Here is a 56,917-nt window from a genome sequence, read left to right on the forward strand (position 1 = left end):
GACTTCTGGGAGGCCGAGCCCGAACACCAGGACTACCTGGAACGCATCCCCAACGGCTATACCTGCCACTTCCCGCGGCCGGGTTGGAAGTTGCCCAAGCGAGCGTGATTTGTGCACGATTTTCCGCGCCTGCCGCGGATTTTCGTGCACAAATCACACGGTCGCGGCGCGCTCGGTGATCAGCCGGGCGACCAGCTCGGGATGCTGATCGGGCAACCAGTGGTTGGCACCCTCCACGATCTCGAACTTGTACGGCGCGTGGACGAACTGCTCGGTCAGCAGGGCGCCCTTGCGGCCGAGGGCGATGTCGCCGTCGCTCCAGATGTAGGTGGTCGGCCGGGTTACCGGGGTGAACGCCGATTTCGGGTTCACGAACGGCATGGCGCGGTACCAGTTGAGCGCGGTCGTCAGGGCGCCGCTGTCGAACACCTCGGCCCGCGTGACGGCCAGGGCGTCGGCGGTCATACCGCTGCGCGGCATGGCCAGCTTCGCGAATTGCTCACCGAGCCACGGCAGCTGGAAGATCAGCATGTAATAGGAGTGCAGCGCCTGCGTCCCGACGACCATCGCCTTCAGGAAGGCGCCGGTGTGCGGCACCGAGACCGCGGTCAGCGTGCGCACCAGCTCCGGCCGCCTCGCAGTCAGTGCCCAGGCTATCGCCGCACCCCAGTCGTGCCCGACCACGTGCACCGGTCCGCCGACCACGTCGATCAGCGCGGCGACGTCATCGGTCAGTTTGGGAATCGTGTACTGCCGCCGGCCACGCGGCCGGGCACCGGCCGAATAGCCGCGCTGATTGGGTACCAAGGTACGGAAGCCTTTGGCGTGCAACAGCTCCGACACCGCCGCCCAGGACTCGGCGGTCTGCGGAAAGCCGTGCAACAACACCACGACGTCGCCGTCGATGGGGCCGGAGTCGACCACGTCGAAGGTCAGTCCGTCATGGCGGTACTGCGAAATCCGTTCGGTCACCGCTCGAACCTACAGCGGCGTGACGCGACGGCGCAGCGTCACGCGACCACCGTCTTTCGGCGTGTACGCGACACCGCGCGAGAAGACCTTCTCCCCCGCGGCGGCGTTGACCTGAATCGCGAAGTGGCGCAGCACCGTCCGTAGCACGACGTCCATCTCGACCTGCGCGAAGACCGCTCCGACACACCGCCGGGTGCCACCGCCGAACGGCAGGAACGCCAGCGGCGGCCGGCGCCCGATGAATCGCTGCGGGTCGAACCGCTCGGGATCGGCGAATTCCTTTGCGTCCTCGTGCATGTGGTCGATGGCGACGATGACCGAGAAGCCGCGCGGGATCACCCATTCGCCGAGCTGGAAACTCGGGGCGTACACATGCCTGCCGGCGAAGTCGATGATGGTGCGGATGCGTTGCACCTCCAGCAGGACGGCTTGCCGGTACTCATCCGTCTCGCCGGTCGCGACCTCGTCTTCGAGCCGTCGCAGCACCTCCGGATGACGGGAGATCCGCTCGAAGACCCACGCCATCGTGGCCGCGGTGGTTTCGTGGCCCGCCGCCAGCAGGGTCAGCAGTTCGTCGGCAATGTCGCTGCGGGACATGGCCGTACCGTCTTCGTAGGTGCTGCGGAGCAGTAGCGCCAGGACGTCGTCTCGGCTCTCGAGATCGGGGGCGGCGGCGACCGTGTCGATCAGCCGGCCGACGACCTCGTCGTACTGCCGCCGGTATTCGGCGAGCCGGCCCCACGGCGTGAGGCGGCCGTAGGTGCGCGTCGGCATGGGCAGCACCGCGAGCCGCGACCCCAGGGTGACCCACGGCGGGATGATGCGCCGCAGCTCGTCGAGATGGCGGCCGTCGGCCCCGAACACCGCGCGCAGAATGGCGTTGAGGGTGATGTGCATCATCGGTTCGAGCGTGGGGAACGACGTGCCCTCCGGCCAGGAGGCCGCCGCGCGCAGCGTCTCTTCTTCGAAGATGCGCTCGTAGTTCTTGATGCTCTTGCCGTGGAACGGCGGGGTCAGCAGCTTGCGGCGCAGCCGGTGCTCGGCGCCGTCGAGCGCGAACACCGATCCGCTGCCGAGCACGCGGGACAGGTTCGGCTGGATGTTGCCGACGTCAGCGGGATTCGCGGCGAACAACTGCTTGGCCAGCTGCGGGTCCGTCACCATGACCGCGCGTCCGAAAACCGGTGCGTCACAGGTGAAGACCGGCCCGAGCCGCGGCACCATGCGGTTGACGAACCTGCGCCGGTTGGTCGCGAAGGCCACGCCCTGCAGGAGTTTGGGAATCCCGGTCGCCGGCGGCAGATGGATCGCCGGGGCACGCTCGGCGAGTTCAGCGGTGACGGTTTCGGTCATGGCACGCTCCAAGCCACTTATTACGCGGTACCACGGTGTACCGCAGGGATGTCGGGTACGGTACCGGCTGGTACCACTGGTAGGCAAGGGTTCTGGGAGAGAGATGGCAGACGGCGAGGTCAACTCGGCGCAATCGGCTGCGCAGCCGTTCCGCGGGCGGCTGCTCGACGGGCTGGCGACCTCGCTGGCCACCCGGGGTTACCGCGACACCACCGTCGCCGACATCGTCCGTAACGCCAAGACCTCCAAGCGCACGTTCTATGACGAGTTCGCCAGCAAGGAAGAGTGTTTCGTCGAGTTGTTGCGCACCAACAACGAGGACCTCATCGCCCGCATCCGCGCCGCCATCGATCCCGACGCCGGGTGGGAGCAGCAGGTGCGTTATGCGGTCGACGCCTACGTCGCGCACATCGCGTCCCGGCCCGCGATCACGCTGAGCTGGATCCGCGAGGCGCCGGCCCTCGGCGACGCGGCACAACCGCTGAATCGTCATGCCATGGAGCAGCTCACCGACATGGTTGTGGACCTCACGAGCGGCGCGGGATTTCAGCGGGCCGGGCTGTCCCCGATCGGCCGGCCGGTGGCCCTGATCCTGCTCGGCGGTCTTCGCGAACTCACCGCGCTGATCGTCGAGGACGGCCGCGACGTCGACCAACTCACCGAACCGGCGCTCACCGCCGCGCTCGCGATCCTCGGCGCGCGGTCGTCAGCGCAGCATCAGCCGGGCTGACTTCTCCAGCCGCTCCGCGATGTCGTCGTACGACGTGAACCCCATGCCCGCGCGGACCAGCGCGCCCGAATAGAGCATTTCCAGCGATTCGATGACGTCCTCGTCCACATCCGGGCCGAGCGCCGCCGCCAGCCGGGACCGGATGTCGTGGGCGATGCGCTGCCGCAGCACCTCGACATCGGGATCGCGCCCAAGCAGCGCGTTGGTCACCGCCCCGGCGAACTCCGGTTCGTCGATGACGAGCAGCGCGATGTGCCGCAGCACCTCTGTCACCCGGGTCGCGGGGTCGTCGGAGTCGTGCTCCGCGGGCGGCGAGGATGCCAACCGGCGCCAGAACACCTCCGCGACCAGGTGTTCCTTGGACGAGAAGTAGGTGTAGGCGGTTGCCGCCCCGACGCCCGCATCGGCCGCGACCCGCCGGACCGTCAGACCCGCGAAACCCTCGCGACGCAGCAGGTCGAGGGCGGCACGGCTCAGCCGGTCGACCGTATCGGCCTGTTTGGCCGTCAAACGGCGCCGGGTGGGCTCAAGCGCCTGTTCGGACACGTGTCCGGACGCTACGGCAACAGGCGAGGCGCAGCAACCGGTCTACCGTGGACGCATGCGGGCGCTGATCGTCGTCGACGTGCAGAACGACTTCTGCGCGGGCGGTTCCCTCGCGGTGTCCGGCGGCGACGCCGTGGCGCGCGCGATCACCGGTCTGCTGGCCCGGCGCGAGTATCAGCACGTCGTGGCCACGGCCGACCATCACGTCGACCCCGGTGACCACTTCTCCGGCGAACCCGACTTCCTGACCTCGTGGCCGCCGCACTGAGTTGCCGGTACCCCGGGCGAGCAGTTCCACCCCGAACTGGACACCTCGACCATCGAAGCGGTGTTCCGCAAAGGCCGGCACTCGGCGGCGTACAGCGGGTTCGAGGGAGCCGACGAGTCCGGGACCGGGCTCGCGGACTGGCTGCGCGCCCGTGGCATCGATGAGGTCGACGTGGTCGGCATCGCGACCGACTACTGCGTCAAAGCGACGGCAGCCGACGCCGTGGAGGCCGGGTTCCGCACCCGGGTCCTGCTCGACTACACCGCCGGGGTGTCTGCCGAAGGCGCTGCGAATGCCGTTGCCGCACTGAAGGATTTTGGAGTGACGGTGGCCTGAAGCAGTTCCCGTCGCTCCGCTCGCCCCTAGACCGTCGGATCCACCGGCCGGCCCGACCACCGCGGCGGCCGCCCGGCCTGCAACGCCCGCACACCTTCCCTGGCATCGTCGTGCGCCATCACTGCGCGGTGAATCTCGGTCTCCCGCTCCCCCACTTCGTCGCGTGACAGTTCGAACGAATCCCAGAGCAGCCGCTTGCTGGCGGCCACCGACATCGGCGCCGTGTTGTCCGCGATGTCGTGGGCGACAGCCAGCGCGGCCGGCAGCACCTCGTCGGCGGGCAGCACCCGGCTCGTGATACCCAGCTCGGCGGCCCGATTTCCGTCGAAAGTTGTTCCGGTCAAGAGGATTTCGGCGGCTCGCGCGATGCCGACCAGCCGCGGCAGCGCCCAATGCGAGTACGCGTCCCCCACCACGCCGCGGCGCACCTGCACGACGCCATAGCGCGCGTCGGCGGCGAAGATTCGAATGTCGCACTGCAGCGCCAGGGTCAGCCCCAATCCGATCGCGTGCCCGTTGACCGCCGCGATCACCGGCTTGCTCAACGACCACGCAGGCACCGGGATGCCGGCCGCGCTGAACTCCGGGCCCGGCGCCGCGAACGTCTGGTCGCCCGCCGCCAGGTCGGCGCCGGCGCAGAACGCCGGTGGCGCCCCGGTCAGCACGATGGCCCGGACATCGTCGGCCGCGTTGCCGCGGGTGTAGGCGTCGGCGAGTTCCTCCCGCATCCCGTCCCCAAAAGCGTTGCGCCGCTCCGGCCGGTTCAGCGTCAACGTCACCACACCGCCGTCGAATGCGGTCAGCAGGGTGCGGTACGCGGGGAACACTGCCCGAGTAAACCACGGGCTGCAATACCTCTGTAACAGAGCTATTATCAGAACGTGCCCGCCCACTCAGGCCTCACCGCCGACCTCACCACCGACCTTTTCCACACCGTCGGTCGCTTCCGCCGACAGTTGCGCCGGACCGCCGGAGGCAGTTTCGCCGGCGTCACCCAATCTCAGGCCGAACTGCTCAGACTGGTCGGCCGCCAGCCCGGCATCTCGGTACGGGAAGCCGCGCAGGAACTCGGCCTGGCCGCCAATACCGCGTCGACCCTGGTCTCCAAGCTGGCCGCAGACGAGCTACTGGTCCGCAGTGCCGACCCCGACGACCGCCGCATCGGCCGGCTCCGGCTGACCGAACCCGCCCAGCAGCTCGCCGATCAGACCCGGGCTTCCCGGCGGGCCGCCCTCGACGTCGTACTGAAACAACTCAGTGGCGAGCAAATCGATGATCTGACAAAGGGTTTGAACGTGCTGGCGGAAATGACCCGGATGCTCCAGGAGGGCCGGCCATGAGTACTCCCGCCATCGCATGCGACCACGTCACCCACCGCTACGGCGATTTCACCGCGGTAGACGACGTCAGCCTCACCGTCGACGTGGGTGAAACCATGGGACTACTCGGACCCAACGGCGCCGGGAAGACCACCCTGGTACGGCTGCTCACCACCCTGACCCCGGTGCAGCACGGGCAGGTACGCATCTTCGGACTCGACGCGGGGCGCCGCACCATGGATATCCGGCAGAACCTCGGTTATGTGCCGCAACAACTTTCGATCGAGTCGGCCCTCACCGGACGCCAGAACGTGGACCTGTTCGCCCGGCTGTACGACGTGCCGCGACGCGAACGCCGAGCGCGGGTCGACGACGCGCTCGACGCCATGCAACTGCTCGACGTCGCCGACCGCCCCGCCAAGGCGTATTCCGGCGGCATGGTCCGGCGCCTCGAACTGGCGCAGGCGCTGGTGAACCGGCCGTCGCTGTTGATCCTCGACGAACCCACCGTCGGCCTGGATCCCATTGCCCGCGACAGTGTCTGGACTCAAGTCGCGACCATGCAGCGGGAGTTCGGCATGACAGTCCTGCTCACCACCCACTACATGGAGGAAGCCGACGCGCTGTGCGACCGGGTTGCCCTCATGCACCACGGCATCCTGCAGGCCGTCGGCTCCCCCACGGATCTGAAAGCGACACTCGGACCGTCCGCCACCCTCGAGGACGTCTTCCGGCACTACGCCGGCTCCGACCTGTCCGGGGATGACGAACGACAATCCCTGCAGGACATCCGTGCCGGAAGGAGGACGGCCCGCCGTGTCGGTTGACGTCGAACTGGTCACCGCGCCCCGAGGTGTCCAGCGCATCGGTGGCCTCGCCCGCCGGATGGGCGCGTTCGCGCTCGTCGAACTGCAGAAGCTGCGCTACGACCGCACCGAGCTGGTCACCCGGATGATTCAGCCCGCTCTGTGGCTGCTGATCTTCGGCCAGACCTTCTCCCGGTTGCACGTCATCAGCACCGGCAACGTCCCGTATCTGTCATTCCTGGCGCCCGGCATCATCGCCCAGTCGGCGCTGTTCATCTCGATCTTCTACGGCATCCAGATCGTCTGGGACCGCGACGCCGGCATCCTGGCCAAACTGATGGTCACCCCGTCACCTGCATCGGCGCTGATCACCGGCAAGGCCTTCGCGGCGGGGGTCCGATCGATAGCCCAGGTGATCGGGGTGTTGGCGATCGCGCTGCTGATGGGCATCCATCTCAGTTTCAACCCGCTGCACATCCTGGCGGCCATGGCGGTGGTGATGCTCGGCTCGGCATTCTTCTCTTGCCTGTCAATGACTTTGGCGGGGCTGGTCCGCAACCGCGACCGCTTGATGGGCATCGGCCAGGCCATCACCATGCCGCTGTTCTTCGCCTCCAACGCGTTGTATCCGGTGGACATCATGCCCGGCTGGCTGCACGCGCTCTCCACCGTGAATCCGCTGTCCTACGAGGTGAACGCACTGCGCTCACTCCTGCTGGGCACCCCGGGCCACACCCTGCTGGACATCGCGGTGCTGGCCGTGGCAGCAGTGCTCGGCATCGCTACGGCATCGGCCCTGCTGCGCCGGCTGGTGCGCTGAGCGACGCTGTCCGAGCACCTAATCGGTTCTCATCTCACGCCTAGGCCGCGCGGGTTGACTCGGTGTCATGAAGCACAGCATCGTCGCGGTCGTCCTGGACGCCGGCACCGACGCCGGACTGGCCACCGCCCACAACCTGTTGGCCGACGGACACCGGGTGGTGGTGACCGCCCGGCAGCCAGCCTCGCTGGTACGCATCACCCACGGCTATCCGGCCGATCGCGTCTACGCACTGGCAGCCGACACTCGCGACCGACGGCAGCTCGATCGGGTGCTGGCGCTGACTCGCGCCCGATTCGGCCGCGTCGACATGATCGTCGACCCCAAGCTGTATCGCTCGGTCATGCCCGCCGCGGCCTGAGTTGCTGTTAGGTTCGAGCCAATCGGCAGCTCACGGCCACAGATTGGAACGAACGTTGCGCTACCCACTCAAGATCGCTGCGACCATCTTCACCGTCGCGGCAGTTTCCGCCGCCGCCACCGAAACCCTGGCCAATAGCCCGGCCACCATCCCCTTCATCCCGACGGGCATCAGCCAGTCGGCCAGCAGTGTCGGCTTCGCCGACTCCGATGTGTTCGGCATGAACCCTGCAGACATCAACCACACTTTCGATCTGATGGCGGAAACGGGTGTCCACTCCGTTCGGATCATCATCCCGTGGGCCGGCGTCGAGCCGTCCCAGGGCAACTTCGACTGGGGTCAGGTCGACACCGTTGTCGGCGCGGCCAACGCCCACCGCATGTCGGTGGTCGGCGCGCTGGTGGCGACGCCCGCCTGGGCCGTCGCCCCCGGCGCGCAACCGATCAGCGGCCCGCCCGCATCGGCAGAGGCGTACGGAGACTTCGCCGGCGCCGTCGCGTCCCACTTCCGGGGCCGCGTCGATGCCTATGAGATCTGGAACGAGCCGAATGCCGTGATGTCCTGGACCTCGGGCCCGCAGGGACCCCAGCCGGACGTCTATGCCGGATTGCTCAAGGCCTCGTACCCGAAGATCAAGGCCGCCGACAGGGGCGCCGTGGTGATCGGCGGCGTGGTGGGCGCCGTCGTCTCATTCTTCGCGTTGACCATGGATCCGGTGACGTTCGTACAGAAGATGTACGCGGCGGGTGCGGCCGGTTCGTTCGACGCGCTGTCGTTCCACCCGTACCACTACAACCTCAAGTTCTCGGCCGGCGCCGGAGTGCCCAACTCGCCGCTGAGCCAGACCGACGGCATCCACCAGGCCATGGCCGCCAACGGCGACGGCGGCAAGAAGATCTGGGCCACCGAGTACGGCGAGCCCAACTCGGCCGTCGACGAGGCCACCCAGGCCGACTACATCCGCGACTTCCTGGCCAAGTGGCGCACCCTGCCGTACGCCGGCCCGTCGTACATCTACACCACGCGCGACCGCGCCACCGGCAGCGCAAACCCCGAGGAATCCATCGGCGTCTACCGCACCGACTGGACGCCGAAGCCGGCTCAGGCGGTCGTGAAGTCCATGGCCTGACAGTGATTTCGGCGTGATTCGTGACGGTCGCCGATACGAATCACGCCGACATCAGCCGCTGACGATGTTCGCGATGGCTCCCAGCGGCAGGTCGAGCCAGTGCGGCCGGTGCCGGGCTTCGTACCCCGCTTCGTACACCGCCTTGTCGAGTTCGTAGGCGGCGAGTAGCTCAGCGTCGGGGTCCATGCCGCCGCCCTCGGCGTAGCCCGCACAGAACGCCGTCCGGTTGCGGTCGGCCCACTCGCGGGCGCGCGCGGCGAGTTGCTTGCGCCGCTGATCGTTGCCGCCACCCTCGGTCAGCCGCTGGAACGCCGCGTACTGATAGGACCGCAGGATGCCCGCGACGTCGCGCAGCGGCGAGTCCGGCGCCCGGCGCTGATCCAGGGCCTGCCCGGGTTCGCCTTCGAAGTCGATGAGCAGCCAGGTCTCGGGGGTTCTCAGCACCTGCCCCAGATGCAGGTCTCCGTGAATCCGTTGCACCGTGATCGGCTGGCCCTCGAGCGCGCGGTAGCGGCCCTCGATGGCTGCGGCGAACTCGCGGACCTGTGGCACCGACGCGGCCACCGCCTCCAGCCGCTCGAGCATCGTCCCTACCGGAAACGGCGCCGTGGCCGTGCCGAGCTCAGCAGCCAGCGTGGCGTGTACCGCCGCGACGGCGTGCCCCAGCCGCTCCGACTCCCCGGCGAAGTCGCCGCCGACCTCGTCGGCGTACAGGTCACCTTCGGCATACAGGTCCCGGGTACTGGCGACGGCCATGTCCCAGCCCTCGGCGGCGTTGTCGGCGAATCGGGCCAGCATGCCCAACGCTGTTTCCGGACCGCCCGCCAACGACATCGTCCCCAGCAGCGGAGCCACATGCGGGCTGCCGGCCCGGCTCAGCACCCGGGTGAGCTCGATGTCGGGATTGACCCCGGGCGTCACCCGGCGGAACAGCTTGAGGATCGCGGAGTCGCCGAACACGACGCTGGTGTTGCTCTGCTCGGCTCCGACCACGCGCGACGGCTCCCCCACCGGCAGCTGTACACCGGGCTCCGCGGCGAACGAGACCGGACCGATCGTCGCCGACTCGGCGATCAAGCCCAACAGCAGGTTCGCGACCTCGGGGTCACCCATGGCATCGAACGCGGTATCGCCGTCCATCAGCCGGCGCAGCAGCACCTGGTACCGCTCGCCAGGGCCGTCGGCATAGCTGACGTCGAGCAGTACCAGGTCGACGTCGTCGCGCAGGGGCACCGTCAGCGCGGGTTCGACGCCGGTCAGTTCGCGGTTGCGGCCGGCGTACCAGCGTTGCTGGGTCAGATATTCGATCAACTCTGAATCCATCACGGCTCCTCACCGACAGGCGCGCGCAAGGAGAACCAGTAGAAACCATGCCCGGGCAGCGTCAACAGGTACGGCAGCTCCCCGATGCGGGGGAACTCAACCCGGCCGGTCAGTTCAACCGGGGTGTAGCCGTTCCAATGCTGCAGGTTCAGTTCGATCGGTTGGGGAAAACGGGACAAATTGTTGACGCAGAGAACGGTGTCCACTTCACCATCGCCGTCGAACTCGCGCACGTACGTCAGCGCCGACGGATTGGACCCGCCCAGCTCCCGGAACGAGCCCACGGCGAACGCATCGTGCCGCCGCCGCACGGCGAGCATGGTGCGCGTCCAGTTCAGAAGGGAATTCGAAATATCGCGCTGTGCTTCGACATTCACCGCCTGGTAGCCGTAGATCGGGTCCTGGCTCGGCGGCACGTACAGCCGGCCGGGGTTGGCGGTCGAGAACCCGGCGTTGCGGTCCGGTGACCACTGCATGGGGGTTCGCACGCCGTCGCGGTCACCGAGCCAGATGATGTCGCCCATCCCGATCTCGTCACCGTAGTACAGGACCGGGGATCCAGGTAGCGACAACAACATCGCGGTGAACAGTTCGGTCTGGTTGCGGTCGTTCTCCAACAACGGGGCCAGCCGCCGGCGGATGCCGACGTTGGCCTTCATCCGCGGATCCTTGGCGTACTCCGAGTACATGTAGTCGCGCTCGTCGTCGGTGACCATCTCCAGGGTCAGCTCGTCGTGATTGCGCAGAAAGATGCCCCACTGAGCCAAGTCCGGTATCGGTGGGGTCTGGGCCAGGATCTCCGAGATCGGGAAGCGCGATTCCCGACGGACCGCCATGAAAATCCTTGGCATCAGCGGGAAATGGAAGGCCATGTGGCATTCGTCGCCGCCGGTCTCCGGGTCGCCGAAATACGCGACGACGTCCGCCGGCCACTGGTTGGCCTCGGCCAGCAGCACCCGGCCCGGGTATTCGTCGTCGATCACCTTGCGGCAGCGTTTGAGGAAGGCATGCGTCTCGGGCAGATTCTCGCAGTTGGTGCCCTCGCGCTCGAACAGGTACGGCACCGCGTCCAGCCGGAACCCGTCGATGCCCAGGCTCAGCCAGAAGCGGAGCACGTCGATCATCGCTTCCTGCACGGCAGGGTTGTCGTAGTTCAGGTCGGGCTGGTGCGAGAAGAACCGGTGCCAGTAAAACTGCTTGCGCACGGCGTCGAAGGTCCAGTTGGACTCTTCGGTGTCGACGAAGATGACGCGTGCGTCCTGGTACTTCTCGCTGGTGTCGCTCCATACGTAGTAGTCGCCGTAGGGCCCGGTGGGGTCCCGGCGGGATTCCTGAAACCACGCGTGCGTATCCGAGGTGTGGTTCATCACCAGGTCGGTGATGACGCGGATACCGCGCCGGTGCGCGGCGTCCAGCAGGGCGACGAAGTCCTCGACGGTGCCGAACTCCGGCAGCACCTTGTAGAAGTCGCGGATGTCGTAGCCGCCGTCACGCAACGGCGAATCATAGAAAGGTGGCAACCAAATACAGTCGACACCAAGCCATTTCAAATAGTCGAGTCGCTCAGTGAGACCTCGGAGGTCACCTGAGCCGTCGGCGTCTGAGTCGTAGAAGGCACGGACCAACACCTCATAGAAAACCGCGCGCTTGAACCAGGTGCGGTCCTCGGGGAGGACCCGCGCGTGTCCGAAGTCCGCGGCGCTTGGATGTTCCACGCCACCGCCCGAGGCATCCATCGCCAACCAACGTACCCGCGTCGCAGTAGGGTGCAAACGTGGCGACACGCGATCATGGTGACCCAGGTGATGCCCCGACGATCCCGCCGCCGCTGGCAGCAATCGTCACGCCGGCCCGGCCGTCGGCCGCTGAAGAGGCCCGCACCATTGCCGCCTCGACCAACACCGGGACCCTGGCAACCCTGACCGCCGACGGCGACCCGTGGGCCTCGATGGTCACGTATGGACTCCTCGACGGCGCGCCGGTGCTGTGCGTCTCGAACCTCGCCGAACATGGCCGCAACCTGGCCGGTGATCAGCGGGCCAGCATCTCGATCATCGCGGCCAGCGCCGACAAGGATCCGCTGGCCGGTGGCCGGGTGACCCTGGCGGGACGGGTGGCGCGCCCCGAGGGCGCCGAACGTGATGCCGCCCGGGACGCCCACGTGGCTGCCGTCCCCGCCGCGAAGTACTACATCGACTACAGCGACTTCGCGCTGTGGGTGCTGCACGTCGACCGGGTTCGGTGGGTCGGCGGCTACGGCCGCATGGATTCGACTACGGGCGCGGATTACGCTGCGGCCCAGCCGGATCCGGTGACGCCGTCGGCCGCCGGGGCCATCGCGCACCTCAACGCCGACCACGCGGACTCGCTCGCGGCGATGGCCAGGGTGCTGGGCGGATACCCCGACACCGAGTCGGCGACCTGCACCGGCGCCGACCGCTACGGCCTGGATCTGCGGGTCGATACCGCCCGCGGCATGGCCTATACCCGCGTCGGATACGCCGAGCCGCTGCAGTCCATCGACGAATTGCGTTCAGCGGCGGTCGAATTAGCACGGCTGTCCCGGCAGGCATAGCATTCGCACCATGTCTGATCGCCCCGCCAGCTGGGAAGCCGCATTCGACCTGATCCGCACCCGCGGTTACGAGCGCCGTGAAGAGCCGTTCCGGCTGGCCAGCGGGCAGCTGAGCCACGACTACATCGACGGCAAGTTCGCCATCGACAACGGCGTCAGCCTCACGGTCGTCAGCAAGGCCGTGGCTGAACTGGCCGCGCTGCGCGGCATCGAGTTCGATGCCGTCGGCGGCCTGACCATGGGCGCCGACCCGCTGGCGCACGGCGTCGCGATGGTCACCGGCAAGGCCTGGTTCTCGGTCCGCAAGGAACAGAAGTCGCGCGGGCGTGAGCAGTGGATCGAGGGCACCCGCATCGAGCCCGGCATGCGGGTGCTGCTGGTCGACGACGTGATCAGCACCGGCGGCTCCACGGAGATCGCCTATGAGCGCGTCACCTCCGTGGGCGCCGTGGTCACCGGCGTCATCCCGATGGTCGACCGTGGCGACATCGCCACCGAGCGTTTCGCCAAGCGCGGCGTGCCGTTTGCCGCCCTGGTCAGCTACCGCGATCTCGGTATCGAACCGGTCAAGGACGTCTAAAGCGCGGACACGCGCGCCGATACCGAGCAATTGGCGCGAGCCACCCCTAGCATCTGGAAGGTGGCTGACAGCGACGACGCAGAGCGCGATCCATCACCGGGTGGAGTGCTGGAATCGTCCGTCGAGGCGGCCGGCGGCGACCCGGACACTGATCCGTTCCGCGCGGTCGACCCGGGCCCGCATGGCACCGGACCGTTTGCCGGGCCGACGACCGGCTCGTTCGTCATCCCCGAACCGGAGCCGACCGGCGACACCTTTGACGCGTTCAACACCGACACGTGGCGGTTCCGTCAGCCGCCGCCGCCCTGGTATCGGACGAAAGATGCGCGGCTGCTGCTGATCGCGGTGGCGGTCGCGGTGGTCGCCCTCGTCGTCTCGCTGGTGGTCCTGGCCACGCGCCGGGACTCGGGGTCGGATCAGCCGACACCGGTGGAGCCGGCACCGACGACCACCACGACAACGACGACGACGACGCCCGCGCCGGTCACCTCGTCGACCTCTACTCCGGTGCCGCCGCCCCCACCACCGGCCGAGCCGCCGCCCGCCGCAGTGCCACCTGCCGGGCACGCGCCGGCCGAGTCCGCCACCCCGACGGCGCGCGGGCCGGAGATCAACGTGACCCGGATGCCCATGAGCGTCGCCCCGAACCCACACCACCGCTGATGTCCGATCCCGCCGCCCTCTTCTCCGCCGCGCCCGTCGCGGTACTGGCCACGGTGTCCGCCGAGGGCCAGCCACATGTGGTCCCGGTGGTCTTCGCGGTCAGCGGGGACCTGCTCTACACCGCGGTCGACGCCAAACGGAAGTCGACGCAGCATCTGCGGCGGCTGGACAACATCGCGGCCAACCCACGCGTGAGCCTGCTCGCCGAGCAATACGACGACGACTGGTCCCACCTCTGGTGGGCCCGGGCCGACGGCATCGCCACCGTCCATCCGAGCGGCGACGAGATGGCGATCGGCTACTCACTGCTGCGGGCCAAGTACCACCAGTACGACCGGGTGGCGTTGGACGGCCCGGTGATCCGGGTGGCGATCACCCGATGGAGTTCCTGGCACGCTTGAGCCGCATGGCGATCAAGCGGCGAGGTACGAGCCGCGATGTGGGGGCACCTCCCGCTTGCGGGGGAGAATGCGGCAAGTGCATTGAGTCTTGTGCCGGACCTCGCGTCAGGAGCATGGTGGACGTGAGTCGTCGATAGGGGCACGCCATGGCGGACAAGTCGAATAACTCATCTGGCGCCGCGCCCAGCGCGGACAGTCCGGCGTCGATCCGAAATGTGGTTCTGGTCGGGCCATCTGGGTCCGGCAAGACCACCTTGGTCGAGGCCCTGCTGCTCCAGGCGGGCGTGCTGACGCGGGCGGGGACGGTGCTCGACGGCACCACCGTCTGCGATCACGAGCCGGCAGAAGTCGAGCAGCAGCGGTCGGCCGGGTTGGCTTTGGCGTCCCTGCCGCACGGGTCGGTGAAGGTCAACCTCCTCGACACCCCGGGCTACGCCGATTTCGTCGGTGAGCTGCGGGCCGGGCTGCGGGCTGCCGACTGCGCATTGTTCGTGATGGCCGCCAACGACGTGGTGGACGCTGCCACCAAGGCGTTGTGGCGGGAATGCGCTGACGTCGGGATGCCGCGCGCCGTGGTGGTGACCAAGCTGGATCACGCTCGCGCCACGTTCGCGGGCGCAGTGGAGTCCGCACGGGAATCCTTCGGGGACAAGGTGATTCCGCTGTATCTGCCGGCCGGGGACGGGCTGGTCTCGCTGCTCGCGGACGATGCGACGCTGATCGAGGGCATCATCGAGGAGTCCGAGGACGAGACGTTGATGGAGCGCTACCTGGGCGGCGAGCAGATCGACAACGCGGTGCTGGTTGCCGACCTCGAGCGAGCGGTGGCCCGCGGTTCGTTCTTCCCGGTTATCCCGGTATGCAGCACGACCGGGGTCGGCGCCGCCGAACTGCTCGACGTCATCGTCCGCGGATTCCCCTCTCCCCCCGAGCATGTGCCACCGCAGGTGTTCACCCCGGCCGGCGTGGAAAAGCCCGCGCCCGCCTGCGATCCCGACGCACCACTGTTGGCAGAGGTGGTGAAGACGACGTCGGACCCGTACGTCGGCAAGGTCAGTCTGGTCCGGGTGTTCTCCGGCACCATCAGGCCCGACACGACGGTTCACGTGTCGGGCCATTTCAATTCATTCGCCGACTCGGCCGCAGGGTGTGCCGAACACGAGGACCACGACGAAGACGAGCGCGTCGGCGCCCTGTCCTTTCCGCTGGGTCGGAAGCTTCGTCCGGCCGCTGAGGTGATCGCCGGTGACATCTGCGCGATCGCGCGGCTGACGTGCGCCGAGACCGGAGACACGCTGTCCGACAAGGCCTCCCCGCTGGTGTGCAGGCCCTGGACCATGCCGGCACCGTTGCTCCCGATGGCGGTCATACCGCACGCGAAGACCGACGAGGACAAGCTGTCGGTGGGGCTGGCTCGGCTGTCCGCCGAGGATCCGACGCTGCGCATCGAGCAGAACCCGCAGACCCATCAGATCGTGTTGTGGTGCATGGGCGAAGCCCACTGCGCGGTGGTGCTCGACGCACTGTCGCGGCGGTTCGGCGTCGCGGTCGACACCACAGAACTGCGGGTGCCGCTGCGAGAGACGTTCGGCGGCAACGCAAAAGGGCACGGACGGCACGTCAAACAGTCGGGCGGGCACGGGCAGTTCGCGGTGTGTGACATCACCGTCGAGCCGCTGCCCGAAGGGGCCGGATTCGAGTTCGTCGACAAGGTCGTGGGCGGCTCGGTGCCGCGTCAGTTCATCCCGAGCGTGGAGAAAGGTGTTCGCGCCCAGATGGACCGGGGCATCTGCGGGTACCCGATGGTCGACATCCGCGTGACGCTGCTGGACGGCAAGGCGCACAGCGTGGATTCGTCGGACTACGCCTTCCAACTCGCGGGCGGACTGGCGCTGCGCGAGGCGGCCGCCACCGCTTCGGTGAATCTGCTCGAGCCCATCGACAGCGTGCATATCGTGGTGCCCGACGACATGGTGGGTGCGGTCATGAGCGACCTGTCCGGGCGGCGAGGCCGCGTGCTGGGCACCGATACGGCGGGCGATTCCTGCACCGGCATCGACGCCGAGGTTCCGGAGATCGAGCTGACCCGGTATCCGATCGAACTGCGGTCGTTGTCCCACGGAGCCGGGTCGTTCACCCGGTCCTTCGCCCGGTATGAACCGATGCCGGAAGCGGTGGCAGCGCGGGTGCGATGACCCCGCCGAAGTGATCCACGACTTTGGCAAACCTGATCGTGACTGACATCACCCGATGTCATAGTGTCGTCAGATTCGTGCGCGCGCGAGCGGGCACCAGAGATGTCAAAGGGGACACCGGTGGGGACACAGTCGGGGCTCAGTCGGCGTAAATCCAGTCGCTACCGACTGGCGGTGATCGCCGCGGCCATGGGTATCGCGGCCGCGACCAGCCAGAACGTCGCGTGGGCCGAGACCGGGACCACCAGTTCGCCGGGCACGTCGTCGCAGTCGGGCGCCACACACACAAGCCCCACGAAAGAGGACGCGCCGTCCAAGCCCAAACCGAAGCCGGGCAATAAGGACAAGACGGCCGGCACGGACTCCACCAAAGACGCCAACGACTCTGACAAGTCCAACACCAAGCCGGCCATCGACACCTCGGGCACCGACACCTCGGCCACCGACACCGACGTCAAGCCGGATACCAAGCCCGAGGCCAAGCCCGCCACAAAACCGGCGAAACCCCTTGTCACACAAAATGGATCTGAACTGGTCAAACCGGCCGGCGACCTCAAGAAGTCACCGAAGCTCAAGCCGGCCACCGCGAGCACCCCCGTCAAGGACGCCGCGGCCGCCACCGCACCTACTGCCGCCACCGCACCTGCCAACACGCCCGCTCCGAGCGCCGCCACCGCACCCGCCAACACACTCGCGCCGACCACTCGGCTGGCCGCCCTGGCAACCACCACCAACACCGTCGGCACTCTGACGACGCCGACGCCACCGCAGCCGCTGAACCCGATCGCCACGATCCTCCAGCTGCCGGGGCGCCTCATCAATTCCGTACTCCAAGCGCTGGACCTGACGGTCTCGCAGAGCGGCCCGAAGAGCCCGTTCAACTGGTCACCCATTTCCGAGGCGCTGTTCGCGGGATTCCGGCGCATCGAGGACATGCTCGGGCTGAGCAAGACCCCCACCTCGGCGCCCGTGGTACCGGAGCTCACCTACACCGGCCCCACCAGCGGCGACACCCCGACGGTATCCCAGTTCCTGAACGCCGCAGCCGACGCCTACGTGCTCGGCGGCCAACCCGGTGACCTGAAGCCGTTCACCGTCAACGGTTTTCAGATGCAGACCTTCAATCCGTTGTCGGGCGCCGTCGGCAAGGCCTGGGTGACGCCCGAGGGGAAGATCATCATCGCGTACCAGGGCACGACGGGCGGCACCAATCTGTTGTTCCATCCGCTGATCGCGCTGTCGCAGATCGTCACGGACATGCAGATCATCTTCACCAACACCACGCCGCAGGCGTTCTGGGACTCGTTGGCGTTCGAGCGCACGGTCCAAGCCGCGGCAGCCCAGCAGGGTTACACCACCGATGACATCTACGTCACGGGCCACTCACTGGGCGGTTGGGAGGCCCAGTTCGTCGCGCAGAAGACGGGCCTCGGCGGTATCGGCTTCGAAGGTCCCGGCCTGAACACGTCAGTGCCCGGCAACAACAGCGCGGCGCAGAATTTCGTCAACGTGGAGACCTACGGCGACACCGCGGCGTACTTCTCCACCGATCTCCCGGGGCTGCAGCCGTTCATGCCGGCTTACGACCCCACCGGCGGCAGCAAGCCGCACTACGGCAACATCGTGATGATCGGCGACCCGACGGCCGTGAACCCGCTGCTCAACGCGTCCGCGCTGTGGGGTCCGAACCCGATCAACGACATCGTCTTCGCCGTCGACATTCTCGGTAACTTCTTAGAGCACCACCTGCCCGGCATGCAGGCCTACAACCTCGGCGTGGCGCCGGATCCCGGTGTGGTGCCGTGGCTGGGCTCCTACACCGGGTCGATCAACGACTGGGGCGGCCTGGACATCTTCGAACTGCAGCAGGCGGCGTCCGACGCCGGTGTCCTCGTCGCCCCGTAGTGAGCGATTTGTGCACGATTTTCCGCGGCTGCCGCGGAAAATCGTGCACAAATCCCCGTTGATGGAACCGCAGGGCCGCAGCCAACGTCCGAATCTGTGTGCTTGATGACTACCTTCGCCGCCACGATGGCGTAATCACCCGCGCCCAAGCCCGGACTGCCGGAATCAGCGACGACGCCATCAGCCGCCGGGTCCGTTCCGGCCACTGGCTGCGATACGCCCCCGGAGTGTTCTTCGTCGACGACCGTCCATTCAGCGATGCGGCGCGCGTACGCAGTGCAGTGTGGTCCCATGGGCCCGAGGCCACCGCCAGCGGACTGGCCGCCGCGTGGTGGCTCGGCATCACTCACTACCCGCCAGAGATGGTGGAAGTCACCGTGCCGAAGATGAGCAATCATCGCAAGCGCGACGGGATCAGGGTTCGGCGCCGCGACCTGCTGCGACAGGACATCATCGAACGCAGCGGACTGCGCGTGACCGCACTTCCACTGACGGTCATCGAAGCCGCGACCCGCCGCGGCGGTGGCGTCAAGCTGATGGACTCGGCGTTGCAGCGGCACGTCGAGCTGAAACAGCTCTGGGACACGCACCTGCGCAACAAAGGGCGACACGGTTCGCCCGCGGCCCGGATACTGCTGCTGGCCGCCGAAGATGGAGCCCGCTCCGCAGCCGAACGCCTACTTGTAAAACTCCTGCGCCAGAACAAGATCACCGGGTGGAAGGCCAACTTCCCGGTCGCCGGATATAAAGTCGACGTCGTCTTTCAAGCAGCAAGACTTGCCGTCGAAGTCGACGGGTGGGCCTTTCACAGCAGTGCAGAAGACTTCGAGAACGACCGAAAGCGGCAGAACATCATCTCGCTGCTCGGCTATCAGATCTTGCGGTTCACCTGGCTCGACCTGACTGAATATCCCGACCGAGTGCTCGCAGAAATACGGAATGCCCTGCAATCCAGGCATGCCGCCTGAGTATTTGTGCACGATTTTCCGCGGCAACCGCGGAAAATCGTGCACAAATCCCGGGTCAGAGCAAGCCGCGCAGCTGCAGATCGGTGATGTACTTGACGATCACCGGCGCAGTCACGTGCGGAATGTCCTTGTCCGGACCCAGCTTTGCTTCCTGCACCGCCTCGCGGAACACCACGACCGGCGCGATGGACCCGTTGTGCGGGTGCTCCGGCTTCTGGTAGTTGTGCAGCAGCGGCAGCAGTGACGCCTGACGCTGCCGGTCCGGCAGGGCCCGCAGGGTGGTTTCGAAGCGGGCCAGCCATTCGGCGTAATCATCAACGCGGGCAATGGAATAGCCGGCTTCGATGAGCCAGTCGACGAACTCGTCCATACCCAAGCCGTCGGAGTGCGGATTCATCACGTGGTAGGTGACGAACTCGCCTGCGGGCCGCACGCCCAGGGTGTCGATGGCCTCGGCGATGAACTCGACGGGCAGCCCGTCGTAGTGCGCGGCCTGCCGCTTACCCTCGGCGTCGCGTTCGTAGAACGAGTACGGGGCGATGCCGGTGGCCACCAGCGAGAACATCATGCGGGTGAACATGTCGGGCAGGTTCAGCTGGCCCGCGTACGACGTGTCGGCCAGGATCATGTCGCAGCGGAACACCGAAACCGGCAGGCCGCAAAGATCATTCGCCTCACGCAGCAGCACCTCTCCGGCCCATTTGCTGTTGCCATAACCGTTCGCATAGCCGTCGTGCACCGCACGCACCGGGCTCATCACCCGGACGTCCGCTTCTTCGGTGAACGTGCCCGGCTTCAGCTGATCGCCGACCCCGATGGTGGAGACGTAGATGTACGGCTTCTGCCGGGTGGTCAGGGCGATGCGGATCAGCTCGGCGGTGCCGAGTGCGTTGGGACCGAACAGTTCGCTGTACGGCAGCACGTGGTTCACCAGCGCGGCCGGATCCACGATCACGTCGACCTCGTCCGCGAGTCGCTGCCAAACCTCCTGCGGCAGCCCGAGATTCTCATCACCCTTGTCGCCGGCGATGACCTCGAGGTGGTCGGCGGCGAGCGCCTGGTAGTGCGCCAACAGCTTCGGATCACCGGAATCGAAGGTCGCGTCCAGACGCGCCCGGGCCTCTTCGTCGGACTTGGCGCGCACCAGGGCGATCACCTTGCCGTCGACCAGGTCCATGCGCTCCAGCCACTCCAGCGCCAGGTAGCGGCCCAGGAATCCGGTTGCGCCCGTGAGCAATACAGTGCGCACCTCGGACGCCGGACCGGGCAGCGACGGCGCGGCGGCCAACGTCGCGGCATCGATGAACTTGTCCAGCGTCAGGTCAGCGGCGCGCACCTCGGTGGCGTTCTTGCCATGCACCGAGGTGAAGCTCGGGCGCTTGGCACCACCGCCGCGCTCGTTCTCGATGTACGCCGCCAGGGCTGCCAGGTCGTTGGCCGGGCTGACGATGATGCCGACCTGGACCTCGACACCGAAGATCTCCTCCAGCAAGTTGCCGAAGGTCAACGCCGACAACGAATCTCCACCCAAGTCGGTGAAGTGCGCATCGGCCGAGACCTCGCCGGACGCACCGAGCAGGGCACCGGCGGCACGGATGACGGTCGGCAGGGCCGGGCCGTCGGCGCCGTATTGGCGCAGCGCGCGCAGCTCGTCGGCCTGGCCCGCGGCCAGGCTGGCGTACAGGTCTTCCAGGGCCGGACCGTAATGGGCCTTGAGCTTGGGCCACGCCAGCTTGCGGATACCGGTCAGCAGTCCGTTCTCCAGCGAGAACGGCTCGGTCTCGATGATGAAGTCGCGGGGGATCTCGTAGGACTGCAGCTCGGACGCCTTCGCCACCTCCTGCAGCGAATCGCTGATCTGCTGCTTCAACTCCGCGGATTCCCAACGGGCCAAGGCATCTTCGGTCGGGACCACCACGGCCAGCAGGTACGGCTGGGCGCTGTTGCCGTAGACGTAGATCTGCCGGACCAGCGGGCTGTTGTTGCTGAATGCCGCCTCCAGCTTGGCCAGTGTGACGAACTCACCCTGCGCCAGCTTCAGCACATTGTTGCGGCGGTCGACGTACTGGATCTGGTCCGGACCGATCTCGGCGACCACATCGCCGGTGCGGTAGAACCCGTCCTCGTCGAAGACACTCGCGGTGACCTCGGGCCGCTTGTAGTAACCCGGGAACAGGTACTCGGTCTTCACGAGCAGCTCACCGCGCGGGTACGGCTGGTCGGTCAGGAAGTAGCCCAGGTCGGGCACGTCGACCAGCTTGTAGTCGAGGGTCGGCGGGCGCTGGATGACGCCGTCGAAGAAGACCATGCCGGCCTCGGTGGAGCCGTAGCCCTCCAGCACGTGGATGCCGAGGAACTTCTCGACCCAGGCCTTCAGTTCATCGGTGATGGGCGCCGACCCGGTCATCGCCTTGATGTAGCGGCCACCGATCAGGTTCTGCCGCATGTCGGCCATCACCTGCTGCTCGATGTCGTCGCGCTCGGCCTCGCCGGCGCCGGCCGGAACCAGCTTGTCGACGCGGCTCTGGAACTCCAGGTACAGCATCTCCCAGACGCGGGGCACCAGGTTCAGCTCGGTGGGACGTGCCAGTGCGAAATCCTCGAGCAGAGTGGAGAGGTCGCTCTTGGCTGCGAAGTAGACGATGCCGCCGTTGGCCAGGGTGGAGTACAAGATGCCGCGGCCCATGACGTGGCTCATCGGCATGAAGGCCAAGTTGATCGAGGCCTCGCTCGGTCCGAACCATGCCGAGCTGGCGCGCCGCCAGAAGCTCGTCATGTTGCTCTCCGGATACATCGCGCCCTTAGGGGCGCCGGTCGAGCCGGAGGTGTAGATCAGCAGGGCCAGCGGGTCGGCCTCTTCGGAAACCGGCGCGGGCGCCGAGGGCAGCTCACGGCCGCGGGCGAGCACGTCGGCGAACGTCTCGACCGCGACGTTCAGGCCGGCGAGTACCGCCCGCGCCTGCTCAACGGCCTCACGCTCGTCGTCGACCTCGGCGTGGTGGTCGAACACCACGAACCGGGCCGGGGCCGGGCCGCCGACGGCGAGTTCGACGGCGTCGGCGACATAGCCGGCGCTCACGGCGATCAGCACCGGTTCGGTCTCGGCGACGATCGGCAGCAGCGACGACGTTGCCGAGCTGGTCTGCAGCGGCACCGACACGGCGCCGATCTGTCCCAGGGCCGTGTCGATGACGGTGTAGTCGGTGCTGGTGAATCCGAGGATCGCGACGCGGTCGCCGGTCTTCACGCCGTCTGCGTGCAGCGCGGCGGCGACGGCGCGGACGCGATCCCAGAGTTCGCCGTAGGTGATGGTGTCGTACTTCGGCAGCAGCCGGCTGGTGGTGCGGCCGTTCTCGGTGACGAACTCGACCGCGCGCTGTCCCAGCGCGGTCCGGTCGGCGTAGCCCTCGAGGACTGTTTTGACGATCTCGGCAAGTCGCATGCCGGGCTCTTCGACCAACCGAGCCACCGACTCGATCGGGACGGCCGCGGCGAACTGCGGATCGTTGGCGGATAGTTCGGCGATCCGGCGGGCGAGCCCGTCAGAGGCACTGTCGGCATGGTCAATCGACATGAATAAACCTCACGAAAAATCGAAATCTCGAATGGGCACGCCCCGTTGCATCCCCACTAATTCAATGACGCTGGCGCGGTCGTCGTTGTTCCGGCGACTCCCTGCCAGTTCCCTGTGATTTGTGCACGATTTTCCGCGGCAGCCGCGGAAAATCGTGCACAAATCGCTCGGTCAGAGCAGACCCAGCAACTCCAGATCGGTGATGTACTTGACGATCACCGGGGCACCGATGTGCGGAATATCCTTGTCCGCACCGATTTTCGCGTTCTGCACCGCAGCCCGGAACCGCTCGACCGGGGCAATGGACCCCCGCACCGGGTAGCTCGGCTGCTGATAGTTGTGCAGCAGCGGCAGCAGCGACGCCTGACGCTGCCGGTCCGGCAGGCCGCGCAGACCCGTCTCGAAACGAGTCAGCCAGTCGGCGTAATCATCAACGCGGGCAATGGAATACCCGGCTTCGATGAGCCAGTCGACGAACTCGTCCATACCGATACCGTCGTCGTACGGGTTCATTACATGGTACGTCTCGAACGTCGAGTCGGACTCGCCGGCCGCGACCTGCACCGCGAGCGTCGAGATGGACTCGGAGACGAACTCGACGGGCAGCCCGTCGTAGTGGGCACGCTGCCGCTGACCCGAGGCATCCAGCTCGTAGAACGACTTCGGCGCGATGCCGGTGGCCACCAGCGAGAACATCATGCGGGTGAACATGTCGGGCAGGTTCAGCTGGCCGGCATACGTGGTATCGGCCAGGATCATGTCGCAGCGGAACACCGAAACCGGCAGGCCGCAAAGATCATTCGCCTCACGCAGCAGCACCTCCCCGGCCCACTTGCTGTTGCCGTAGCCATTTGCATAGCCGTCGTCCACCGACCGCACCGCGCTCATCACGCGCACATCGGCAGCCTCGACGAACTCGCCGGGCGCGACGCCGCCGCCGACCGCGATGGTCGAAACGTAGGCGAACGGCTTGATCCGGGTGGTCAGGGCGATGCGGATCAGCTCGGCGGTACCCAAGGCGTTCGGGCCGAACAGTTCGCTGTAGGGCAGCACGTGGTTCACCAGCGCGGCCGGGTCCACAATGACGTCGACGGTGTCGGCCAGTCGTTGCCAAACCTCCTGCGGCAGGCCCAGATTGGCTTCACCCTTGTCGCCGGCGATGACTTCCAGGTGGTCGGCGGCGAGCGCCTGGTAGTGCGCCAGCAGCTTCGGATCACCGGAATCGAAGGTCGCGTCCAGACGGGCGCGGGCGTCGGCGTCGGACTTGCCACGGACCAGGCAGATGACCTTGCCGTCGACCAGGTCCATGCGCTCCAGCCACTCCAGCGCCAGATAGCGGCCCAGGAATCCGGTTGCGCCCGTGAGCAATACGGTGCGCACCTCGGAAGCCGGGCCGGGCAGCGATGGCGCGGCGGCCAACGTCGCGGCATCGATGAACTTGTCCAGCGTCAGGTCCGCGGCGCGCGCCTCGGTGGCGTTCTTGCCGTGCACCGTGGAGAACGTCGGCCGCTTGCTGCCGGGCGCGCGCTCCCCGTCGATGTAAGCCGCCACACCTGCCAGGTCGGTGGCCGGGCTGACGATCACGCCGACCGGCACCTCGACCTCGAAAATCTCCTCGAGCAGGTTGCCGAAGGTCAACGCCGACAACGAATCTCCACCCAGGTCGGTGAAGTGCGCATCGCCCGTCAGGTCCGAGCCGGCCGCGCCCAAGGTCGCTCCGACAGCACGCAGCACGGTCTCGAGCACCGGGGCGTCGGAGGCACGCAGCGCCCGCAACGCTCGAAGTTCCATGGCCTGACCCTCGGCCAGTTCGGCGTACAGTTGCTCCAGTTCGGCGCCGTACCGGGCCTTCAGCTTCGGCCAGGCCAGCTTGCGGACGCCGGTCAGCAATCCGTTCTCCAGCGAGAACGGCTCGGTCTCGATGATGAAGTCGCGGGGGATCTCGTACGACTGCAGCCGGGCCTCGCGGGCCACCACCTGCAGCGCGTCGGCCAGCTCGGGCCGCAAGGATTCCGGACCAGCAGCGCCGCCCAAAGCCTCCGAAGACGGCACGATCACCGCCAGCAGGTAGGAGCGAGAACTGTTGCCGTACACGTAGATCTGCCGGACCAGCGGGCTGGTGCCGAAGGCGGCTTCCAGCTTGGACAGCGTTACGAACTCGCCCTGCGCCAGCTTCAGCACGTTGTTGCGGCGGTCGAGGTACTGCAGGTGGTCGGGGCCGAGTTCGGCGACAATGTCGCCGGTGCGGTAGAAGCCGTCCGCGTCGAACACGTCGGCGGTGACATCGGGCCGCTTGTAGTAGCCCGGGATCAAATCGGTTGACTTCAAGAGCAATTCACCACGCGGGTGCGGCCGGTCGGTCGAGAGGTAGCCGAGCTCGGGCACGTCGACCAGCTTGTAGTCCAGGACTGGCGGACGATTCACATGGCCGCTGAGCATGACGCCGCCGGCCTCGGTCGAGCCGTAGGCCTCCATCAACTCCAGCCCGAGGAACTTCTGCACCCAGGCCTTGAGCTCGGGCGAGATCGGTGCCGATCCCGTCATGGCGACGAGCTGGCGCCCACCGATCAGGCTGACGCTCCGTTCGTCGAGCACCTGCTGCTCCGAGACACCTTCGAGAGCCCGGCGGTCGACCTCGCTCTGCACTTCCTGGTGGATCATCTCCCAGACCCGGGGCACGAAGGTCATCTGCGTCGGCCGGACCAGCGCGATGTCCTCCAGGAGGGTGGACAGGTCGCTCTTGGCCGCGAAGTACACGGTGCCGCCGTGGGCCAAAGTGCGGTAGACGGTGCCGCGACCCATCATGTGGCTCATCGGCAGGAAACTCAGAACGATAGAGGGCAACGCCGGCTGCTGGCTGACCAAGCCGGTCCGCCAGGCGTTGGTGACGAGCCGCTCGGGATACATGGCGCCCTTGGGGGTGCCGGTGCTGCCGGAGGTGTAGATCAGGACCAACAGTGGGTCTGGCTCGACGGCCGCCACGGGCTCGACGGCCGGAAGCGCGGTTCCGCGCGACACCATCTCGGCGAGAGTCTCGACCACGACGCCGCGCTCGGCCAAACGGGCCGCGGCCCGCTCGACGGCCTCGCGCTCGTCGTCGACCTGGGCGTGGTGGTCGAACACGACCACCCGGGTCAGTGCGGCGCTCGCGCCGGATACCAATTCAATCGCGTCGTCCAGGAACTTCACGTCGGCGAACAGCGCGCGGGGCTCGGTCTCATCGAGGATCGGGCGCAGCTGCTCGGCAGGCGCACTGGTCTGCAGCGGGACGGCGACGACGCCGGCGCGCGCCAGGGCGGTATCGATGATCGTGTATTCGGCGCTCGTGAAACCGAGCACGGCGACCCTGTCGCCAGCGGCGACGATTGGCTGACCGCCGCCGGGGACGTTGTCGTCTGTGCCGGAGAGCAGCGCGTTGTCCACGGCCTGGATCTGCCGCCAGACCTCGCCGAAGGTGACGGTGTCGTAGCGCGGCAGCAGCCGGGACACGGTGCGGCCGGCATCGTCGGTCACGTATTCGACGGCGCGCTGCCCGAGCGCGGGCCGGTCGGCGTAGGCCGCCATGACGGCGCGGATCACCTCGGGCAGCCGGATGCCGGGCTCGTCGAGGGCGGCGCCGACCCCGGGAAGGGGCAGAGCCGCGGCAAGTTGGGGGTCGGTGGCGCAGAGGTCAGCGACGCGCTGCGTCAGTTCGTCGGTAAGTGCGGTTTGTTCGTTCGCCATAGCTACCTCATCACAATCATTTCACCAGCGTCGGCAAATACAACGTTAGCAAAACTAAAGATATGCCGAGCCACGTCTGTGACAAACCGCACTGCTCGGTTCAGCGTTCCGGGGTGGGTTGCACCGGTTGCGGCGCGAGCGGCGGGACCGCCTTCGTCCCCGCCTGCGTTTCGTACGCGCCTTCGTCCCGGCCGAGGGCGATGGTCGCCGCCGCCATGGCGCCGATGGACGCGACGAGCGCCGCGGCTTCGACTCCGGTCGTGTCGAAGCCCTCTCCGAGCACCAGTGCACCGAGGACGACGGCCACCACCGGCTCGAGCACGAGCATGGTCGGAACCGACGTCTGCAGCGCGCCGGCATGGAACGCGGACTGCTGCAGCACGGTCGCCACCGCGCCCAAGATGATGAGCAGGTACGGCGCCGGCGTCGCCAGCAGGCCCAGCCAGCCCCGGTGCTGAAGGATCGCCATGAAGATTTTGGTCACCACGGCGACGACGCCGAACAACACCCCGACACCGACGGCCAGCAGGACGGCGCGCGCCCAGCCGCTGCATCGCACCGCCAGCACCACGCACCCGACGATGATCGCGGCGCACACCGCGGCGACCAGCACGATCATCCCTGGCGAGGCCAGGTGTTCGTCGCGTTCAGGCCGGGCCAGCACGACGAATCCCGCCAACCCGATGGTCAGCAGTCCGGCCCACAGCCACTCACCGCGGGTCACCCGGCGGTGCGCCTGATGCGCACTGAGCGGCAGCGCGAACAGCAGCGCCGAGACCAGCAGCGGCTGCACCAACAGCAGCGATCCGTGCCCCAACGCCAGCGCCTGGAAGACGTAGCCGGCGACGGCCGCACCGGTGCCGGCCCACCACAACCGGCGTCTCAGCAGCGTCGACAGCATGACGACGCTGACGCCGTGTTCGGGCGGTACATCGATCGTCGCGCGCTGCCGCACCACGATGCCGACGGCAGCACACACGGCCGCGCACAGGGCGAACAGCACCACGAGTCCGTGTTGAATCAACGGAGACGTCCGATCAGCGTGGCCGCATATCGCGCCACAGACCTCACCGGAAACATCACGCCCAAAGGGTAGTCGAGCGGGACTATCTGTCCCACTCGCGAGCGCGCGGCCGCCCCGTCGCGAGCAACCGCTCCCCGCCTAAACACTGGCCAGTCAGGCACATTTACCGTTACCTTATATTTCTCTTATCTTTCTTATTTTTGAGGTACGGTCGGTGCCATGCACCCAAGAATCGCTCTCGTCACCGGCGCTTCGCGCGGCATCGGAGCCGCCGTGGCCGGGCAGCTGGCCGGCCCCGACACGCATGTCCTGGTGAACTACCGAGAGAAGGCCAAGCGCGCCGGCACGATCGTGGACAGCATCCGCGCAGCCGGCGGGCAGGCGTCCGCCATCGGCGCCGACGTGTCCGACGCCGCCGCGACCAAGGAAATGATCGATCGGATCGACAGTCGCTTCGGGCGCCTCGACATCCTGGTGCTCAACGCGTCCGGTGGCCTGGAGTTCGGCGCCGCACCGGACTACGCGATGCGCCTGAACCGCGACGCCCAGCTGCGACTGGTCGATCTGGCGCTCCCCCTGATGCCCGCCGGCGCTCAGATCGTCTTCGTCACCAGCCACGAGGCCCACTGCTATCCGCACCTGCCAGTGCCCGACAGATACGGCCCCATCGCCGCCAGCAAGCGGGCCGGGGAGAACGCGCTACGTGCGCTGCGACCTGAATTCGACCGGTGCAGAATCGGATTCACCGTGGTCTCGGGAGACATGATCGAAGGCACGATCATCGCCCGGCTGTACGAACGTCGCGATCCCGAGGCCGTCGGCGCACGCCGCAGCCAAGGACCGCTGCCGACCATCGACGAATTCGCCACCGCCATCACCACCGCCGCCACGGGCCGCGACCTACGTGACACCGTGTACGTCGGGGGCGCGGACCACCTGGTCCTGCCCGCGTGAATCCAGGCCGAGGCCGATCAGGGCTCGAGCAGCACCTTGATGGCCGTGCGCTGATCCATCGCCGTGTACGCGTCGGCGACCTGGGCGAGCGGTAGGGCCAGGTCGAAAACCCGGCCGGGCTCGATGGCCCCGGACAGCACGTCCGGCAGCAGCTCGTCGAGGTAGGGCCGGACGGTCGCCATGCCGCCCGCGACGTGGATGTTCGTGTTGAACAGTTGGCGCATCGGCAACTCGGGTGCGCCGGCAGGCACGCCGACGAACCCCAGATGGCCACCGGGACGGACCGCGCCGAGCGCCTGGCGCATCGAATCCTTGGTGCCCACGCACTCCAGCACCGAATCGGCACCGACGCCGCCCAGCAGGTCCTCGATGGCCGCGATCCCCTCATCACCCCGCTCGGCGACGATATCTGTCGCACCGAAGGCGCGGGCCAAATTCTGCCGGTCCTCGTGCCGAGACATCACGATGATTCGTTCCGCGCCAAGGCGTTTCGATGCCAGCACCGCGCACAGCCCAACGGCGCCGTCCCCCACGACCACCACCGTGGCGCCGGGGTGCACGTTGCCGGCCCGCGCGGCATGATGCCCGGTGGACATGACGTCGGCGAGGGTCAGCAGGTGCGGGTACAGCTCGGCATGTGGTGTTTCCGGCACCGTGAACAGAGTGCCGTCGGCGAAGGGCACGCGGACGTATTGCCCCTGCGCCCCGTCGAGCGGTTCGCCGGATCGGGTGGCCCCGCCCCAGATCCCGAAATTCACGCACGAGGTGGTGATCCCGTTGCGGCAGTGCACGCACGTGCCGTCACTGTCGGTGAACGGCGAGATCACGAAGTCTCCGACGCGCACGTTGTTCACCTCGGCGCCAACAGCTTCCACGATCCCGATGAACTCATGCCCGATCGGGTGCGGTGCGTTCGTCGGCGCGACGCCGCGGTACGGCCACAGGTCCGAACCGCACACGCAGGTCCGCACCACCCGGACCACTGCGTCGCCCGGTGACTGAATCTGCGGGTCGGGGCGCTCCTCGAATCGAATGTCGCCTGGCCCGTAGATGATCGTGGTCTGCACAGCTGCCCGCCCTTTCAGGTGTCGATTCCGACCCCTGAGTCTTGCGGATCTAGCCCGTCGGCGCGAGCACCAGGCCACCCGTGGTGGCCGGAGCAGGTGCGGCAGGCACCGGGACCACGGCCGGAGCCGCAGCGGGCGCCGCAACCGGAACCGCGGCAACGACGGGAGCCGGTGCCGGCACCGCGACCGGAGCCACCACAGGCGCGGGAGCCGGCGCCGGGGCGGCCGGCGGGGGCACCGGAGCGCCGACGCCCAGCACGCGCAGCAGATCCGGCTTCATGGCCTGCAGCTGCTGACCCCAGTAGCCCCAGCTGTGGGTGCCGTCCGTCGGGAAGTTGAACACCGCGTTGCGACCACCGGCCTGCTGATACAGCCTCTGGAAGTCCCGGTTCGAGCTGATCGTGAGGTTCTCCAGGAACTGGGCGCTGTAGAGAATCCCGATGTCGCCCGGCGTATCCAGGTCGGACGGCATGCCGTTGCCGCAGTACACCCAGACCGCGGTGTTGTTGGCCACCAGCTGCTGGACGTTGACGGTCGGGTCGTTGCGCCGCCAGGCCGGATCGCTCGCGATGCCCCACATCTGGGTCGGGTTGAACCCGCCGGCGTCCTTCATCGCGAATCCGATCAAGGTCGGCCACAGGCCCTGCGACGGGTTGAGGAAGCCCGACAGCGAGCCGGCGAAGATGAACTGCGACGGGTGCCAGATGGCCAGCGTCAGGGCGGAGCCACCCGACATCGAAAGGCCGACGACGGCGTTGCCGGTCGGCTGCACGCCTCGGTTCGCGGCCAGCCAGGCCGGCAGCTCCTGGGTCAGGAACGTCTCCCACTTGTAGGTGATGACGCCGTTGTTGTTCGTGGCCGGCTGGTACCAGTCGGTGTAGAAGCTCGACTGGCCGCCGACGGGCATCACCATCGAGATGCCCGACTGGTAGTACCACTCGAACGCGGCGGTGTTGATGTCCCAGCCGCTCTGGTCGTCCTGGGCCCGCAGACCATCGAGCAGGTACACCGCGTGCGGCCCGCCGCCCTGGAACTCAACCTTGATGTCGCGCCCCATCGCGGGCGACGGAATGTTCAGCACCTCAACCGCTTTCGCGGCGGCGTGCGCCTGCGGCAGCGCCGCGGGCATCGCCATTCCGGGGACCGTCAGGGCAGCGACAGCCGCCACCGCGAGCCGGCGCAGTTTCGCGCCGAAATTCTTGCCAACCAGAGTCGCCAACACGAAGTGAAAACTAACCCCGGGTCGCACCGGCGCGGCCGACCAACGCGCGGTGTGATCGCCTCGTTACCAAGGTGTTTGGCTATCGAGTCCAGAACGCTTCACGCAGTGCCGTGATCGGTGCCATCGCCGACGACGGTCACGTCGCCGGAGGTGCACGGCTCCTGATGCCAGTCCCCGAACGGATCCGGGTAGTCGGACCAGGCGCCGCGCACGGCGAATTCCTCGTCGGTCAGCAAGGCGCCGTTCAGCGCAGCGGTGACATCGTCGGGGCGGGCGCCGCACACCAGAATGATCATCGCGGTGTTCCGGTCCCCGAAGTCGTTGTCCCACATCAGGTCTGCCAGAGCTCGCCGTTCGCGGTCCAGGTAGGCCGCTTCGCTGACGGTCATGGCGGCGATCCACCGGCCGGCATTGCTGACCCGCAGGCCGCCGCCGGCCGACTCCAGCCACATGACGTGATCAGCCCTGTTGGCCAACCAGATCCGGCCACGGGTCCGGATCACCCCGTCCAGGAGGTGGTCGATGGCGTCGTGCAGGCGTTCGGGGTGGAATGGCCGGCGCGCGTTGAACTCAACAATCTGAACGGGCCCTTCAGGTTTGAGGCTGGGCTGCCCGGCGAGCAGCGGTCCGTGCGGCTCGTCGGCGCGGCCCAGCCGGGCGTCGGGCCGCAAGGTGCGCAACGCACCCTCGACCAGGTCGGGCTCGGTGACGAGCCGCGCTCGCGGTGCCAGCCGGCGGCAGGCCGCCAACAGCACGGGTTCGGCGTGGGTCACCACGAGCACGTCGGCGAACTCCGCCTGCCCCACTGCCACCTGGGCGACGGTCCGACCGTCGGGCAGTTCGTCGTCGCCAAGCGCCTCGGACAGCCAGTCGGACGCTTCGATGCACGTCACCACACCCGCAATCGCCACATCCCGGGCAGCCGGCCCGTCGATATATCCGGGGCCGACGTGCACGCGTACGTGGTTGATGGCCCAGCAGATCGGCTCGGGCTCCATCCACGGCTCCAGGTGGACCACGATCCGGTGGATGTCGTCGCGCCGGTGCAGCAGGCGCAGGTAGATCAGCAGGTCATTGCGGACAGTGCAGGACACGCAGCCGTGGGCCAGTTCCAGCGCCGCCTCGGTTTCGTTGACGATGCCGTGGGGCGCGGTGACGGTGCGACGGCGCACGACGTGACCGTCGAACTGGTGCTCCACGAGCACCGTGCCCGGCCCCTTCAACAGTTCCTCGGTCGCGTATCCGGTCGGTCCCTGACCAGCCACGACGATCACCGGCGTCCGCATCGCCACTCCTTATCGACAATCATTTTCAATTCGGTCGCTGCCACGCTACAGTGGCGGTCGGCACTTGTCGAAAACGATTTTCATTAACGATAGGGCATGAGACATGTCAGCGCACTGCCAGGTCACCGGGCGCCGGCCCGGCTTCGGCAACACGGTTTCGCACTCCAACCGCCGCACCTCGCGTCGGTGGAACCCCAACATCCAGACCAAGACCTACTACCTACCTTCGGAAGGCCGGCGGATCCGGCTCCAGGTCAGCACCAAGGGCATCAAGGTGATCGACCGGGACGGCATCGAAGCCGTCGTGGCCCGACTGCGTCGAGACGGGGTGCGAATCTAGATGTCCCGCACCGATATTCGTCCCGTGGTGAAGCTGAAGTCCACCGCGGGCACCGGCTACACGTACGTCACCCGCAAGAACCGGCGCAACGATCCCGATCGGCTGGTGCTGCGCAAATACGACCCGATCATCCGCAAGCACGTCGACTTCCGCGAGGAGCGCTGAGCCGCCATGGCCAAGAAATCGAAGATCGCCAAAAACGAGCAGCGCCGGCTGACCGTCGCGCGTTATACCGAGCGCCGGACCGAACTCAAGGCAATCATCAAGTCCCCGCTGAGTACTGCCGACGAACAGGCCGCGGCCATGCGGGAACTGGCCCGCCAGCCGCGCGACGCGAGCCCGGTGCGCGTGCGCAACCGTGACGCCGTCGACGGCCGCCCGCGCGGTCATCTGCGTAAGTTCGGACTGTCCCGGGTCCGGGTACGGGAAATGGCGCACGAAGGACAACTGCCCGGCATCCGGAAAGCGAGCTGGTGATGGCGCAGCGCAAGACCAGTCGGCGGCCGGTTGAAACGAAACGGCCCGCCGCGAACATGTTCACCAAGCTCGGGATCGAGCGCATCGACTACAAGGACACCGCCGTGCTGCGGCAGTTCATCTCGGAGCGCGGGAAGATCCGGTCCCGGCGCGTGACCGGCCTGACCGTCCAGCAACAGCGGCAGGTCGCCACCGCGATCAAGAACGCCCGGGAAATGGCGTTGCTCCCCTAACCCGGGATCATCCCGTACATCGTCTGTAGCTGCTGCGTCCGCAGCAGCACCAAGCCGACGAACAGTACGAGCAACACCGTGGTCACCGAGATCAGCGCCAGGAGTCGTTGCCGTGCAGGGATATACGCGAAGACAGCCGCCACCAACGTGCCGGTGACCAAGCCGCCGACGTGGCCCTGCCAACTGATCGACTGGGAGCTGACCGCGGGTAGCACGAAGGTGATCACCAGGTTGATGACGATGAGCAGTGCGATGCCGCGGACCTGAAGCTGCAGCCGCCGGAAGAGGACGAACGTCGCGCCGAACAGGCCGAAGATCGCGCCCGACGCGCCGGCGGTACCCGAGTTCAGCGGTGACAGCAGATACACCAGGACCGCCCCACCGAGGCCACTGAGCGCGTACAAGACCCCGAAGCGAAGCCGGCCCAGCCATTGCTCCAACTGCGGCCCGACCGCCCACAGCGCCCACATGTTGAAGACGATGTGCGCCAGGCCGTAGTGCAGGAAAGCAGACGTCACCAAGCGGTAGTACTGGCCGTAGACGGCAACGCCGGGCGGCCAGAGCACCAGATCCTGCTGCATCTGCGCCGAGGTGTGCTGCAACACGAACATCACCAGGTTGACCGCGATCAGCGTGTAGGTGACCGGCGAGCCCTTGGCGATCCGGCCGCCGAAGTGGGTCCGGGCCTGACGGACCGACTGCCTGCCTTCGTTGACGCACTCCGGGCATTGCTGGCCGACCGCAGCCGACGTCATACAGTCCGGGCAGATCGGACGGCCGCACCGGCTGCAGCTCACGTACGTCGGGCGGCTGGGATGCCGATAGCAGGTCGGCGTCGGGACGGTCATTGAGTGATCTTCCGGGCTACAGCCGCCATAGGGCTTCCTGGCTGGTGCTGGCGATCAGCACCCCATCAGTGTCGTACAGGGCTCCGGTGACGAGCCCGCGGGAGTCGGTGTTGTTCAGCCGGGTGACTTCGTAGCGATGCCAGTCATGCGGGACGAACGGGCGGTGGAACCACACCGCGTGGTCCAGGCTGGCCGCGAATCCGTCGTGCAGGTGTGTACCGTCGGGCCGCGCGACGGGGACCGGGCCGAAGTCGGACATGAAGGTCAGCGCGGCGGCCCGGATCAGCGTGTCGTCCTCGATCTGGTCTTTGGTGCGAATCCAGAACGGCGGCACGGCGAACGCTCCGGCGTCTTCCGGCCGCACCCGGATATCGAAATGGTCGGCGGCAGTCAGGCTCGGCGCCTTCGGCACGGCGACGTCGAACTCGAGACCCACCACTTCGGGACGCTGCCAGTCGGCGCCGGGCTCGGGAATATGGAACGACGCGATCATTTCCAGGATCGTCTTGCCGTGCTGCTTCGCGGTGACGCGACGGGTATCGAAGGACCGGCCGTCCCTGGTCCGTTCCACGTGAAACTCCACGTCGACCCCGTACTGGCCGCCCCGGACGAAGTAGAGGTGCAGCGACTGCGGCAGCTTGTCCGGCTCGACGGTACGACCGGCCGCACCGAGCGCCTGCGCGGCGATCAGCCCACCGAACAGGGAGCGCCCCGGCCCGTCCGTCGGCTGCGGCGCGATGAACGTGTCACCGTCGCGCGCGAAGTTCAGAAGTTGGGCGATCCAAGAACTCATAAGGCGGCAGCGTAGCTATCCGCGCCCAATCTGCGGCGACGCCTAGGCTGACAGGCATGGTTCAACGCCGGGGATTCAATGACACCGTCACCCGATTCTGGGGCTTCGCCGCCCCCGCCTATGACACCCAGGTACTCCAGCGCATCGTCTACCAGCCCGCGCAAGATGAGGTGCTGGCCCAGCTCCGCGCGCACGACGCCCTGACCGTCGCCGACATCGGCTGCGGGACCGGCATTTTCGCAGACCGGATCGAACGCGAGCTCAATGCCGTGGTAACGGGCGTGGACATGTCCGAGGGCATGCTGGCCCAGGCCAAGGCCCGGTCCTCGAAGGTCACCTGGGTCACCGCGCCCGCCGAGGAGCTGCCGTTCAACGACGGTGCGCTGGACGCAGTGGTCACGACGTCGGCCTTCCACTGGTTCGACCAGCCCGCGGCCTTGCGCGAGTTCCACCGCGTGCTCAAGCCGGGCGGGATCGCGGCCGTCACCACCATCAGCCCACGCCAGGTTCTGCCGCTGCACGCGCTGTCGTCGCACATCCTGAACCCCGCCCACAACCCGTCGCCCGCGGAGATGAAGAAGCTGTTCGAGGGCGCCGGATTCACGGTGTCCGAGCAGCACCGGGTGAAGCGGCCGGTGTGGACGCTTATCGTGTCCGACCTGCTGACCGTCGGAACGAAGTAGCCGACGTGCCCGAACTACACCCCGACGTCGCGATCCTGGCCCCGCTGCTGGGTACCTGGGCCGGCACCGGCTCCGGCGAGTACCCGACCATCGCTTCGTTCGACTACCTCGAAGAGGTCACCTTCGGCCATGTCGGCAAGCCGTTCCTGGCCTACAGCCAGAAGACGCGCGCCGCTGAGGACGGCCGTCCCCTGCACGCCGAGACCGGCTACCTCCGGGTGCCCGCACCCGGACGTATCGAGTGGGTGCTGGCGCACCCCACCGGCATCACCGAGATCCTGCAGGGCACGCTCAGCACCGACGACGAGTTCGTACTGGACCTGTCCTCCACCGACATCGGACGCACCGACTCAGCGAAAGAGGTTGACGCCCTGCGTCGTTGGTACCGCCTTGACGGAGACACGTTGAGCTACAACGTCCGGATGGCCGCCGTGGGCATACCGCTGCGCCACCACCTGGCGGCCGTCCTGCATCGGAAGGACGCATGACGGAGCAACAGACCGGCCGCATTCGGGTCCCGGCCGACCTGGACTCGGTGACCGCAATCGGCGAAGAAGACCATACTGCCGTCGATCCCCAAGCGGTGGAACGGATTTGGCGCGCAGCGGAGCACTGGTACGCAGCCGGCATGCACCCGGCCATCCAGGTGTGCTTGCGGCAGAACGGCCGGGTGGTGCTCAACCGCGCGATCGGCCACGGCTGGGGCAACGGACCGGACGATCCGGTGAACGCCGAGAGGATTCCCGTCGGTGTCGATACCCCGTTCTGCGTGTACTCGGCAGCCAAGGCGATCAGCACGACGGTGGTGCACATGCTCGTCGAGCGCGGAGAACTCGACCTGGACGCCCGCGTTTGCGACTACCTGCCGACGTACACCAGCCACGGCAAGGATCGCACCACCGTGCGGCACGTCGTCACCCACAGCGCCGGGGTGCCACTGGCCACCGGCCCGCGGCCCGACCTCAAGCGGATGAACGACAGCGAGTACGCCCGCGAGATGCTCGGGAATCTCCGGCCGATCTACCGGCCCGGCCTCATGCACATGTACCACGGCCTCACCTGGGGTCCACTGATCCGCGAAATCGTTTCGGCCGCAACAGGTCGCAACATCCGCGACATCCTGGCCACCGAGATCCTCGAACCGCTGGGCTTCCGCTGGACCAATTACGGCGTTGCACCGGAAGATGTTCCGCTGGTCGCGCCGAGCCACGTCACGGGCAAACCACTGCCGGCGCCGATGGCGGCGGCGTTCAAGAAGGCGGTCGGTGGCACCCCGAACCAGATCATCCCGTTCAGCAACACGCCGGACTTCCTGACCAGCGTGGTGCCGTCGTCGAGCACGGTCTCCAACGCCGTCGAACTGTCCCGGTTCGCTGAAATGCTCTGTCGCGGCGGGGAACTCGACGGGGTGCGCGTGCTACGTCCGGAAACTCTACGGGCGGCGACCGCCCCGTGCCGGCGGTTGCGCCCCGACATCGCCGTCGGGCTCCAGCCGATGCGGTGGGGCACGGGATACATGTTGGGCTCCAAGCGATTCGGCCCGTTCGGCCGGGGCGCCCCCGAGGCCTTCGGGCACACCGGGCTGACCAATATCGCGGTATGGGCCGACCCGGCCCGGAATCTTGCCGCCGCCGTGGTCAGCAGCGGCAAGCCCGGCGGTCATCCTGAGGCCAACCGGTACCCGGCGCTGCTCGACGCGATCGCCGAGCAGCTCCCGGTCACCTGATAGCTCAGGCCTTCGACGCGGCCTTCGCGAACAGCCGCAGCAGGACCTGGTTGATGGCCGTCAAAGCCAGCTTGACCGGCGGGAAGGACGCGGTCGAGTTCAGCGTGTAGTCGATGCGGGTGCCCGAGCCCTCGGAGGTCAGGCGCACCTCACCCGAGTAGCCCGGGAACGGCACGCCGGAGCGGGCCTTGTAGCCGAACACATGGGGGGCGTCGAAGGTCACGACCTCTTCGACGATTGCCGGAGCCGGTCCAGGCGCCGAGATGCGCCGGACGGCGCCCAGGCCATTCGGTGCGGGCGTGCCGGGCTGATCGATGGTCACGGTGATGCCGGGACCCCAGTTGGCCATGCCTTCGTGGTCGATCAGGGTGGCCCAGACAACGTCGATCGGGCGGGCAACTGTGGTGGTTGCTGTCGATTGCATGGACCGATCATGCCGCACCCCCACCCGCGACGCCTGGCAGGCTGTCCCCATGCCCGACGAACCGTTGCGCGACGACCACACCGAGCTCCTGCGCCGCCGCGCGCTGACCGAGGACAGTGCCCGGCCGGACGCCGTACAGCGGCGGCATGACGCCGGCGGACGGACGGCTCGGGAGAACATCCTCGACCTGGTCGACGCCGGCAGCTTCGTCGAATATGGGCGCTTCGCGATCGCCGCACAGCGGGCACGCCGGGAGCTCGACGACCTGATCGCCCGCACCCCGGCCGACGGCCTCGTGGCCGGCACCGCCCACGTCGACGGCCGGCCGTGCGCGGTGTTGTCCTACGACTACACGGTGCTGGCCGGCACGCAGGGTGCCCTCGGCCATCTCAAGAAGGACCGGCTGTTCGAGCTGATCGAACGGATGAAGTTGCCCACCGTGTTCTTCGCGGAAGGCGGCGGTGGACGCCCCGGCGACACCGACCATCCGACGGTGTCGTCACTGGACGTCCGCGCGTTTGCGCTGTGGGCCGGCTTGTCCGGCGTGGTGCCGCGAATCGCCGTCGTGAAGGGCCGCTGTTTCGCGGGCAACGCGGTGATCGCGGGCTGTTCGGATCTGATCGTCGCGACCGAGGACACCTCGATCGGCATGGGTGGCCCGGCGATGATCGCCGGCGGCGGGCTCGGCGACATTGCACCCGACGCCGTCGGGCCGATTTCGGTGCAGGCACCCAACGGCGTGGTCGACGTGGTGGTAGCGGACGAGGCTGCGGCAGTCTCAGTTACCCGACAACTGCTCGGCTATTTCCGCGGGCCCACCACACCCGGCACCGCACCAGACCAAACCGCCTTGCGCACAATCGTTCCCGAGCGCGCCCGGCGCGCGTACCACGTGGCACCGATCATCGAGACGCTCGCCGACGAAGGCTCCGTCATCTTCCTGCGGCAGAAGTTCGCGCCCGAATTGGTGACTGCGCTGGCCCGCATCGAGGGCCGGCCGGTCGGGATTCTGGCCAACAACACCATGGTCATGGCCGGCGCCATCACCGCTGCGGCGTCCGACAAGGCGGCGCGCTTCCTACAACTCTGCGATGCCTTCGGAATTCCGGTGGTCTCTCTGGTCGACTGCCCCGGCTTCATGGTGGGGCCTGCGGCGGAGGCCGAAGCACTGGTGCGCCGCGGGTCGCGGCTGTTGGTCGCCGGTGCGGCACTGCGCGTCCCGCTCATCGCGGTGATCCTGCGTCGCGGTTACGGCCTTGGCGCACAGGCGATGTGCGGAGGCAGCCTGCACGAGCCGCTGCTGACGGTGGCGTGGCCGGGGGCACATCTCGGCCCGATGGGACTCGAAGGCGCGGTCCGGCTCGGGCTGCGCAAGGAGCTCGAAGCCATCGCCGACGACGATGCCCGCGAGCAGGCGGTGCGGGACGCCACCGCGGCCGCGCAGGCCAATGCCGCGGCGCTCAACGCTGCCTCGATGTTCGAGATCGACGACGTCATCGACCCGGCCGAGACTCGGGCCCTGATCGCCGCGACGCTGGCTACCGCAGAGCCCGCGGGACTGCCTCCGCGCCGGGGCTTTGTCGATACCTGGTGAGTTTCGTTGAGGGTTGATCCTGAATTGAGGGCACAAAAGCGCGAGTAGCGGGTGCCCTGGTTGCAGAGTCAACGGCGGCAGCTGCGCGCGCAGCTTTGACTCTGCATCTACGGCGAGAAAGGTCGAGTAGGCCGCACCGCCACGCAGGGTCAACGGTCGTCAATCGCGCACGCCCCGATACAGCTGCCGGCGCACCACGAAGCGCTGCAGCACCCGGTCGACCGTCCACGCCGGGAAGCGCACCGCCTGTCCCCACGGGGTGAAGACCTCCAGCCCGTCTGGCTGTGGGCCGAGCACTGATCCCCAGCGCACGGTCGGCGGCCGGTAGCGCCGCAGCTTTCGAGAATTCATCTGTGCCAGTATGTTTCGGGCGACGAGCGCGCCACCACCATTACGTGCCGACGTCCGCTGCGGATCGGTGGCCGCCACGTCGCCGACCGCGAAGACGGCCGGATACCCGGGCACCGTCAGTTCCGGCGTGACCCGGACAAAGCCATCGTCGTCGAGTATCTCGGCCGGTAGCCATCCGGTGTTCGGCTGCACCCGCCCGACCGCCCACAGCACCGCATCGACGTCAGCGTCCGGTTGACCCGTGCTGAATTCGATTGGTCCGGTGGTGATTTCGTCACGGTCCGGAGGCAGGATCGCGCGGTGGCCGAGGTGCTGCCGGACGCCCAACTCCGCGAGCCGCTGAGCGACGCGCACCTGGGTCCCGACGTGGTATCCCGGAAGTATCTGGGCACCAGGGAAATACAGGTCGATCACCTTGTCGGGCCAGGTGCGCGCCAAGTTACCTGCGCTGCTCACCGCCGTGGCGCCGCCGCCCACCACGGCGATGCGCTGCGCACCGGCCAGCCGCTCGTGGGTGTTCTTCAGATCCGCAGCGACGTCGTCTGCCGTCTGCAGCGTCGGCCGGCGCCAGAATCCGTTGGTCGTTCCCGTCGAGATCACCAGCACATCGAACGGTTCGGTGGTCTCGGTTCCGTCGGCTGCGATCACCGTCACCGTGCGGGCGTCCAGATCGGCACCGGCCAAGGCCCCGTGCATGATTCGCACCCCATCCAGCCCACGGAACCGTCGGAAACCGATGAAGTAGTCGCGCGCCCAGGCGTCCGGCCGGGAAACCCGCATGCCGAGTTCCTGCCCACTGACCAGCCCGTCCTTGACAGAGATGCCGACCACGTCCGCGTGCGGCGCCAGGCGGACCGCGGCGAGGATGCCGCTGTCCCCCAGCCCGGCGATGACGATGCGCTTACGCAAAATCAGGGCAGGATCGAGTCGACGTAGCCCCCGTCGGCGCGCACCGCCGCGCCGGTGGTTGCCGAGGACTGTTGCGAACTGAGGTAGACCACCATGTTGGCGATCTCCTCGGGCTCAATCAGCCTGCGCAGCAACGATTGCGGGCGGTATTTGATGATGAACTCACGCTGCGCCTCGTCCCACGGCAGGTCCTTGTCGACCAACTGATAGACGAAGTCCTCGACGCCACCGGTGTGCGTCGGTCCGGCGATCACCGAGTTCACCGTGACCCCGGTGCCGGCAGCGTCCTTGGCGAAGCCACGGGTCACCGCCAGCAGCGCGGTCTTCGACGTCCCGTAGTGGATCATTTCTTCCGGGATGACGATTGCGGAGTCACTGGCGATCTGGATCATGCGGCCCCAGCCACGTTCCGTCATCCCCGGCAGATAAGTACGAATGAGCCGGACTGCCGACAGCACGTTCACCTCGAAGTACGTACGCCACTGCTCGTCGGTGATCTCCTGGGCGGGGACCGATCCGAAGATGCCGAGGTTGTTCACGAGGATGTCGACATCCGGAAGCTGTTGTGTGAGTTGCGCGACGCCTTCGGCGGTGGTGACGTCCGCGGCGACGCCGATGACGTCGGTGATTCCCTTGCCGGCGAGCTCGGCGACGGCCGCCTGCACGCGCTCGTCACGGCGTCCGTTCACGGCCACGCGCGCTCCGCTGGCCCCCAGCCCCTCGGCGATCGCAAGCCCGATGCCCTGAGTGGACCCCGTGACCAAGGCGGTCTTGCCGGTCAGATCAATGTGCACGCTCAGCCTCCAATGATTTCACGGGTCGGTGCAACGCTAGCCGCCGGTCAAACATTTCAGTAGCGTCTGCGACGAGCCGTCCGAACCGGAGAGCGTCGTGACCGAACTGCTGGTGCTGCACATCGCCAAACGCGAGATCCAGGCCGTGTCGCTCGACGGCTGCCGCGTGCGAACAGTGGTCACCGACGTCGACGAGACACCCGACGGAATCGTCGTCGACCACGCTCGGGGCCACATCTACTGGACCAATATGGGGACGCCCGACCCCGAATCCGGGCGGGGTGCCTTCTCGACGTTCTTCACCCGCAACGGGTCGATCGAGCGGGTGAACCTGGACGGATCGGACCGGCAGACCATCGTCACGCGGGGTGCGTTCACCACCGGCAAGCAGCTGACCGCCGACTTCGAGGCCGGGCTGCTCTATTGGTGCGACCGCGAAGGCATGCAGGTGCTGCGCTGCCGGCTGGACGGTTCCGGTTTGGAGACGCTGGTGGTGGCGGGCACCGATGCGCAGGACGCGCGCAATCACTGCGTCGGCATCGCTGTCGACCATGTCAACAAGCTGATCTATTGGACGCAGAAGGGCGCGCCCGACGCCGGGCAGGGACGAATCTTCCGGTGCGGCATCGAAATTCCAGCGGGGCAGACGGCCGCTGACCGCGACGACATCCATCTGCTCTGGCGGGACCTGCCCGAGCCCATCGACCTCGATCTGGACAATTCAGGGAACCTGGTCTGGACGGACCGCGGCGCCGAGCCTGACGGCAACACGCTCAATCGCGGTCAGGTCCAGCCTGCCGTCGGGGCGTACACAATCCTGTCCCGGGGGTATCAGGAGGCGATCGGCCTGGCCACGCCCGACTACACGACGTACTACGTCAGCGAGTTGCGCTCCGGCGGCATCCGCGTGGTGAATCTCGCCGACGGAACCGACCGCGAGCTGACGCAACTGGGTCCGGGTGTCACGGGCATCGCGCTGGCCGAGCTGTAGCTGGTGCGGGACAGCGGGTGGTCGAGACGGGAGTCAGCCGCTCGGGGTGATGAGTCGCCGGGGGCCGGGGCCGTGCTGTGAGAGGGCGTCGCTGGGATTGACGATGCGGCAGGTGGCCAGGGATAGACAGCCACATCCGATGCATCCAGTCAGTTCCGATTCGAGATGCTCGATTTCGCGGCGCCGGGCTTCGAGTCGAGCATGCCAGCGACGCGAGATGCGGGTCCAGTCGGCCTTGCTTGGCATGCGGTCCTCAGGCAGGCCGGCCAAGACGGTCGCCACTTCGGCCAAAGTGACGCCGAAGCGCTGCGCGGCCTGAATGATGCTGATGCGCCGCAGGACGTGGCGTGGGTAGCGACGCTGATTGCCTGCGGTGCGAGTCGAGGTGATCAGCCCCTGCTGCTCATAGAACCGCACCGCACTGGTTGCCATACCGGCCCGGCGGGCGACCTCACCCACAGTGAGAAGTTCAGTGGGGTTGTGCGACAACGTCATCCCCTCCGATTGACTTCAACTGCACTTGAAGTTTTAGCCTACCGGATCGTGCATGATCGACGACAGCCGTCCTTAGGAGACTCCCGCTGATGAGGCCTTCTCAGCTACCCGCCCACGAGTACGAATTCTTGTTGCGTCATCAGGTCGCGGCGATGCTCACCGTCGGAGCCGACGGCCGCCCCAAGGCCGCCAAGATGGAACCCACCGTGCTCGACGACCGGCTACTCAGCGTCGGACACCGCCACAAGGTCCGCACCCGCCGGCTCCTCCGCGACCCGCGGACCACCTTGTTCTACGACGGCCCCGGACCCACGTGGCTGGCGGTGGAAGCCACCGCCGACGTCGTCGATACACCCGATACGCCCCGCCTCATCCTCGAATTCATGCGGTTGCTCCAACAACGCCCCACTGGTCCACTGGCCTGGCACAGCGACAACCACACGGAAGTCGAATTGGACGACCACGACTTCATGGCGACCATGGCCGCCGAGGGCTGCCTGATCTACCACTTCGACATCGACAAGACCTACGGCAACCTGCCGAGTTGAACCGTGGCAGCGCAGGACGTGCGGTGCGCATTGCCACCTGCTACACCCAGACCAAAGCCGTCAACGATGCGTTGTAGCGGCACCAGCCGCGGCGAGTCGCGCCTGCGCCCCGGCGGCTCGGCTCGCGGCCTCGATCCCCGACACGTCGCGCACCGCTCCCGTGTCGGCCGAGAGGGCCATTGCGGCATAGGCCCGCAGCGCCGGCGACACCTCGCGGTCCCGGTGCTGCGGCCAGTATCCGCCAGCCTGCTCGAGCCGGCGTCGGCGTCCATCCAGTTCGCTTGCCTCGACCCGTAATTCGATACGGCGGGCCGGGATGTCGATGTCGACGAGGTCGCCATCCCGCACCAGGGCGATGACACCACCGGCCGCCGCCTCCGGTGAGATGTGGCCGATCGACAACCCCGAGGATCCGCCGGAGAACCGCCCATCGGTGATCAGAGCGCACACTTTCGCAAGCCCGACACCCTTGAGATACGAGGTGGGATACAGCATTTCCTGCATCCCCGGCCCGCCGCGCGGACCCTCGTAGCGCACCACCACAACGTCACCGGGCTGCACCCGGCCGCTCAGGATGACGTCCTGCGCCTCCTCCTGAGACTCGACGACCACGGCGGGCCCGCTGAACCGCAGGATCGAGTCGTCGACGCCGGCCGTCTTGACCACGCACCCATCCTCGGCGAGATTTCCCCGCAGGATGGCCAGCCCGCCATCCGCCGAATACGCATGCGCGACATCGCGAATACAGCCTGACTCTGCATCAAGGTCGAGGCTTTCCCAGCGGCAGGACTGGGAGAAGGCAGAACTGGACCGCACCCCGCCCGGCGCGGCGTGGAACAGGTCCACCGCCGTGTCCGAGACCCCGGGAGATCTCGTGTCCCACGTGTCGAGCCACGAGATGAGCGAATCGGCGTGGATCGCATGCACATCGGTGTCCAGCAGCCCCGCGCGCAGCAGCTCTCCCATCACAGCGGGGATCCCGCCGGCCCGATGCACATCCTCCATCAGATACTTGCCGTTGGGGGCCACCTTGCAGATGCACGGAATTCGGGTCGAGAGCGCTTCGATGTCGGCCAGATCGAAATCCACCTCAGCCTCGTGAGCTGCGGCAAGCAGATGCAGGATGGTGTTGGTCGACCCGCCCATGGCGATGTCAACCACCATCGCGTTGGAAAACGCTGCGGCAGAGGCAATGTTGCGCGGCAGCGCACGAACATCGTCATCGTCGTAGAAACGGCGCGCCAATTCCATCACCGCCGTGCCGGCGTCCTCGTACAACCTGCGACGCGCCGTGTGGGTCGCCAGCGTCGTGCCGTTGCCCGGCAGAGCCAGACCCAGCGCCTCCGTCAGACAGTTCATCGAGTTCGCGGTGAACATGCCGGAGCACGACCCACAGGTCGGGCACGCCGCGGCCTCGACGCGCTCGAGGTCGGCGTCGGAGATCTCGGGAGCAACCGCGCCCGCCACGGCCGAGATCAGATGGAGGCGGGCGCGCACCGTGCCGTCGACGAGCGTGGCAGTACCGCCCTCCATGGGGCCGCCGGACACGAACACGGTGGGGATGTTCAGGCGCAACGCGGCCATCAGCATGCCGGGAGTGATCTTGTCGCAGTTGGAGATACAGACCAGCGCATCGGCCCGGTGCGCATTGACCATGTACTCGATCGAATCGGCGATGAGATCACGAGAAGGCAGTGAATACAGCATGCCGCCGTGTCCCATCGCGATGCCGTCGTCGACGGCGATCGTGTTGAATTCCCGCGCTATCCCGCCGGCCGCCTGCACGGCCTCGGACACGATCCTGCCCACAGGCTGAAGGTGTGTGTGGCCGGGCACGAATTCGGTGAAACTGTTGGCGACCGCGACGATGGGCTTACCGAAGTCTGAAGCAGACACACCGGCCGCGCGCAGCAATGCTCGCGCGCCCGCCATGTTCCGACCGTGAGTGATTGTCCTGGATCGCAATTCGGGCATGACCACATCGTCGTGGCAGCCGTGCGGTAGGCGAAGACGGTGCTGACACTAGTACTGCCACTACCAGCCCTAAAATCAAGCGATGCCCAACCAGGCCGCTCGCACAGAACTGGGCGGATTTCTGCGAATGCGCCGGGAGTCGCTCGACCGGTCGGAACACGGCCTTCCCGCGGTCCGAGGCCGCCGCCACGGCTTACGCCGCGAGGAAGTGGCGTTCCTGTCGTCCATCAGCGTCACCTGGTACACGTGGCTGGAACAGGGCCGCGATATCAACCCATCCCGGCAAGTTCTCGACGCCATCGGGCAGACGCTTGCGCTGTCACTCGCCGATCATTCGTATCTGCTGTCACTCGCGGGGTTTTCCCCGGGAGGCGCCCAGCTCATGCCGGATTCCGGCGAGCCGCCGGACCATCTGCTGCGGCTTCTGGAGGCGTTCGGCACGTCTCCGGCCTTCGCGATCGATTTCGATTGGGAGATCACCGCATGGAATCGCGCCTACGCGCAGCTCTACCCCGAGGTGCGGACCGTCGCCCGCGCGGATCGCAACCTGCTGTGGCTGGTGTTCACCGATCCATCGATCCGACAGCTCATGCCCGACTGGGAAGTGGAGAGCCGGCGCTTCGTGTCCGAGTACCGCATGCAAAACGGCGCCCGACTCGAGGAGCCCGAAGTCAGCAGGCTACTGGACCGGCTGCGCACGGAAAGTCGGGAGTTCGACCGCGTCTGGAACGACCACACCATCGAAGGTTTTCAGACCCGCATCCGCCGGTTCGACCACCGGGTGATCGGAGAGATCGAACTGGAGTACCACCGACTGACACCGGCTGACCTGCCGGATCTGAACATCGTTGTCTACACCCCCGCCAACCCGGCGGCGGACCGACAACTCGACCGCATGGGGACCAGCGGGGGCATCGGCTAGCCAGCCTGGATGAACGCGGCGATGCCTCGGGCCACCGCGTTGGCGATGGCCTGCTGGCCTTGCTCAGAGCTCAGCATCGCCGCATCCTGCGCGTTCTTCATGTTGCCGCACTCGACCAGGATCGACGGGTACTGCGCGAGATTCAGGCCGGTCAGATCGGCCCGGCCATACAGACCATTGCTACCGATGTACGTCGCCGGCGTCAGCCCGCCGGCCACCAACTGATCACGCATGATCTGCGCGAACTTGACCGACGGACCTGCCTGCACCTGGTTGAGTGGCGGCGCCGAGTAATTGACGTGGAAACCGTGGCCGCCGGGGGGACCACCGTCGGCGTGGATCGACACGACGGCATTGGGCCGCAGGGCATTCGCCATCGCGGCCCGCTGGTCCACACACGCTGCCACCGCGTTGTCGTTGTCTCTGGAGAGGCCGACCTGCACCCCGGCGTTGATGAGCTCCTGCCGGATGCGCAGCACCACGTCCCACGTGAAGGTGTGCTCGGGAAAACCTGCGTTGGTGCTGGTGCCGGTGGTCTGGCAGTCCTTGGTACCACCGCGTCCGGTTGGCACCTGCTTCGTGATCGACGCGTCGTTGGCCCCGTTGTGCCCTGGATCCAGAAACACGATGGCACCGGCAAGATTTTGTGCCTTCGCCACGGGCGCGGTGAGCGACGACATCATGGCAGGCATGCCGACCAGAACCGGCGCTGCCGCAGCCATTCTCAGCATGCGCCGGCGCGAGATGCAGCCGACGCCCTGGGCGCCGTTGTCTTTTTCACACGGACTACTGGTCACCAATCGGATGCTACGGACCCAACCTTGGGACTCCGCCGCGCGTGCTGACACGGTTCCGTTACGAAGCAATAACTTCTTTCCGATTCGGCGTACGGTCGAGGTGTGGAGACGAATGTCGAGACACCAGGGGTGGGCGCACGGATCAAGGCGATGGCGAGTTGGGCCGCCGCGCGCACGCGGAAGACCAGCCCATCGCCACTGTTGCCGCCCTGGGAAGCGCCGCCCGCACAGTACGGCGTCGGCGTCCACCACAACGTCGCGGTGCCGATGAGTGACGGCATCTCGCTGCGGGTCGATATCCACTACCCGACCGACCCCGCGACCGGCGAGGCCGCCACCGGGCCGTTCCCGGTGCTGCTGTCGATGACGCCCTACGGCAAGAAAGCACCCCCTCCGGCCGCCCAGATCGGCGGTGGCGCAACGCCATATTTGATCCGCCGTGGCTACCTCGAGGTGATGGCCGACGTGCGGGGCACCGGCGTATCGGGTGGTTCCTTCGAGATGTTGGGACCCGAGCAGGTTCAGGACGGCGTCGACCTGGTGAATTGGGCTGCGTCCCTGCCCAATTCCAATGGCCGCGTCGGCATGTTCGGGATCTCCTATCTGGCCATCAACCAACTCCTGACGGCAGCTGAAGTGGGTCCCGGCTCGCCGCTGAAGGCGATCTTCCCGGCGATGGCGGCCAACGATTTCTATCGCGATGTCGTCACCATGGGCGGCGTGCCGCACATGCGTACCGTCCGCGCGTACGGCGCCACCTATTCACTGCTCAACGTCATCAACCCGGCGTTGGAGTACGCCCATCGCGGCGGACATGAAAGACCAAGGGCAGGTGGCATTTCCGCGGTGCGACAGCGGGGCCGCGACCAGCGCAGCTACTTCAAGAACCTGATCAAAGACGCGATGGCCGGCGGCGACACCGCGTTCGACGGCGCGTTCTGGGACACCATGCGCCCGGCGGACGTAGTGCCGAAGATCGTCGAGAACGGTGTCGCAGTGTTTCTGGTGGCCGGGTGGCATGACGCATTCCAGCGGGGTGCACCACTGAATTACGCCGCGCTGCAGAACACCTTCGCCGACCGTCCCGCCGGCGCTGCCATGACGGCTGATCAGCCCGTCTCCGACAAGTTCCAGCTGATGGCCGGCCCCTGGTACCACGTGTCGGATCTCGACGGGCAGCATCTGCAGGCTCTGCAGTTGCGCTGGTTCAACTACTGGCTCAAAGATGACAAGACCGCGGCCGTCACCGGTCAGCCCGTGCGCTTCCAGGCGATCGGCAGCTCAAAGTGGTTCCGCACCAATGCCTATCCGTTCCCCGAGGCCACGCCCACGCGGCTCTATCTCGGCCTGGGCGGTGGCCTCCATGCCACGCCGTCGGCGGACGAGTCGACAGCAACGCTGCAATATCTCTCGCGCGGACCGGTTTCCGGGCGCAGCCTGGAGCAGTGGAGCCTCGGCATGGGCAGCTTCATGGTCTCGCAGACAGGCCGGAGCGTCCGGTACGACCAGGACAACAGCCGCCTACAGCGCCAAGCTCTGACGTACACCAGCGAGGCCTTCGAGACCGAGCGGCTGCTCGCCGGACCGGTCGGACTGACCATCTTCGCCACTGCCGACCGCAGTGAAACCCTTTGGGTCGCACACCTCGACGACCTCTCCCCGGATGGCATCAGCCGCCCGCTGACGCAAGGTGCGCTCCTCGGTTCACACCGGGCGCTCGACCCCGACACCAGTTGGTGCCTGCCCGACGGCACGGTGCTGCGGCCGCACCACATCAGCACCAAGTCGGCGGTAGAGCCCGTCGTACGCGGTGAATTGACCCGCTACGACATCGAGATCTTCCCCACCGCGGCGCTACTCGCCCCGGGTCACCGCATGCGGCTGACGCTGACCACTTACGACTTCCCGCATCTGGTGCCGACCCGACCACAGCGCGCAGCGCTGGCGGGCGGCGTCTACCGGATTTCGCAAGGGGGCGTCCACGCGTCACACCTGGTGGTTCCCTTGGCCGACCCGGTAACAATGGCACAGCCCTAGCTGAGGAACCGCTGCGTGTACGGCGCGAAGCGGGCCTTCAGGTCAGCTGGGTCGAGCCCGAACATCTCACACGACGTCTCGACGCGGCCCAGCCGGCCACGCTGGTGGCCGGCGAGGTAGCCCGCCATCGCCGCGCGTTCGGTGTCCGAAAGTTGCTCCTCTGCAAGGGCGAACACGCTTTCCGCGGTGCCGAGATCGTCGGCCATGAAGTCGTCGAAGCGGATGTCGATGGACCGATCCCGGCCAATGACCTCGCGGTCCCGGACCAGCCCGGCAAGCATGTGCTCCAGCCGCTGCACCCAGTATGTCGCGATGTGCTCGACCGGAACCGGGCTGCGGTGCATGCGCGCCGAGTAGGTGATCATCGCGATCATCGACAGCACCACCGGTACCGGATCGCGGTGTGTGAAAACGCCGACCACACCGGGTAATTCGGCATTGAGCACCGGGAGTTGTTCGAGGTGCTGCGGCGACTTGAGCAACCAGCGCCGGCCACCGCGCAGGAACTGCAAGGCCTTGAGCTGTGTCACCATGTGCCGGTAGTGGGGCGTCTGGTCGTGCGACTCGTAGTAGTCACGCCATGCCGGGATATCCGCCAAAGTCTCGAAGTACATCGTGGAAAAGTCGTTGGCCAGCAACTGAATTTCCTCGTGCACGTGGTCGGTGGTCATTTCGTGCATCAGCGGGAAATACGGAATGACGATGTTCATCACGTTGACCGCGATATCCATCCGAGTCCTACGAGGGTCCGGCTCGATACCGATCTCCGAAGCGAGCGGAAACGGCTCCACAGCTTCCCAATATGGCAGCGTCCGGAACGTGCCCGCCGCCGCGAGCAGATTGTGCAGGTGCGTGGTGCCGGTCCGTGGCAGCCCGACGATCGCCACTGGCGGCAGTAGTTCGATGTCGTGAATCTCGGGGTGCTGCTTCAACAAATCGGTCAGCAGCAGCCGGTTCTTCAGCAGCTGCAGCAGCTGACCATAGAAGTTGACCACCCCAGGGCCGTTGAAACCGTCGATGTCGTGCAGCGCGGCGAGCAGCACATCGAGGCGCTCCCGATAGTCGGCAGGGCCGAAGTCATCGAGGCCGGTGTCAGCGCTCGCCTTGGCGTGCAGCGCGGCCGCGTCGAGCGGGCAGTCCGCCGCCATCATCGTCATCATGTCCCGGAACTGTTGAGCCTCGGCCGTGAAGGTGGGCTCGGCCAGGTCTTCGAGCCGGACAACATCTGTGGTGTCAGTCACACCACTTATGTTACTATGAGTTTCGTAATGATGAAAGAACTTGGACGCCCTCGCGATTCACGCATCGACAATGCGGTACTCACCGCCACGGCGGAGCTGCTCGGCGAAGTGGGGTATGCCGCGTTGTCGGTGGACGCCATCGCCAAGCAGGCCGGCACCAGCAAGCCGGCCATCTACCGGCGCTGGCCCAGCAAGGCGCATCTCGTCCACGAGGCGGCATTCCCCGCGGATATCGCCGCCGAACTGCCGGACACCGGTTCGCTCGCGGGCGATGTACGGGCGATGGTCCGTGGCACCGTCGCAGTGCTGAGCACGCCCGCGGCCCGCGCCGCGCTACCCGGGCTGCTCGGGGAGATGACCGCCGACGCCACCCTGCACAGCGCTCTACTGGATCGGTTCGCCGACGCCTTGGGACCCGGGCTGCATGCCCGCCTCGACGCCGCCGCGGCGCGCGACGAACTCCGCGCAGACGTCAGCGCCGCTGACCTCACCGAGGTCATCACCGGCATCGCGCTGCTCGCCGCACTCACCCGCGGCGACGCCCCCGATGACGACTGGATCGACCGCAACACCACCCTGATTCTGAAAGGCATTGGCGCATGACCGAATCCGCTGCCGCATGGCGGGAGCTCCTCGACACTCTTCGAGACCTCGACAACTCGTTCCTGGAGGGCCCCCGCGCGGTCACCGACGATCGGCAGATCGCCGACGGTTACCGCATGCTCGCGACCGGACTCGGAGTGGCACTCGACTGCTACCTGTATCCCGAGCCCGGACGGCCACAGTTCATCGTGGTCAATTCACCGTTCCGGCATGACCGTCGATGGGGCGGCGACAACACCGACGCCCACTACTACATGTGCCCGGTCGACCCGCAAGGCCGTTACCGGATCAGCGGCAACAAGGGTGACAGCGTCTATCTGTCACTGACCGCATACAACGAACCCTCCCCCGGCGCCTGGTCCAACCGCGTGGTGGCAGTTATCCGGGACAACGACATGGATTTCGACGACAAGGGCAACTTCTCGTTCGAGATCGGCCCATTACCCGACGCGGCGGTCTTCTTCACCCGCGATTATCAGGCGGACCCCGAAACCGGCCGGGCGGCCACCTGGCACATTGAGGCACTCGACGCACCTGAGCCGTTGCGGCACAACGATGTCGATACCGCCGCGGCGCTTCGGGCCAGCGCCAACTGGCTCCGAACCCTGTTCGCCATCATGCCGATGCCGGTGGGCACCCGGGCCGACGAAAGCTCCCTGGGCCACTCCATCGCCCACTCGGCCAACGAATTCGCCGCGCCCTACCAGGTGCCGGACGCGAACTTCGGCTGGTCGGCGCGCGATGCGTGCTATTCGTACGGCAGCTTCGTGCTGGCCGAGGACGAAGCGCTCGTCATCACTCATCGGCCGCCGGCGTGCCGGTTCTGGAACCTGGTGGTCTGGAATCAGTTCATGGCCAACCCGGGTGTCCGTGATGCCCGGAGCTCGGTCAACGGGTACAGCGCTGTGCCGAATTCGGACGGCACGGTGACGATAGTCCTGTCCGGCGATACCACCGCGCACCCGAATTCGTTGACCACACTGGACTATCCGCAGGGCATTCTGGCATTTCGGTGGTTCCTGACGGATCAGGTACCGGACCGTCCCGAAGTCCAGCTGGTGAAGATCGCCGACGCCCCCACCGCCCCGTCCTGAGCGATTTGGGCACGATTTTCCGCGGTGAGCGCGGAAAATCGTGCACAAATCACGGAACGACGGCGTCGATGGCCCGGTAGATCCGTTGCTCGCTGACCGGCCGCGGGGTACCCAACTGCTGGGCCCAGAGGCTGACGCGCAGTTCCTCGATCTGCCGGGCGATGTCGCGGACGTCCTCACCTTGGCAGCGCAGGGGTGAAAGCGCCTGCCGCAGTTCGTCGTACGCGTCCTCGACGGCGTGTACCCGGTCCATCCGTTCGCGGTCGGCGGCCGGCGCTTGGGGCAACCGCTCCAAGCGCCGGCCGACCGCGGTCAGGTATCGGGTCAGGTCGGCCAGGTGGGTAACACCCGTAATCGCAACGAACCCGACAGGCAACAGCCGGCCCAGCTGCGCGCGAATATCCGCTATCGCATCGGCCTGGAGTGCAGAAGGCTTGTCGGGCAACGCAACCTGTGCGGCTTGCGCCGCGGCCAGCACGCGTTCGACGCGGCCGATCACGTCGAGTGTCGTCGGTACCAACTTGGCCGCGACGGTGTCACGGAGCGCCGTGAAGTCCGCGGCGGTCCAGACCGCCTTGGGCGCCAACACCCGCACCGCGGCGTCGGCGCAGTCTTCGAGCAGCGCCGCCAGGCTGCCGTCTGGATTGGTCGACAGCGCCAGTCGCGTGCGGGGATTGAGCCCGCGCTCGGCGGCCTTGACGGGTGACGGCGCAGCGAGCCGCAGCAACCGCCGCAGCCCCGGGCCCATGGCCGCGGCCTGCTCCGCCGGGGTCGGGAACACCCGGATATCCACCGCCGCACCGCTATCCACGAACGCCGGGAACCCGCGCACGGTGTGGCCACCGGACGAGCTCTCCACGGTGCGGGGCAGTTCGGCGAGGTCATCCGGCCAGGCCAACAGGGCGGTCCGCTGGAGATCGCCCGCGACGGCACCGGCGACCGCCTGCCGTACGGAGCCGGCCAGCTTGTCGTGCAGCGCGCCCAGGTCCTTGCCGCGCGCCACTTCGTTGCCGTCTTTCTCGACCGCGAAAGTGACCCGCAGGTGATCCGGAATCTTGCTCAGGTCGAAGGCGTCGATCGGCACCAAAATGCCGCTGCGCCTGCGTAGCTCACGCTGCAGTTCCTCCAGCAGTGAACCGTCTCCGGGATTGAGATCCGGCAGTACCGCCCGTGCCGTGTCGGGCGCGGGTACGAAATTGCGCCGCAGGTCCTTGGGCAGGGACTTGATCAGCGCGGTGACCAACTCCTCGCGCAGCGCGGGCACCTGCCAGGCGAAACCGTCACCACCGAGTCTGGCCAGTACCTCGACCGGAACGTGCACCGTCACACCGTCATCGGCGGCGCCGGGCTCGAACCGGTAGCTCAACGGCAGGGACAGGTCACTCGTCTGCCACGTGTCGGGCTGGTCGGCGTCGGTATCGGTGCGCAGCAGGTCCGCGCGCGTCATGGTCAGCAGGTCCGGCGTCACGTGCCGCTGCTTCTTCCACCAGGCGTCGAAATGCCGCGCCGATACCGCGCTTTCGGGCACGCGCTGGTCGTAGAAGGCGTAGACCTCGTCGTCGCCGGCCAGCAGGTCCCGACGCCGCGCGCGCTCTTCCAGCTCTTCCAGTTCGGCCCGCAGCCGGGTGTTGTCCCGGGCGAAGTGGTGCCTGGTCTGCCAGTCACCTTCGACCAAGGCGTGCCTGATGAACAGCTCGCGCGCGACCACGGGGTCAACCTGTGCGTACCCGACCCGACGGCGTGGCACCAGCGGCAGGCCGTAGAGCGTCACCCGTTCGTACGCCATGACGGCGCCGCGGCGGGCATCCCAGTGTGGCTCACTGAAGGTGCGCTGCACCAGATCTCCGGCGACCCGTTCGACGGTCTCGGGTTCGATGCGCGCGGCGATGCGCCCGAACAGCCGGCTCGTCTCCACCAGATCCGCGACGACGATCCACCGCGGTGGCTTCTTGGTCAGCACCGAACCCGGCGCCAGCACGAACCGCGAGTTGCGGGCGCCCTGGTAATCCCGTGTCTCGCCTTCGCGCAAGCCGATGTGCGACAGCAGGCCGGCGGTCAGCGCGGTGTGGACGCGCAACGCGTCGGCGTCGTCTCCCGACTCCCGGATACCGAGATCCGCGGCGATGCTGCGCAATTGGCCGACCAGGTCCTGCCATTCCCGAATTCGCAGATAGTGCAGGAACTCGTCGCGGCACATTCGGCGGAACGCGCTGCCGGACAACTGGTTCCGCTGCTCGCGCAGGTAGTTCCACAGGTTGAGGTAGGACACGAAGTCCGAATGCTCGTCGGCGAATCGCGCGTGCTTCTGCCGGGCCGCCTCTTCCCGGTCCGCCGGCCGCTCGCGCGGGTCGGGAATGGACAGCGCGGCGGCGAGGATCAGGACCTCACGGACGCAGCCTTCGGCATCGGCCTGCAGGATCATCCGGCCGACCCGCGGGTCCAGCGGCAGCCGGGCCAATCGACGCCCGACGTCGGTGATGGCGCCCTTGGCATCGAAAGCGCCCAATTCCTGGAGCAATTGGATGCCGTCGCGGATACTGCGCGCATCGGGCGGGTCCAGAAACGGGAACGCCTCGATGTCGCCCAGCCCCAAAGCAGCCATCTGCAGGATGACCGCGCCGAGGTTGGTGCGCAGGATCTCCGGATCGGTGTAGCGGGGCCGCGCCGCGAAATCCTCTTCCGAGTACAACCGGATACATACACCGGGCGCGGTCCGGCCCGACCGGCCGGACCGCTGTGCGGCCGATGCCTGCGAGATCGGTTCGATCGGCAGCCGCTGCACCTTGGTGCGCCGGCTGTACCGCGAGATGCGCGCGGTGCCGGGGTCGACGACGTACCGGATGCCGGGCACGGTCAGGGATGTCTCGGCGACGTTGGTGGCCAATACAATCCGGCGCGGGCCGCCAGGTTTGGCGTTGAAGACCTTCTGTTGGTCCGCGGTGGGCAGCCGGGCGTACAGCGGCAGGATCTCCGTCGGGAAGGTGTCACCGGAGAGCGCATCACGCAAAGCCTCTGCGGTGTCCCGGATTTCCCGCTCGCCCGACAGGAACACCAGCACGTCGCCGGCCGGCTCGGATTCCAGTTCCCGTACCGCGTCGACGATGGCCTCGGTCTGGTCCCGTGTCTCGGTCCGGACGATGTCGTGGTCGGGGTCGTCGGGATCGTCCGAGGAGCCGGCGGAGCCGTTGGTGGCGATCTGAATTTCCAAAGGGCGGTAACGAATTTCGACCGGGTAGGTGCGGCCGGAGACCTCGACGATCGGGGCATCGAAAAAGTGCTTCGCGAACCGCTCCGGCTCGATCGTCGCCGATGTCACGATGACCTTCAGATCCGGGCGCCGCGGCAGCAACTCGCGCAGGTACCCCAGCAGGAAGTCGATGTTGAGGCTGCGTTCGTGGGCCTCGTCGAGGATCAGGGTGTCGTACCGGAGCAGCCGGCGGTCTCGCTGAATCTCGGCGAGCAGAATGCCGTCGGTCATCAGTTTGACGAGGGTCGAGTCGCTGGCCTGGTCGGTGAACCGCACGGTGTAGCCGATGGCTCCACCCAGCGCCGTCCCGGTTTCGTCGGCGATCCGCTGCGCCACCGTGCGGGCGGCCAGCCGGCGCGGTTGGGTGTGACCGATGGTGCCGCGAATGCCGCGACCGAGTTCCAGGCAGATCTTGGGCAGCTGTGTCGTCTTGCCCGATCCGGTCTCGCCCGCGACGATCACGACCTGGTTCTCGGTGATCGCCTTGGCGATCTCGGCCCGGCGGTCGGTGACCGGCAGGTCGGGGTAGGTGATGGTGGGCACGGCCGCGAGGCGACTGGCGATCACGCCTTCGGCCGCCGCGATCTGTTCGGCGATCTTGGCGGGATTGTCGCCGCGCAGGTTTTTCAGTCGGCGATCCAGCCGCGCCGCGTCTCGGATGGTCAGACCATCGAGGCGGGCACGCAGTTCGCGCAGCTGGGGGTCGGACACCGGTCCCAGGATAGGTGGTCTACTCGCCCAGCAGCACCTTGACCGCAAGGGCGACCCAGTCCTGGACATGAGGGTCGCGCGACGCGTTCCGGCGATCGAACGCATAGGTCAGGGCGACGCCGCGCATGCTGGTGTTGAGCGTTTCCCGGACGCGGGCGTAGTCCGGGTGTTGGTTGAGCGACTCACCGAACATGGCATCGGTCACCGTACGCACCTGCTTGTAGAGCACCCGCTCTTGCTGCTCGAGGCTGCTGCGAAGTTCGGCGTTGTGGCGCGCGGCAAGCCACAACTCGGTCGCCGCCCAGAAATAATCCTGCTGGTAGGTCGACCACATGGCCAGCACTGCCTCGCGAATCCGGTCACGGGAGTCCTCCGGCCACCGGGTCCGCGTGCTCATCTCATTGAATCGCGCTTCGGCAAGATGCTGGACCGCCGCGACGAGCAGGGCGTCCCGCGAAGGGAATTGGTGCAAGAGGCTCCCCCTGCTGACTTCTGCCATCTGCTGGATCCGCAACGTCGAGGTCCCGGCGTAGCCATGCTCGACGAGCGCTCGCACGGCGGCGTCCAGGATGCGCTCCTGCACCGCGATGCCACGGCGTTGTGCCCGTCGAGGTTGCGTCATCACCGAATCATAAACTAGTCAGGGTTGACTAGTTTATGCGGATTTGCCTACGCTCTGCCGCAACAACTCGCAGGAGGATGCGCATGGCCACCGAATCCATCACCCGAACCGCCGACCGCATGTGGCACGACGTGTTCCTGCCCGACGACGTCCAGCACGTCCGCGCGATGGCGCGCGACGCCGTCGCAACCCACTTGGCGCCGGTGGCACGCGAGATCGCGCAGCGCGAGGAATCCGTCGACTCGTTCCCCTGGAGTGCTTTCAAGGGCCTTGCCGGCGCCGGTTGTTTCGCGGTGCCGTTCGAGCAGCCATTCGGCGCAGGTCTGCAGCACCCGATGCTGGCGACCTGCATCGTCACCGAGG

General features: G+C 67.2%; 53 protein-coding genes and 1 pseudogene (2 of these 54 only partly in view). 31 read left to right on the forward strand and 23 right to left on the reverse strand.

All coding sequences use genetic code 11. The features are described 5' to 3' along the window. Positions 1-108 carry the final stretch of a peptide-methionine (S)-S-oxide reductase MsrA gene (gene msrA / locus G6N59_RS15590; RefSeq protein WP_138233138.1) on the forward strand. 396 nt of this gene lie to the left of the window's left edge, so only the last 108 of its 504 coding nucleotides appear in the window; its start codon lies off the left edge, out of view; the stop codon is at positions 106-108. A gap of 45 nt (positions 109-153) precedes the next feature. On the opposite strand, the gene G6N59_RS15595 is transcribed toward msrA, so the two are convergent. Next, the gene (locus G6N59_RS15595; RefSeq protein WP_138233139.1) at positions 154-972 is read right to left on the reverse strand and encodes an alpha/beta fold hydrolase; all 819 of its coding nucleotides are present in this window, start codon (positions 970-972) and stop codon (positions 154-156) included. Between the two features lie 9 nt (positions 973-981). Further along, on the reverse strand, positions 982-2,337 hold the full coding sequence (locus tag G6N59_RS15600; protein WP_407665692.1) for a cytochrome P450: 1,356 nt from the start codon (positions 2,335-2,337) through the stop codon (positions 982-984). Positions 2,338-2,428: 91 nt separating this feature from the next. Here G6N59_RS15600 and G6N59_RS15605 point away from each other — a divergent pair, with 91 nt between their 5' ends. Further along, a complete protein-coding gene (locus tag G6N59_RS15605) occupies positions 2,429-3,055 on the forward strand; it encodes a TetR/AcrR family transcriptional regulator (protein ID WP_138233141.1) in 627 nt (208 codons plus the stop codon). Here the strand turns inward: G6N59_RS15605 and G6N59_RS15610 are convergent. Beyond that, positions 3,032-3,601, reverse strand: coding sequence for a TetR/AcrR family transcriptional regulator (locus G6N59_RS15610; protein ID WP_138233142.1), 570 nt, complete (start codon positions 3,599-3,601; stop codon positions 3,032-3,034). The two genes, G6N59_RS15605 and G6N59_RS15610, sit on opposite strands and share 24 nt — an antisense overlap. Before the next feature lie 55 nt (positions 3,602-3,656). On the opposite strand from G6N59_RS15610, the pseudogene G6N59_RS15615 reads away from it, so the two are divergent. Continuing rightward, a pseudogene (locus tag G6N59_RS15615) lies at positions 3,657-4,205 on the forward strand (nicotinamidase). Positions 4,206-4,231: 26 nt separating this feature from the next. Here the strand turns inward: G6N59_RS15615 and G6N59_RS15620 are convergent. Next, positions 4,232-5,032 carry an enoyl-CoA hydratase/isomerase family protein gene (locus G6N59_RS15620; RefSeq protein ID WP_138233143.1) on the reverse strand — a complete coding sequence of 267 codons (801 nt, stop codon included), beginning with the start codon at positions 5,030-5,032 and terminating at the stop codon, positions 4,232-4,234. 54 nt (positions 5,033-5,086) lie between these two features. Between G6N59_RS15620 and G6N59_RS15625 the strand changes: the two genes are divergently transcribed. The 5 genes from G6N59_RS15625 to G6N59_RS15645 all read left to right on the forward strand — a co-directional run bounded on the left by G6N59_RS15625 (position 5,087) and on the right by G6N59_RS15645 (position 8,640). Continuing rightward, complete coding sequence (locus tag G6N59_RS15625) at positions 5,087-5,545, forward strand: MarR family winged helix-turn-helix transcriptional regulator (RefSeq protein WP_138233144.1); 459 nt, start codon at positions 5,087-5,089, stop codon at positions 5,543-5,545. After that, positions 5,542-6,351 (forward strand): ATP-binding cassette domain-containing protein, encoded by an 810-nt coding sequence (locus tag G6N59_RS15630; RefSeq protein ID WP_138233145.1) that lies wholly within the window; start codon positions 5,542-5,544, stop codon positions 6,349-6,351. The genes G6N59_RS15625 and G6N59_RS15630 overlap by 4 nt, the downstream gene beginning before the upstream one ends. A 58-nt stretch (positions 6,352-6,409) precedes the next feature. Next, the gene (locus G6N59_RS15635; protein ID WP_234884460.1) at positions 6,410-7,150 is read left to right on the forward strand and encodes an ABC transporter permease; all 741 of its coding nucleotides are present in this window, start codon (positions 6,410-6,412) and stop codon (positions 7,148-7,150) included. 67 nt (positions 7,151-7,217) lie between these two features. Then, entirely contained in the window at positions 7,218-7,511 is a 294-nt protein-coding gene (locus tag G6N59_RS15640; RefSeq protein ID WP_138233147.1) for an SDR family NAD(P)-dependent oxidoreductase, read from the forward strand. Between the two features lie 55 nt (positions 7,512-7,566). Then, entirely contained in the window at positions 7,567-8,640 is a 1,074-nt protein-coding gene (locus tag G6N59_RS15645) for a cellulase family glycosylhydrolase (RefSeq protein WP_138233148.1), read from the forward strand. A gap of 51 nt (positions 8,641-8,691) precedes the next feature. Here G6N59_RS15645 and G6N59_RS15650 read toward each other — a convergent pair whose 3' ends face one another. Together G6N59_RS15650 and treS are read right to left on the reverse strand one after the other, a co-directional pair. After that, positions 8,692-9,963: a maltokinase N-terminal cap-like domain-containing protein gene (locus tag G6N59_RS15650; RefSeq protein WP_138233149.1), complete on the reverse strand. Its 1,272-nt coding sequence runs from the start codon at positions 9,961-9,963 to the stop codon at positions 8,692-8,694. Next, positions 9,963-11,699, reverse strand: a complete 1,737-nt coding sequence (gene treS, locus G6N59_RS15655; protein ID WP_138233150.1) for a maltose alpha-D-glucosyltransferase — start codon at positions 11,697-11,699, stop codon at positions 9,963-9,965. Before treS ends, G6N59_RS15650 begins: the two co-directional genes overlap by 1 nt. A gap of 38 nt (positions 11,700-11,737) precedes the next feature. Here treS and G6N59_RS15660 point away from each other — a divergent pair, with 38 nt between their 5' ends. From G6N59_RS15660 to G6N59_RS15690, 7 genes are all read left to right on the forward strand, one after another. Further along, positions 11,738-12,538, forward strand: a complete 801-nt coding sequence (locus G6N59_RS15660) for a HugZ family pyridoxamine 5'-phosphate oxidase (protein ID WP_138233151.1) — start codon at positions 11,738-11,740, stop codon at positions 12,536-12,538. Between the two features lie 10 nt (positions 12,539-12,548). Then, complete coding sequence (locus G6N59_RS15665) at positions 12,549-13,118, forward strand: orotate phosphoribosyltransferase (RefSeq protein ID WP_138233152.1); 570 nt, start codon at positions 12,549-12,551, stop codon at positions 13,116-13,118. Between the two features lie 60 nt (positions 13,119-13,178). Then, positions 13,179-13,781 (forward strand): hypothetical protein, encoded by a 603-nt coding sequence (locus G6N59_RS15670; protein ID WP_163911359.1) that lies wholly within the window; start codon positions 13,179-13,181, stop codon positions 13,779-13,781. Beyond that, entirely contained in the window at positions 13,781-14,182 is a 402-nt protein-coding gene (locus tag G6N59_RS15675; protein WP_138233153.1) for a TIGR03668 family PPOX class F420-dependent oxidoreductase, read from the forward strand. Before G6N59_RS15670 ends, G6N59_RS15675 begins: the two co-directional genes overlap by 1 nt. A gap of 146 nt (positions 14,183-14,328) precedes the next feature. Then, on the forward strand, positions 14,329-16,377 hold the full coding sequence (locus tag G6N59_RS15680) for an elongation factor G (RefSeq protein ID WP_138233154.1): 2,049 nt from the start codon (positions 14,329-14,331) through the stop codon (positions 16,375-16,377). A gap of 120 nt (positions 16,378-16,497) precedes the next feature. Beyond that, the gene (locus tag G6N59_RS15685; RefSeq protein WP_306789586.1) at positions 16,498-18,282 is read left to right on the forward strand and encodes a hypothetical protein; all 1,785 of its coding nucleotides are present in this window, start codon (positions 16,498-16,500) and stop codon (positions 18,280-18,282) included. 98 nt (positions 18,283-18,380) lie between these two features. Beyond that, entirely contained in the window at positions 18,381-19,250 is an 870-nt protein-coding gene (locus G6N59_RS15690) for a type IV toxin-antitoxin system AbiEi family antitoxin domain-containing protein (RefSeq protein WP_138233155.1), read from the forward strand. A gap of 55 nt (positions 19,251-19,305) precedes the next feature. Here the strand turns inward: G6N59_RS15690 and car (G6N59_RS15695) are convergent, their stop codons facing one another. The 3 genes from car (G6N59_RS15695) to G6N59_RS15705 form a co-directional block, all read right to left on the reverse strand. Next, the gene (car, locus tag G6N59_RS15695) at positions 19,306-22,824 is read right to left on the reverse strand and encodes a carboxylic acid reductase (RefSeq protein WP_138233156.1); all 3,519 of its coding nucleotides are present in this window, start codon (positions 22,822-22,824) and stop codon (positions 19,306-19,308) included. Positions 22,825-22,995: 171 nt separating this feature from the next. Next, positions 22,996-26,547: a carboxylic acid reductase gene (car, locus tag G6N59_RS15700; protein WP_138233157.1), complete on the reverse strand. Its 3,552-nt coding sequence runs from the start codon at positions 26,545-26,547 to the stop codon at positions 22,996-22,998. A gap of 100 nt (positions 26,548-26,647) precedes the next feature. Beyond that, entirely contained in the window at positions 26,648-27,571 is a 924-nt protein-coding gene (locus tag G6N59_RS15705; protein ID WP_234884442.1) for a DMT family transporter, read from the reverse strand. A gap of 219 nt (positions 27,572-27,790) precedes the next feature. Between G6N59_RS15705 and G6N59_RS15710 the strand changes: the two genes are divergently transcribed. After that, entirely contained in the window at positions 27,791-28,525 is a 735-nt protein-coding gene (locus G6N59_RS15710; protein ID WP_138233158.1) for an SDR family oxidoreductase, read from the forward strand. 17 nt (positions 28,526-28,542) lie between these two features. On the opposite strand, the gene G6N59_RS15715 is transcribed toward G6N59_RS15710, so the two are convergent. The 3 genes from G6N59_RS15715 to mrf form a co-directional block, all read right to left on the reverse strand. After that, entirely contained in the window at positions 28,543-29,592 is a 1,050-nt protein-coding gene (locus G6N59_RS15715) for a zinc-dependent alcohol dehydrogenase family protein (RefSeq protein ID WP_138233159.1), read from the reverse strand. Between the two features lie 49 nt (positions 29,593-29,641). Continuing rightward, positions 29,642-30,727, reverse strand: coding sequence for an esterase family protein (locus G6N59_RS15720; protein WP_234884462.1), 1,086 nt, complete (start codon positions 30,725-30,727; stop codon positions 29,642-29,644). Between the two features lie 185 nt (positions 30,728-30,912). Beyond that, positions 30,913-32,100, reverse strand: a complete 1,188-nt coding sequence (gene mrf, locus G6N59_RS15725) for a ribosome hibernation factor-recruiting GTPase MRF (RefSeq protein WP_138233161.1) — start codon at positions 32,098-32,100, stop codon at positions 30,913-30,915. Between the two features lie 103 nt (positions 32,101-32,203). Between mrf and rpmB the strand changes: the two genes are divergently transcribed. Genes rpmB through rpsR form a run of 4 tightly spaced genes read left to right on the forward strand, consistent with a single transcriptional unit; the run spans position 32,204 to position 33,150 of the window. Beyond that, entirely contained in the window at positions 32,204-32,440 is a 237-nt protein-coding gene (gene rpmB, locus G6N59_RS15730; protein ID WP_138233162.1) for a 50S ribosomal protein L28, read from the forward strand. Beyond that, the gene (gene rpmG / locus G6N59_RS15735; protein WP_043402332.1) at positions 32,441-32,605 is read left to right on the forward strand and encodes a 50S ribosomal protein L33; all 165 of its coding nucleotides are present in this window, start codon (positions 32,441-32,443) and stop codon (positions 32,603-32,605) included. Between the two features lie 6 nt (positions 32,606-32,611). Continuing rightward, positions 32,612-32,917 carry a 30S ribosomal protein S14 gene (rpsN, locus tag G6N59_RS15740; RefSeq protein WP_138233163.1) on the forward strand — a complete coding sequence of 102 codons (306 nt, stop codon included), beginning with the start codon at positions 32,612-32,614 and terminating at the stop codon, positions 32,915-32,917. Further along, positions 32,917-33,150 (forward strand): 30S ribosomal protein S18, encoded by a 234-nt coding sequence (rpsR, locus tag G6N59_RS15745; RefSeq protein WP_138233164.1) that lies wholly within the window; start codon positions 32,917-32,919, stop codon positions 33,148-33,150. The genes rpsN and rpsR overlap by 1 nt, the downstream gene beginning before the upstream one ends. Here rpsR and G6N59_RS15750 read toward each other — a convergent pair. Next, complete coding sequence (locus G6N59_RS15750; protein ID WP_138233165.1) at positions 33,147-33,998, reverse strand: rhomboid family intramembrane serine protease; 852 nt, start codon at positions 33,996-33,998, stop codon at positions 33,147-33,149. The genes rpsR and G6N59_RS15750 overlap by 4 nt on opposite strands. 16 nt (positions 33,999-34,014) lie before the next feature. Then, complete coding sequence (locus tag G6N59_RS15755) at positions 34,015-34,791, reverse strand: acyl-CoA thioesterase (protein ID WP_138233166.1); 777 nt, start codon at positions 34,789-34,791, stop codon at positions 34,015-34,017. A gap of 56 nt (positions 34,792-34,847) precedes the next feature. Here G6N59_RS15755 and G6N59_RS15760 point away from each other — a divergent pair, with 56 nt between their 5' ends. Genes G6N59_RS15760 through lipE form a run of 3 tightly spaced genes read left to right on the forward strand, consistent with a single transcriptional unit; the run spans position 34,848 to position 37,200 of the window. Then, complete coding sequence (locus G6N59_RS15760) at positions 34,848-35,474, forward strand: class I SAM-dependent methyltransferase (RefSeq protein WP_138233167.1); 627 nt, start codon at positions 34,848-34,850, stop codon at positions 35,472-35,474. Positions 35,475-35,479: 5 nt separating this feature from the next. Continuing rightward, a complete protein-coding gene (locus G6N59_RS15765) occupies positions 35,480-35,962 on the forward strand; it encodes a peroxynitrite isomerase (protein WP_138233168.1) in 483 nt (160 codons plus the stop codon). Continuing rightward, positions 35,959-37,200 (forward strand): lipase LipE, encoded by a 1,242-nt coding sequence (gene lipE / locus G6N59_RS15770; protein WP_138233169.1) that lies wholly within the window; start codon positions 35,959-35,961, stop codon positions 37,198-37,200. The genes G6N59_RS15765 and lipE overlap by 4 nt, the downstream gene beginning before the upstream one ends. 4 nt (positions 37,201-37,204) lie before the next feature. On the opposite strand, the gene G6N59_RS15775 is transcribed toward lipE, so the two are convergent. Then, positions 37,205-37,624, reverse strand: coding sequence for an SRPBCC family protein (locus tag G6N59_RS15775; RefSeq protein WP_138233170.1), 420 nt, complete (start codon positions 37,622-37,624; stop codon positions 37,205-37,207). Positions 37,625-37,673: 49 nt separating this feature from the next. On the opposite strand from G6N59_RS15775, the gene G6N59_RS15780 reads away from it, so the two are divergent. Beyond that, entirely contained in the window at positions 37,674-39,218 is a 1,545-nt protein-coding gene (locus tag G6N59_RS15780; protein ID WP_138233171.1) for an acyl-CoA carboxylase subunit beta, read from the forward strand. Positions 39,219-39,377: 159 nt separating this feature from the next. Here the strand turns inward: G6N59_RS15780 and G6N59_RS15785 are convergent, their stop codons facing one another. Both G6N59_RS15785 and G6N59_RS15790 read right to left on the reverse strand, forming a co-directional pair. Beyond that, positions 39,378-40,481, reverse strand: coding sequence for an FAD-dependent oxidoreductase (locus G6N59_RS15785; protein WP_179970367.1), 1,104 nt, complete (start codon positions 40,479-40,481; stop codon positions 39,378-39,380). Beyond that, positions 40,481-41,272, reverse strand: coding sequence for an SDR family NAD(P)-dependent oxidoreductase (locus G6N59_RS15790; RefSeq protein ID WP_138233173.1), 792 nt, complete (start codon positions 41,270-41,272; stop codon positions 40,481-40,483). The genes G6N59_RS15785 and G6N59_RS15790 overlap by 1 nt, the downstream gene beginning before the upstream one ends. Positions 41,273-41,369: 97 nt before the next feature. On the opposite strand from G6N59_RS15790, the gene G6N59_RS15795 reads away from it, so the two are divergent. Continuing rightward, entirely contained in the window at positions 41,370-42,263 is an 894-nt protein-coding gene (locus G6N59_RS15795; protein WP_138233174.1) for a hypothetical protein, read from the forward strand. A gap of 33 nt (positions 42,264-42,296) precedes the next feature. Here G6N59_RS15795 and soxR read toward each other — a convergent pair whose 3' ends face one another. Then, on the reverse strand, positions 42,297-42,752 hold the full coding sequence (gene soxR, locus G6N59_RS15800) for a redox-sensitive transcriptional activator SoxR (RefSeq protein ID WP_138233322.1): 456 nt from the start codon (positions 42,750-42,752) through the stop codon (positions 42,297-42,299). 95 nt (positions 42,753-42,847) lie between these two features. On the opposite strand from soxR, the gene G6N59_RS15805 reads away from it, so the two are divergent. After that, a complete protein-coding gene (locus G6N59_RS15805) occupies positions 42,848-43,306 on the forward strand; it encodes a pyridoxamine 5'-phosphate oxidase family protein (RefSeq protein ID WP_138233175.1) in 459 nt (152 codons plus the stop codon). A 60-nt stretch (positions 43,307-43,366) separates the two neighbouring features. On the opposite strand, the gene ilvD is transcribed toward G6N59_RS15805, so the two are convergent. Then, a complete protein-coding gene (gene ilvD / locus G6N59_RS15810) occupies positions 43,367-45,280 on the reverse strand; it encodes a dihydroxy-acid dehydratase (protein WP_138233176.1) in 1,914 nt (637 codons plus the stop codon). A gap of 82 nt (positions 45,281-45,362) precedes the next feature. Here ilvD and G6N59_RS15815 point away from each other — a divergent pair, with 82 nt between their 5' ends. Then, entirely contained in the window at positions 45,363-46,202 is an 840-nt protein-coding gene (locus tag G6N59_RS15815; RefSeq protein WP_138233177.1) for a helix-turn-helix transcriptional regulator, read from the forward strand. On the opposite strand, the gene G6N59_RS15820 is transcribed toward G6N59_RS15815, so the two are convergent. Next, positions 46,199-46,933: an Rv3717 family N-acetylmuramoyl-L-alanine amidase gene (locus G6N59_RS15820; protein WP_407665892.1), complete on the reverse strand. Its 735-nt coding sequence runs from the start codon at positions 46,931-46,933 to the stop codon at positions 46,199-46,201. The two genes, G6N59_RS15815 and G6N59_RS15820, sit on opposite strands and share 4 nt — an antisense overlap. A 333-nt stretch (positions 46,934-47,266) precedes the next feature. Here G6N59_RS15820 and G6N59_RS15825 point away from each other — a divergent pair, with 333 nt between their 5' ends. Beyond that, positions 47,267-49,036: a CocE/NonD family hydrolase gene (locus tag G6N59_RS15825; RefSeq protein ID WP_138233324.1), complete on the forward strand. Its 1,770-nt coding sequence runs from the start codon at positions 47,267-47,269 to the stop codon at positions 49,034-49,036. Here G6N59_RS15825 and G6N59_RS15830 read toward each other — a convergent pair. Beyond that, positions 49,033-50,196 carry a sulfotransferase family protein gene (locus G6N59_RS15830; protein ID WP_234884464.1) on the reverse strand — a complete coding sequence of 388 codons (1,164 nt, stop codon included), beginning with the start codon at positions 50,194-50,196 and terminating at the stop codon, positions 49,033-49,035. The two genes, G6N59_RS15825 and G6N59_RS15830, sit on opposite strands and share 4 nt — an antisense overlap. Positions 50,197-50,304: 108 nt before the next feature. Here G6N59_RS15830 and G6N59_RS15835 point away from each other — a divergent pair, with 108 nt between their 5' ends. Beyond that, positions 50,305-50,880 carry a TetR/AcrR family transcriptional regulator gene (locus G6N59_RS15835; RefSeq protein WP_138233179.1) on the forward strand — a complete coding sequence of 192 codons (576 nt, stop codon included), beginning with the start codon at positions 50,305-50,307 and terminating at the stop codon, positions 50,878-50,880. Continuing rightward, positions 50,877-51,974 carry a DUF1214 domain-containing protein gene (locus G6N59_RS15840; protein ID WP_138233180.1) on the forward strand — a complete coding sequence of 366 codons (1,098 nt, stop codon included), beginning with the start codon at positions 50,877-50,879 and terminating at the stop codon, positions 51,972-51,974. Before G6N59_RS15835 ends, G6N59_RS15840 begins: the two co-directional genes overlap by 4 nt. Before the next feature lie 49 nt (positions 51,975-52,023). Here the strand turns inward: G6N59_RS15840 and hrpA are convergent, their stop codons facing one another. Together hrpA and G6N59_RS15850 are read right to left on the reverse strand one after the other, a co-directional pair. Next, a complete protein-coding gene (gene hrpA / locus G6N59_RS15845; RefSeq protein WP_138233181.1) occupies positions 52,024-55,932 on the reverse strand; it encodes an ATP-dependent RNA helicase HrpA in 3,909 nt (1,302 codons plus the stop codon). Positions 55,933-55,951: 19 nt separating this feature from the next. Next, positions 55,952-56,554 carry a TetR/AcrR family transcriptional regulator gene (locus tag G6N59_RS15850; RefSeq protein WP_234884443.1) on the reverse strand — a complete coding sequence of 201 codons (603 nt, stop codon included), beginning with the start codon at positions 56,552-56,554 and terminating at the stop codon, positions 55,952-55,954. A gap of 83 nt (positions 56,555-56,637) precedes the next feature. On the opposite strand from G6N59_RS15850, the gene G6N59_RS15855 reads away from it, so the two are divergent. Then, a protein-coding gene (locus G6N59_RS15855) for an acyl-CoA dehydrogenase family protein (protein ID WP_138233182.1) crosses the window boundary here: on the forward strand, positions 56,638-56,917 show its start. Its footprint extends 950 nt past the window's final position; only the first 280 of its 1,230 coding nucleotides appear in the window; its start codon is at positions 56,638-56,640; its stop codon lies beyond the right edge, outside the window.

The organism is Mycolicibacterium aubagnense (assembly GCF_010730955.1).
In the GTDB taxonomy this organism is placed as follows: domain Bacteria; phylum Actinomycetota; class Actinomycetes; order Mycobacteriales; family Mycobacteriaceae; genus Mycobacterium; species Mycobacterium aubagnense.

What these genes read in the sequence shown, in the direction of transcription:
- G6N59_RS15840 (WP_138233180.1), top strand. Translation starts at nt 50,877, where the DNA reads ATGACCGAATCCGCTGCCGCATGGCGGGAGCTCCTCGACACTCTTCGA.
- car (WP_138233157.1), bottom strand. Translation starts at nt 26,547, where the DNA reads ATGGCGAACGAACAAACCGCACTTACCGACGAACTGACGCAGCGCGTC.
- G6N59_RS15780 (WP_138233171.1), top strand. Translation starts at nt 37,674, where the DNA reads ATGCCCGACGAACCGTTGCGCGACGACCACACCGAGCTCCTGCGCCGC.
- G6N59_RS15755 (WP_138233166.1), bottom strand. Translation starts at nt 34,791, where the DNA reads ATGAGTTCTTGGATCGCCCAACTTCTGAACTTCGCGCGCGACGGTGAC.
- G6N59_RS15825 (WP_138233324.1), top strand. Translation starts at nt 47,267, where the DNA reads ATGAGTGACGGCATCTCGCTGCGGGTCGATATCCACTACCCGACCGAC.
- G6N59_RS15665 (WP_138233152.1), top strand. Translation starts at nt 12,549, where the DNA reads ATGTCTGATCGCCCCGCCAGCTGGGAAGCCGCATTCGACCTGATCCGC.
- G6N59_RS15630 (WP_138233145.1), top strand. Translation starts at nt 5,542, where the DNA reads ATGAGTACTCCCGCCATCGCATGCGACCACGTCACCCACCGCTACGGC.
- G6N59_RS15750 (WP_138233165.1), bottom strand. Translation starts at nt 33,998, where the DNA reads ATGACCGTCCCGACGCCGACCTGCTATCGGCATCCCAGCCGCCCGACG.
- G6N59_RS15775 (WP_138233170.1), bottom strand. Translation starts at nt 37,624, where the DNA reads ATGCAATCGACAGCAACCACCACAGTTGCCCGCCCGATCGACGTTGTC.
- G6N59_RS15760 (WP_138233167.1), top strand. Translation starts at nt 34,848, where the DNA reads ATGGTTCAACGCCGGGGATTCAATGACACCGTCACCCGATTCTGGGGC.
- G6N59_RS15680 (WP_138233154.1), top strand. Translation starts at nt 14,329, where the DNA reads ATGGCGGACAAGTCGAATAACTCATCTGGCGCCGCGCCCAGCGCGGAC.
- G6N59_RS15815 (WP_138233177.1), top strand. Translation starts at nt 45,363, where the DNA reads ATGCCCAACCAGGCCGCTCGCACAGAACTGGGCGGATTTCTGCGAATG.
- G6N59_RS15710 (WP_138233158.1), top strand. Translation starts at nt 27,791, where the DNA reads ATGCACCCAAGAATCGCTCTCGTCACCGGCGCTTCGCGCGGCATCGGA.
- G6N59_RS15675 (WP_138233153.1), top strand. Translation starts at nt 13,781, where the DNA reads ATGTCCGATCCCGCCGCCCTCTTCTCCGCCGCGCCCGTCGCGGTACTG.
- G6N59_RS15830 (WP_234884464.1), bottom strand. Translation starts at nt 50,196, where the DNA reads ATGATGACGATGATGGCGGCGGACTGCCCGCTCGACGCGGCCGCGCTG.
- mrf (WP_138233161.1), bottom strand. Translation starts at nt 32,100, where the DNA reads ATGCGGACGCCGGTGATCGTCGTGGCTGGTCAGGGACCGACCGGATAC.
- rpsR (WP_138233164.1), top strand. Translation starts at nt 32,917, where the DNA reads ATGGCGCAGCGCAAGACCAGTCGGCGGCCGGTTGAAACGAAACGGCCC.
- G6N59_RS15720 (WP_234884462.1), bottom strand. Translation starts at nt 30,727, where the DNA reads ATGGCGATGCCCGCGGCGCTGCCGCAGGCGCACGCCGCCGCGAAAGCG.
- G6N59_RS15605 (WP_138233141.1), top strand. Translation starts at nt 2,429, where the DNA reads ATGGCAGACGGCGAGGTCAACTCGGCGCAATCGGCTGCGCAGCCGTTC.
- G6N59_RS15835 (WP_138233179.1), top strand. Translation starts at nt 50,305, where the DNA reads ATGATGAAAGAACTTGGACGCCCTCGCGATTCACGCATCGACAATGCG.
- G6N59_RS15850 (WP_234884443.1), bottom strand. Translation starts at nt 56,554, where the DNA reads ATGACGCAACCTCGACGGGCACAACGCCGTGGCATCGCGGTGCAGGAG.
- treS (WP_138233150.1), bottom strand. Translation starts at nt 11,699, where the DNA reads ATGGATGCCTCGGGCGGTGGCGTGGAACATCCAAGCGCCGCGGACTTC.
- G6N59_RS15650 (WP_138233149.1), bottom strand. Translation starts at nt 9,963, where the DNA reads ATGGATTCAGAGTTGATCGAATATCTGACCCAGCAACGCTGGTACGCC.
- G6N59_RS15820 (WP_407665892.1), bottom strand. Translation starts at nt 46,933, where the DNA reads ATGCTGAGAATGGCTGCGGCAGCGCCGGTTCTGGTCGGCATGCCTGCC.
- rpsN (WP_138233163.1), top strand. Translation starts at nt 32,612, where the DNA reads ATGGCCAAGAAATCGAAGATCGCCAAAAACGAGCAGCGCCGGCTGACC.
- rpmG (WP_043402332.1), top strand. Translation starts at nt 32,441, where the DNA reads ATGTCCCGCACCGATATTCGTCCCGTGGTGAAGCTGAAGTCCACCGCG.
- G6N59_RS15635 (WP_234884460.1), top strand. Translation starts at nt 6,410, where the DNA reads ATGGGCGCGTTCGCGCTCGTCGAACTGCAGAAGCTGCGCTACGACCGC.
- ilvD (WP_138233176.1), bottom strand. Translation starts at nt 45,280, where the DNA reads ATGCCCGAATTGCGATCCAGGACAATCACTCACGGTCGGAACATGGCG.
- rpmB (WP_138233162.1), top strand. Translation starts at nt 32,204, where the DNA reads ATGTCAGCGCACTGCCAGGTCACCGGGCGCCGGCCCGGCTTCGGCAAC.
- lipE (WP_138233169.1), top strand. Translation starts at nt 35,959, where the DNA reads ATGACGGAGCAACAGACCGGCCGCATTCGGGTCCCGGCCGACCTGGAC.
- G6N59_RS15640 (WP_138233147.1), top strand. Translation starts at nt 7,218, where the DNA reads ATGAAGCACAGCATCGTCGCGGTCGTCCTGGACGCCGGCACCGACGCC.
- car (WP_138233156.1), bottom strand. Translation starts at nt 22,824, where the DNA reads ATGTCGATTGACCATGCCGACAGTGCCTCTGACGGGCTCGCCCGCCGG.
- G6N59_RS15805 (WP_138233175.1), top strand. Translation starts at nt 42,848, where the DNA reads ATGAGGCCTTCTCAGCTACCCGCCCACGAGTACGAATTCTTGTTGCGT.